Raw genomic sequence first — 49057 nt, forward strand, 5'->3', positions numbered from 1 at the left:
GGGGGCGACCGTGACAAGCGCTTGGGATCAGATCGATTTTCGGCAGAACGGCCGGCACGTGACGTTCACCCCGGGCTTGGCGCATCAAAGCGTTTCCAAGGGAGCGCAGTTCACCTTCTTCTTCCAGGTCGGCGAGGTGGTCGATCTGGGCATGCCGATCGCCTGCAGCGTGAACGAAGTGCCATGCGCTGGCCTCGTCTGAACCTGCCGACGGACCGCCGGGTCCGCCTGATCAGCGTCATCGGCTCTGCCGTGCTCGTCGTGTTGATCGCCACCACCGCCGCTGTGCTGCTCAATTCCGGCCCGGCCGCCAGCCCGCAGGACTTCACCTACGACGATCGGCTCGGCCTGCAAACCGCAGCCCAGTCGGGTCCACCCGGTTCTTCACCGGGAACGCAGCCTCGCCCGACGACCTCGCCCACCACCCCCGCCGCGTCGCCGCTGGCCGGAGCCGGGCCGAGCGCGCCCGCCGGAGGCACCTTGGCCTCCTACAAGACCATCGCTCTGCTGGGCCTCGGCGGATTCGACACCGAGGTCACGGTCACCAACCCGGGCGAGGCCAACTGGCAGCTCGTGCTCACCATGCCCGCGGACCGGGTGGTGGAGAACCGCTCCACCGATCAGGTCAAGATGACACAAAACGGCACTACTGTGACGTTGACCCCAGTGCGGGTCGCGGACAAGACAGTGGTCTTTACCGTGCGCTTTCCGGCATTGCTGGCGCTGGGAAAATCGGTCACCGCGTGCACCATCGACGGACGGGCTTGCAGCGCGTCTTAGTGGATACCGGAATGACTTCGCTTAGCTCACGCGTTAGGCTAGACGGATCAATCCATCAGGGGGTGACAGGTTTCGACATTGTGAGCAGAGGCAGGAGAAGCGAGCCGAGGAAGCCGACGTCGTCTCGAGAATCGGTCGTCGGAAAACCAATAAGCGCCAACACTAACGTGAAGCGCGACTTCGCTCTCGCCGCCTAGGCGAGACGCGGGTCTGTCGGACTGGGAGTGCCCATGGCCCAGTATCCGGCATCAGTTAATGGGCTGGCCAATTTAGCCCCGTCGGGGGGCTAATGCGGCGAGATTAATCCCGACTGGGCCCGTCACACCGACTTGCTTGCGTGATCGGAGGGGCCGAGTAGAGGCACAGCAAGCTGCGCTCGGAGAAGCCCTGGCAAAGCCGCGATGGACCCGGGTTCGATTCCCGGCACCTCCACCAGATGGTCGTTAGTCAAACCCCGGCTCGCAGTAGCCGGGGTTTTTGGCGTGTGCAGCTCCCGTCGGGGTGGCGGGAATCCGCCATGTCGCGAACCCAGTCTTGATCTCGACAACCGCAGGTCTGGTGGCAGTCTCAGACGATTCACTAACGTGCTCGCATGTCACGCAGTTTGATCGCCGTTGCGCTTGTCGCCATTGCCCTGAGCGGTGCGGGTTGCTCGTCCACGTCCGACAAGAACGCCAGCAATCCGCCACCCGCATCGGCCGGCAAGACCACTTCATCGAGTCAGAGTGCGGCCCTCCCTGAGTGCCCGACCTCCGAGACGGTGAAGGCCGAGCTCGGATTCGACTACGGCAACCTCGTCGTCAGCGGCAAAACGAAGGACCGCACCTGCAACTACGTCGCGCCGGAGGTTGGCCTCGCCAGCATCCACTTCGAAAAGATGCCTACGACCGCGGAGTTCAATGCGGTGAAGTCCGGCCATAGCGTCGGCGGACGGAAGGTGACCGACCTCAGCGGCCTGGGTGATCAGGCGTTCTCAAGCGTGTTGACGACCGCCGCTGGCATCGACACGAACACCATCGGGGCGCGCAAGGGCACCCTCCTGCTTGTCATAACGTCACGGGCGTCTCTTGACAAAGAGAAAGCTTTTGCGGCCAAGCTCCTTGGTTAAGCCTGGTTATCGAGGTCATCGGGCGCTAGAGTCTGGTGCCCATGGCGGGATCAAGTTTGGGCGGCGACCCTGCGGCTCTGCGCGTCCTGGCAACGCTGCTGCGATCGCGGCCACAGACGTTGCCGGAGTTGCGGGGGCTGCGTGGCCTGCCGACCAGCGACCTCGATGGGGTGCTGGAACGGTTGGTGCGGTCCGGATTCATCGAGCTGTCCGGAGACCGGATCTTGTATCACGCTCCAGATCGGGCCGTGGAGGCGCAAGCCGCCGCACTGGCGGAGCTAGTCACGTTGCTGCCGGACCTCACCCGGGAGTGGCAGCGTGGGGGAAACACTGCTGTGGTGATCGACGCCGAACTTGTCCACGGTCATGAGCAGCAGTGGCGGCCTGGGCCCGGCACGCCGCCCTGACCCCTCCGAAGGCGCCGCTGAATCTCTACCCGACCCTGGATGTCGTACGCGATGTGATCGCACCTACCCTGGCGGACGCGGTCACGCCCTACCGGAAGGGGATGAGCCAGTCGCGAGCGGTGATTCCGGCCTCCGTGGTGATTACCGATGAGGATCGCAGGGTGATGAGCCTCCTGACCGGAGCAGGTGTGAACCTGCGACTGGCCCGAAATGTCGACACCTGGCTTTACTCGGACCCGGAAGTGTTGTGTGCCTTGCCTGTCGTGTGGGGCGAGCATCCGCCGACCAGCATCATGATTGTCCGCGATCCCGCGGTCCGGGCCGTGACCGCCGCCTACGCCGAGCTGGTCTGGGCAGGCGCTGTGCCCTACCGCGAGCCCGTGCGGGAGTGGCTTGATGTGCTGCGCATGCTGTCGCTGGGCATGACCGACCGTGATATCGCCACAGCGCACAACACTTCGCAGCGCACCGTGGAGCGGCGCATCGCCGAGGCTATGGCCCACTATCGGGTGGCTACCCGATTCGAGCTGGGCATGGCGTGGTCGGCTGAACAGACACAAAAATCTGATCGGTGAACACCCACTTCGCCATTAGTCATGCTGCTCCATCCGCGGATGGAGCAGCAATCGCTATCGCGCCTCAGGTGTAGATCGTTCCAGTCCAAAGCGTGAAATTCGTATACGGTCCCTTCACGATGATCGATGCGCGATAGCCGTCGACCGTCGACCAGTCGGGATAGGTGACCGAGGCGGACCAGGTGGTCGGGCAGGTCAGCGGCCCAGTGTTCTTCTGCGTGCGGATCACTTCTTGACCGTTGTACGAGATGGTCACCACCAGATACCCAGGGCAGAACCCGCTCGTGGCAGCGCAACCCCATCCGCCGTAGCCCTCGACCTTGCCGGGTGTAGTGGTGTCACTAACCACGACGGTCGCACTGCACTCCCGGAAGAAGTTGTTCTTGGAGTTGCCCGATGACACGGCCGAAGCCGGCATCGCTGTCGACACCAGGGCCGCGAGCACAGTCACCACGACGATCGCCAGCCGCTTCATGACGCGATCGTCCCGGTGGTGATCCGGACCTCCGCGTAGATCGCGCCTGACATCCACAGTTTCGCGTACCAGTTCTGGCTTCCGGCAATGTTGGTGGCGGTGACCTCGCCGTGCCCGGTGGCCGCAAACTTGTCGTAGTTCTTCGCCTGTGAAGCTACCTTGGTGCCGTTCCGGTACAGATCGATGGTGAGAACGCCACCCCACACGGCCGGGCTCGGGCAGCTCCAGCCGCCCCAGGCCTCAATCTTGCCGGGCGAGCCGATAACAGAGTCCGATACATAGAGCGACGCGTCGCAACCGGCCCAGAAGTTTTCGTCGACCCCGGAGGCCGTCTTGGCCATCGCCGGTGCCTGCACGACCGCTATACACATCGCCACCGCCGCGACAGAAACGGCTGCCCGTAACATGTTCCTCAAATCGCAATCCTCCTATGTAGACGTTTGCACGTAGGATCAGCGATTTACATTCCTCCGGCAAGAACATTTCCAGCCAGAGAAAACACCCTGTTCAAGCGTGAAGTTGTTCGAAGTCGAGCGCGACGCGAAATGTCCACTGTGGACAAAACGGCGCCCGGGTTGCCCCGGGCGCCGCCTGTTTTACCGAGTCAGGTCAGGACATGACCTTGACCTTCATCGTGGTGCCGCTCACCGACTGGACAATGATCTTCACGCCGACCGCGGGAAGAATCACGCCATGGTTTGGCAGCTCGGGATACCAGTAGGTCCGGCCGTCATCGAAGACCGGCTGGGCGTTGCTGCCGTTGACGTGCATGAGCACGCCGTTCTGGTGCAGGTCGAAACCTGGCACCGCGGTGAGGCCGAACGGTGCGTCAAATACCTGAACGCGAGCGCGCCAGTATGCGCCGTCGGCCCGCAGCTGCGGCTGGGGATGCGCGTCGATGTACAGGTTTCGGCCACTGCCAGGGTGTGCGAAGGTGTCGTTGTCGTTGTATGACCTGTCCCAGTAGGAGATCAAAAGACCCTGCTGGTACGAGAAGTGGTCCACCTTGTCTGGCAGTGCCGCGCCGTACCCGAAGTAATACGGGCCGGTCTGGAGATACCTGTCGTAGGAAACGTAGGAACGGTTTCCTGCGATGTAGAAATGGTCGTACATCGTCGTGAAGCTGGCACCAGCAGCGGTGAAACCGCTGAGGGTCCAGCCATTGTCGCCACTCTCCGCCCCATCGCTGAGCACCGTGGCCCCACCAGCGGTGAGGTTGATGTCATCGATGAAGATGCCGTTTGGCAATGCGCCGTCGTTGCCGGCGGCCGCGGTGTCGGTGGAGTAGCGGAATCGCAACCCGATGGTTTGGTTGGCGTAGGCGGACAGATCGAAGGAAGCCGGCGTGTAAGCCGCCTGCACACCGTCGATGCCGTTGCCTTCGTCCACCTTGGTGATGTTGCCGGGGATCGCCGTCCAGTGGGCACCACTGTCGGTGCTGACCTCAACGTATGCATAGTCGCACGGGTCGGGGCCGCAGTCTTCGATGTCCCAGCGGGCTTTGAAGGTCAGGCTCGCCGAGCCTGCCGGCAGCGTTACTTGCCTGGTCAGCGTGTTCTCCAGGCCATTTGCATCGCCACTGAACCACTGTTTCGCACCGGAGGCCGGCGCGCCGAGTTGGGTGACAACAGGTTTCTTAGGCAGTGTTACCACTAGTGCCTGTGGCTTGGCCGAGTTGTATTCCTCCGGGCCCAGGTTGATGGTCTGCTGGCCGGAGCCCGCCTGAACCGTTGCATAGTTCAGCCAGCCCAGTTGCAGCTTGTTCCACGCACCCAGGTCACCGGCCCGGTCGCCGATGCTCTGTTCACCCGCGGCGCCCAGGCGGCTTTGCGCCATGAGCGTCCAGTACTCGCTGTTGTTGTCACCGCCGCTGAGGACGTTGTAGTCGTCCGGCAGGCCCAGGTCGTGACCGTACTCGTGGAAGAACACGCTACGGCCGCCGTTCTCAGGCTGGATCGTGTAGTCGTAGATCCAGATTCCCGAGGTGCCGATCTGGTTGCCACCGTTCAGGTTGTTCACCGGACCGGCGCTGCCGATCAGGTTCTGGAAGGTGGCCCAGCGGTGACTCCAGATCGCGTCCTCACCCTGGAAAGGGTCACCGTCGGCTTGGTCGCCTCCGGAGTGAACGATCTGGAAGTGGTCGATGTAGCCATCCGACTCGTTGAAGTTGCCATCGCCGTCAAAGTCGTAGCGGTCCCACTGGTCGAACGTGGCAAGCTCGGCGTTGACGTCGGCGGCGGAACGGCCGGAGGCCAATTGGTCTGCATACCACTGGTTGGCCGCGTCGCGGACCAGTGCCCAGGTGTTGGTGCAGACGTTGCTCCCACACGGGAAGCCGTTTGACCGGCCATAGCGCGCCTCGTTGTAAGGCACCTTGACCCAGTTCGTCACCGTGCCGTTCACGCTGTAACGGCCCGAAGACTGGCTCTCGTAGTAGGTTTTGAGCGATTCCACGCCTGCGCCCGAGCCGAAATACATCTGCTCGAAGTAAGCCTGGTTGTAGTCAGGCCGCCAGTTCGTGGAATTGTCCACCGCGCGGTCGGGCGCGGGGATCTCGTTGCGCAGCGGTCCGTCGAAACGGGCCGGGCCAGGGGTTGCCGCATCGGTGTCCTGGTCCGGGTAGCTCGGGTGCCGCGTGTTGCCAAACTCGGCGAGAATGACAAAGACCCGGTCGGTCGCCTCGCGAGCGAGCTCGACGTACTGGTCCCCACCCGAAGGTGTGCCCTTCGGGCCTTTCTTTCCGAGTTTGACAACGGTGCTGGCGCCACGCTTCTCGGCCTTCTTGGTCCCATTGATGACCTGGGAGAGTGCCTCCTCGCGTAGCTCACGGCGCTTTGCTTCCGACGGGTTGGACAACTCGTCGGAAATCAGTGCCGGTTCCCCGGTCGCTGTAACCGCGTTCGGTGTGGTGACACCCGGTGTGGCGTTGGCCGCGGAACCCAGGGTTGGGCTCAGCGCTGCCAATGTCACTCCGAGCATCCCCACGGCGATTTTGCGCATGGTGCCTCCGGAAGGGGGTTGAACCCCTCGGGGTGGAGGGGAGAGGCCCCGAAGCTAGGCCAGGACTGTTGTCTTCCGGAAGATCAGCCGCGAAGAAGTTTTCGTACTGATATTAAGTGAACGCTTCCTTGACGCATGCCGTTATGGGTATATGATCGCCTCATGGCACGAGCAGCGACGACGTCGGACGTGTTCAACGCGATCGCCGAGCCGCAGCGCCGGGAGATCCTGGTGCTGCTGCGGGCGGGTGAGCGGCCGGTGACCGAGTTGGCGCAGGAGCTGGGGATGACCCAGCCGGGGGCGTCCAAGCACCTTCGGGTGCTTCGCGAGGTCGGGCTGGTGCGCGATCGCAAGGCGGGCAAGCAGCGCCTGTACGGCCTTGACGCCCGCGGGCTGCGGCCGGTTCACGAGTGGGCCGGCGGGTTCGAGCGGTTCTGGAACGAGAGCTTCGACCGGCTGGACGCTTACGTGCAGGACCTCAAAGCAGGCAAGGCAGGAAAGGAGTAGCTGATGAGCGCGACGGCCGACCGCGAGATCGTGATCTCGCGGGTCATCGATGCCCCACGGGAGCTGGTGTTCGAGGCGTTCACCGAGGTGCGGCACCTGTCGCGGTGGTGGGGGCCGGAGGGGTTCACCACCACCACGCGGTCCTTCGAGTTTCGTGTCGGCGGGGAGTGGGAGTTCGTGATGCACGGCCCGGACGGGACGGACTACCAGGAGTGGATTTCCTGGACTCAGATCGTCCCGCCGGAGGAGATTGCGTTGCTGCACGGGGAGTCCCGCGACGACCCGAACTCCTTCGAGTCGGTCCTCACCTTCGAGCCCGACGGTGCGGCGACCCGGATCCAGATGCGCACGGTCTTCCGCACCAAGGAGCTGCGCGACGAGGCGGTCGAGAAGTACCACGCGGTCGAGGGCGGCCAGCAGACCCTGGGCAACCTGGCCACGTACATCACAGAAATTGTTCGGAATGGAGCTGAGAACTGATGGCAGGCAAGGTGTTCTTCAGTGTGACGATGTCACTGGACGGTTTCATCGCGCCCGGGTCTCTCGGGGAATTGATGGGCCAGCAGTGGATGGAACTGCAGCAGTGGGTTTTCCCGCTGCGATTCTTTCGGGAGAACCTCAAGCTCGGCGAGGGCGGCGAGGAAGGGCGCGACAACGACATCGCGCGGGAGACGTTCGAGCGCACCGGCGCGAGCGTGATGGGCAAGCGCATGTTCGACGCGGGCGAGCAGATGTGGCCGGCGGAGGCGCCGTTCCACACACCGGTGTTCGTCGTGACGCACGAGAAACGTGACCCCTGGGAGCGGCCGGGTGGGACCACTTTCCACTTCGTCAACGACGGCATCGAAACCGCGCTCGACCAGGCCCGCGAGGCCGCCGGTGACCGAGACGTCCGCATCGCGGGTGGCGGCGCGACAATCCTGGAATACGTGAACGCCGGCCTGATCGACGAGTTCTCGATCGCGCTCTCACCCGTGCTGTTCGGTGCCGGAGTCCGCCTTTTCGAGGGTGTGGACGCGGGCCGTGTGGCGCTGGATCCGATCCGCGCGGAGCCGACGCGGCGGGTGACCCATCTGACCTACGCGGTCCGGGAGCGATAACGCCCCGACCACTACAGCCAAGAATGTGGCAAGGCTGAAGCAAGACTGCGCTGCGAGCATCCAGGGCGACATCTGCACTAGCCTGGAGGCACTTCATGCGGCGCGTCGGCTGGATCGTCATTCCATTGATCGTCGTAGTGGCGATGACGCTTGGTCTGCCTCCGGGGGCGGTGCCCGGCAACGGGACCTTCCCGTTGTCCTGGCTGTGGACCTGGACCACCCAGCGACCCGCGAGCGCCTTCCTGAACGTGCCGCAGCAGCAGCATGGCCCCGATATCAAGCGGGATCCGCAGGTGCCCACTTCTGCGACCGACCTCAATGGACTGTCCGACGGTCCGGCCACCCCGGCGCGGCAGCGCAAGCCGTGGACGACCCCTAACCGGACAGGCTCGTTCAGCGAAGCGACGAGCACGCGGATCGCGGCCGCGGCCACCGAACGGTCCGATATGTACGCCAACGCCGACGGGACCTACGCCCGGACGGTTTACCAGGACCCGGTGAACTTCAAGGCGGCGGACGGGTCGTGGAAGCCCATTGACCGATCGCTCGCCCGGCGCGGCGATGGCCGGCTCGCGCAGAAGGCGGCCAGCACCGATTTCACGGTGGCGGCACGCTCCTCGGACGCGCGTCTGGTCACGATTAACCTGGACGCGGGCCACGCCTTCTCCTACGGGCTGGCCGGAGCGGCCGACGTGCCCGCGAACGTCAATGAGAACAGCAGTCTCTACCCGGGCGTTTTGTCCAATGTGGACCTCAAGCTTGAGGTTCTCGCCAACGGCGTCAAGGAGTCGCTGATTCTGCGGTCAGCGGCTGCCCCGGCGTCGTTTGTCTTTCCGTTCGACCTTGTGGGGCTGACCGCCGCGCTGGGCGCCAACGGCTCGGTCGAGCTCACGGACGCCGCCGGTGTGGTACGCGCGTCTCTTCCGGCCGGGTTCATGCAGGACTCCAGATTTGACCGCGAGTCGGGTGACTTCACGAGGTCCGACGCGGTCATTTACGAGTTGGTCGACGTGAATGGCCGGCGCGCGCTGAAGGTGACCCCCGACGCGGCGTGGCTGCGCGACCCGGCCCGGGTCTACCCGGTGACGCTGGACCCGTCGACATTCATGGGCACGGGCGACACCTATGTGTACAAGACAAGTGGTTCCGATCATTCCGGTGAGGACAACCTGCCGGTGGGTACCTATGACGGTGGTACCCATGTGGCCCGTTCGCTTATGCATTTCGACGGCTTCTCGACCACATACAACGGGGCGACAATCACCGGCGCTTCGCTGTGGACCTGGCTGACCTGGACCTACGACTGCACGGCGCGCAAGGTCGAGGTCAAGCCGATCAACGCCGCCTGGAACGCCGCTACAGTGCAATGGCCCGGCCCCGCGCTGGGCGCGGCCATCGGCTCGGCCACGCCTAACGCCCCGCACGCGTGCGCCAACGACGGCGGCAACCGTGCCGTCGGCGATCCGGTGCAGATCAATTTGACTCCGCTGACCACGTTTCAGAACTGGCTGACCGGCTCGCCAAACTACGGGCTGGCGCTGACCGCACCGTCGGAGACGACAAGCAACCAGTGGAAGCGGTTCACCTCACGCAATTTCGCCAATTACCTCTACCAGCCGCGACTGATCGTCTACTACACCGGTCCGGGCACGCCGCAGATCGACGCTGCCTATCCAGCCTCGGGCTACAACTCCCCGACGCTGACCCCGACCCTGATCGCTGAGGCACACGATCCGGACGGGGTCGGCAGCCCGTTCACTTACCAGTTCCAGGTTTACGACAGCAACGGCACGATGGTCGAGAACTCCGGACGGATCGCCTCATCGTCGTTCCAGGTGGGCCCGAACAAGCTCGCTCGTGGACAGAGCTATTCGTGGGCGGTCGTCGCCAGCGACGGCTCCACCGAGAGCCCGCCGTCGGTGTTCTCTCTGTCGACGTTGCCACCCCAACCGCCGGTCACCTCCGGTTTGGCACAGAACGGAATGAAGGGCTTCGAGCCCAGCATCGGGAACTACACGACCTCTGCTACCGACGTGAAAATCTCCACGGTGGGCCCGGATCTGACGGCGACCCGCATTTACAACAGCCTAGACCGAAGAACAAATCTTGCATTTGGTACCGGGTGGTCGAGCCAGGCCGACATGCGTATCACCGAGCTCGATGTGGTTTCCGGTGTGCCGCAGGTGCTTTCGGTCACCTACGCCTCGGGTCAGGAGGCGATCTTCGGCAAGAAGGCCGACGGGTCTTTCGCCTCGCCGCTGGGCAGGGTCGCCAACCTCAGCTGCCTCAACGCCTCCGGGGCGGTCATCACCTGCCCGACCACCTCGGCGACCGCTATCACCGGCTACCGGTTGCTGGAAAAGGACGGCACGGCCTACACCTTCGCCGCGACGATCGCCGGTTCCGGCAGTTACGCCCTCACCTCGATCACCGACTTCTCCGGTCGGGTGGAAACCCTGACCTACAACGCCGGAACCCTGCAGCTGGCAAAAATCACCTCGGCGTCGGGCCGGGCGCTCAGCTTCACCTGGTCGGCTGGACACATCCTCACGGTGGCCACCGACGAGCTCGTGGCGGGCACCCCATCGTCGCGTTCGATCTGGACCTACACCTACGTCAATAACTCGCTGACCAAGGTGTGCCCGCCGGACGAGGCCGTCAAGTGCACCCAGTACACGTATTCCACCACCGGATCGGCCTTTCCGTCTCTGGTCCGCAACCTGGCCCCGACTTCCAACTGGCGGCTGACCGATGCGGTGGGCTCGTCCATCGCGGCCAGTTCCGTGCTCGACCAGGGCGGCGCCGACAATGGGGTGGCCTCGTCCGTCGCGTTCGGACAGAGCGGCCCGCTCGTGGGTGCCACCGGTTCGAAAGCCGCACAGTTCAACGGCTCCAGCAGCGTGATCGCGCTGCCCAACACCCTGGCCAACGAGTCCGGCTACCGATCGGCCAGCGTCTGGTTCAACACCACCACACCCGGCAAGGTGCTGCTGAGCCAGTCCACCGACGCGCTGGGGGCCACCCCGGCCTACCGTGGTTACACCCCAACACTCTTCCTCGACGCGGCGGGCAAGCTCGCGGGCCAGTTCCCGACCGCGCCGCAGGTCGGCTACACCGGATCGCTGGGCAATGGCGGCTCCGGGCTGTGTATCGACACCAGGAACGGTTCGGCTTCGGCTGGGACGCCGATCCAGATCCTGGGCTGCGTGGACAATGCCGCCCAGAAGTGGACTTTCAACCCGTCGACTCGGATCTCCGGCATCGGCTGCATCGATGGCGGTGACGGCAGCCAGGGCCGGCTCGTGGTCAGCAATCCGTGCGACTCTTCGGCGGGCCAGAAGTGGCGGATGGATGCCAACGGCAACATCGTGCTCATTTCGACCGGGCGCTGCCTGTCCTCACCCAACAACAGCAGCGTTCCCGGTACCCAGCTGATGATGTGGGACTGCCGCAGCACTCCGCTTTCGGCCGGGCAGATCTGGTTCGGCAGCGCGCACACCCCCATCACGTCGCCGGCGGCTACCCCGGCCGTGACCGATGGCAATTGGCACCACGCGGTGCTCACCGCCTCCGGCGGCTCGCAAACCCTCTATCTCGACGGCGTCGTGGTGGGCAGCAAGACCGGGCTCGTGGTCGGCGGTGGGCAGAAGTACCAGTACATCGGCGCGGGTTACCTGAGCGCGGGCTGGCTCAGCGAGCCCGACACCGCTGTTTTCTCCAACCAGGGGGCGGCGAGCTACTTCAACGGCAGGATCGGCGAGGTCGCCTTCTTCGACCGTCCGTTGACCGCCAACGAGGTGCTGGCGCTGAAGGCGGCGCGCGATACCGTGAGCCGTCCGCTCACCGAGATCAAACGGCCTAGCGGCAATATCGCCGCCGCGGTGACCTATGACGAAGTGTCCGATGTGGTCTCCGGGCTGACCGACGAGTTCGGCGGCCACTGGGCGGTTTCCGCGCCCACCGCGCAGGGCTCCTACCTCGTGCACTCCAGCACTGTGCTGGGCGCGTCGCCGTCCGAGTACTGGCGGCTGGCCGAGACGGGGGTCTCCGACGCGGTCAATGAGGTCAACGGCGGGACCGCCACCTACATGGGCGCAGTGCTTCTCGGCGCCACGTCCGGTCCGTTCGGGGACACGAGCTGGGCTGGATCCTTCGACGGCGCGAGCGCCTATCTCAAGCTGCCGCCGGGCGACGTCCCAGGCACGGGCGCGTTCTCCGTCGGGATGTGGTTCCGGGCGCAGACGGGAATGACCGGAACCCTTTACAGCTACCAGGATCAGCCGATCGGGACAGTTCCCTCCGCGTGGGCACCCGCGCTCTATGTCGGCACCGATCACAAGCTGCACGGGAAATTCTGGACGGTGTCGGGCGGCGCGGTGCCGATGGAGTCGATGACCAACGTCGATGACGGCATCTGGCATCACGCCGTGCTTAGCACGTCAGGTACCAGTCAAATGCTTTATCTGGATGGAAACCCGGTGGCGGTCAGCCCGCTGACGGGCGCACTGGCCACCGGAGCGATGACCATCGGCTCGGTCGGCGCGGGCTCCACGAAGCTGTGGCCCGCGGGTCAGGACAGCTCCAACGGTTACTTCACCGGTGACATCGCCGAGGTGTCGCTCTACCGCAGCCAGATCAGTGGGTCGCAGGCGATGGCCCAGTACAGCTCGCGGGCCAAGGCAACCGGCACGAGTCTGGTGAAGAAATACGTCATCACCGACCCCACCAACGGAAGCCTCACCACCAAGTCCTACGAGCTGCCTTCGGGCCGGATGGTCGCCTACACCGACGCGTTGGGCGCGCAGACCCGGTTGGGGTATGACGCGATGGGCGCGCTCACCACGGCGACCGATCCCAACGGCAACTACAGCCAGAGCACTCACGACGTCAGGGGAAACACCACCGAGCAGACCAGTTGCCTGGTGCGCTCGAATGATCCGGCGCTGGCGAACTGCTCGACCATTTACTACACCTACACCAATAACGCGTCCAATCCGGACGATCCATGCAACAACCGGATTTTGACTTCGCGCGATGGACGCTCTGTCGACGAGAACGATCCCGTTTACAAAACCACCTATGCCTATGACGCCAAGTGCAACATTATTGCGGTGACCGATCCTCTGGGCCGCAAGACGTCGACTGCCTACACCGGGGATCGGAACACGGCGTCGGTCGACTCGGCCGGCTACGTCCCGGCCGGGCTGCCGATCCGGCTGACGTCGGCCGGCGGCTCGGTGCAGACGGTGGGCTACTACGCCAACGGCGATGTGGCGTCGGTGACTGACGCGGGTGGAAAAGTCACCAAGTTCGAGTACGACCGGCTGGGACGGCTGGTGAAGCAGACCGAGAGCACCGAAACCCCGGCCGTGCTTGTCACCGAAATCACCTACGACAAGCAGTCGCGGGTGAAGACGCAAAAGCTGCCCAGCACCATCGATCAGGTCGTCAACGCGGAAGTCCATCAGGCGTTGAGCACCTTCAGCTATGACTATGACGGGCACACCCTTTCGCAGAAGATCGAAGACCTGGGCCTGGTGGACCCGACGCGCGAGGTCAGGTCCGAATACAACTCTTTCGGCTTGCGTACCAAGACGATCGATGCCCTGGGCAAGGAGACCGTCTACACCTACGACACATTCGGCAACGCGCTCACGGTGAAGCAGCCCGGTGCCAACGGCGCCACCGTCGTCAGCGAGTACGACGCCAACGGCCGGCTGGTCACGTCGGGCATCCAGAACTGGACCGGGGACCCTGACACGACCGCCGACGATGTGCCGCTCAAGACACTCTCCTCGACCGGTTACGACCCGGCCGGGCGCGTCTCGTGGGTGTCCGATGCCGAGGGACGGCTGACGAGGTACACGTATTACGACGACGGAAAACTGTGGAAGACCATCCGCACCGACGGGGCGCCGGTGTCGCCGCGCGAATACGTCGTGGAGGTCAACGAATACGACAAGGCCGGCAACATCGTCAAGCAGACGGCCAACAACGGTGCCACCGTCACCACCTTCCAGGTCGACGTCGCCTCCAGACCGATTTCGTCCACGTTGGACCCTGCCGGGCTCAAGCGCACCACCGCGTCGAGCTACGACGCCGACGATCACCTCATCGAAGCCAAGTCCATCAACGACGTGGGCGCGGTGCTCGGCTATCGCCAAGCCTCCTTCGACCCGCTCGGCCGGGTGCTGTCGCAGACCACCTTCAACGGCCCGGCCGGCACCGACCCGCTCAAGGTCGCGACCGGGCGCTGGAAGCTGGAGGACAGCGGCACCGACTCGGCCGGCAACAACCCACTCACCGCGACCGGTGGCCCCCTTTTCGACCAGAACGATCACGCGACCGGTTTCAGCAAGGGCACGCTGTTCAACGGAAGTGGCCGCATCACCGGCGTCACCTCCGCCGTCGACACCCGCAACAGCTTCACCGTCGCGGCCTGGGTCAAGCTCGACACCTCCACTGCGACCGCGCCGGTGACAATCGTCAGCCAGGACGGCCGAAAAGTCAGCGGATTCAACCTGTACTACAACAAGGCCACCGGTCTGTGGTCCTTCGCGATGCCCCGGTCGGACGCTCCGGGCCAGTCGGTGGAGACGGTCACGTCGGCCGTAGCCGCCACCAACGCCTGGACCCACGTGGCCGCGGTCTACGACGCGCCTGCCAAAACCATGAAGCTCTACGTCAACGGGGTGCAGTCGGGCGCCACGGTGAACAGGACGGCTACCCCGTGGAGCGCACCGGGTCGGCTTGTCATCGGCGATGGAAAGGCTGGGGGAGAGCTCAACAACCGTACCGATCTATTCATCCAGGACACCAGCGGAATCGTGAAGTCCTACAGCAACACCGGCCAGACCATGGGCACCGCGGCTGCGCTGGGCGCGGCTACCCAGCTCAGCAGTATGAACTTCGCCGGCCTCTACCCGGTGATCGCCGACTGGACAGGCGACGCCAAACCCGACTACATCGGCCGTGACTCCGCCGGGGACCTCTGGCTCTACCCGCACACCGGCGGCACGGGACTTTCCACCTTCACCTCGCGGACGAAGATTGGCACCGGATTCGGAATCTACAACTATTTGGGTGCGGCCGACCTCGACGGCGACGGCCGAGCCGAGCTGCTCACCCGGGAAACCGCTACCGGCAAGCTTTTCTACCACCCCAACGCGGGCGGAACAGCCGCTCCCTATGCCCTGGGCGCGCCCGTTCTGATCAACACGGCGAACTGGAACCCGTACAACTGGATATACCTGGGCGACATCAACGGTGACGGCCGCGCCGATCTGATGTCGCGCAACAGTTCCACCAACAATATGTACCTGTATAAGAACCTCGGGGCCTTCGCCGCGGACGCACTGTTCGCCGGGCCGGAACAGGTCGGCGCCGGTTGGGGCGGCTACACCGTCAGCACAGGCGATCTCAACGGCGACGGCAAGGTGGACCTGATCGCCAAGGATTCGGCCAACAGCATGTGGTTGTACCCGAACGTCGGCGGGACGGGCACCGGAACCTTCGGTGCGCGGGTGTCCATCCCGGGAACCTGGACAGGATTCGGCTTCCACGCCACCGCAAACTTCGACGGCGACACCGCCTCGAACTGGCGGGGCTCGCTCAACGACGTCCAGATCTACCAGCGGGCGCTGACGCAGGCGGAAGTCAACCAGGTCAAGGGGCTTACCCTGCCGGCCGCAGGTTCGTCGGTCAGTCGGGTGTCGTACACATTGGACAGACGTGGCATGCCGACCCAGATGTTCGACCCGCTGGGCAACGAGACCGGCTACGTCTACGACGAGGGCGGCCGCCAGGTGAGCACCAGGTCGGCGCCGTTCGTATCGGAAACCGGCGGAGTGGCGGCCCCGCTTCCGGCAGGATCGTTGTCGGTCATCGGCTACAACACCTTCGGCGAACCTGTGCGCACCAAGGACCCCAACGGGAAGGTGACCTTCGTCGAGTACGACAAGGCTGGCCGGCCGGTCAAGCAAACCATGCCGATTTACGTTCGGCCCGATGGCGTGGCGCAGGCCGACAGCATCACCAGCCGGGTCTACAACGAAACCGGTCAGGTGATACAGCAGTTCGACGGTGACGGCAACCCCACCTCGTTTGTCTACGACCAGCTCGGCCGGGTGCGGAAGGTGACAACCGCCGACACGAAGACCACCCGCTACCGGTACGACATGATAGGCAACGTCACCGAGATGATCGACCAGCTCGGCCACTCGACCTCGGCGACCTACGACTTCCTCGGACGCAAATGCACCGCCACGGACGCGCTTGCCAACACGACCACTTACCACTACGGCGTCGGCAGGCTGGACTGCCAGACCGCCATTCCCGCCAACGATCCCGGTCGTCTGACCGAAGTGGACTCGCCCGCACATGTCAAAACCCGAGTCGTCTACAACGCGGTGGGGGAAGTCGTTGACGCGTATGACAGCGCCAGCAACCTGACTCATTTCACTTACGACGGCATGGGCCGGGTCACCGCCAAAATCCTTCCGGACCTCAGCTCCACTGCGCCGACCTACGACCTTTCCGGCGCGGTGCTCGCCAACAGCACCTACACCAATGGCAGCGCCACTCCGGTGCTCATGACATCGCAGACTTACGATGCCGCCGGGCGGATCGTCTCGTCCACCGACGCCAATCAGCACATCTCCAAATTCACCTACAACGCCGTCGGACTGCTGGTCTCGCAGCGGGAACCGACGAGCGCGGTGGCCGCCGAGGACATCGTCACCACCTACGGCTATGACCAGGCGGGCAACCAGACACGCTTCACCAATGGCAATAACAACGCTTTCATCACCACTTACAACGCGTGGAATCTGCCGGAGTCGTCGATCGAGCCGAGCACGCCCGGTCAGACCACCGACGAGTCGCGCACCTTCACCGCCAGCTACGACAAGGCCGGCCGGGTCGCCACGCAGGCCTCCCCGGGATCGGTGAAGATCACCAACCATTACAACTCCATGAACCGCCTCACCAGCCAGGACGGCACCATCGCCGGGGTGGGCACCACGCGTTCATATGACTACGACGCCGTCGGCCGGCCATGGAGGTTCTCCGGGCCGTCCGGGCTCAGCGAAATCAGTTACGACAATCGTGGCCTGCCCCTGAACATCACCAAGGGCGGGGTCACCGAGTCGGCATTCACTTGGAACGTTGACGGCCAGATGGCGTCACGCACGGATGCCGCCGGAGCCACCACCTACGACTACGACACCTCGGGCCGGCTCTGGAAAATCACCAACGGCACGAGCCTGCTGGCGACCTACGGTTACGACAACATGAGCCGGGTCTCAAGCATCACCTACGGCGGCAGCAGGGTTCGCCTCCTGGGCTACGAGGCGGGCACCGGCCGGCCGCAGACCGACGAGCTGAAGACCTCGGCCTCCGGGTCGACAATCGGGAAGATCGCCTACACGTTCGACGCCAATGGCAACGAGAAAACCAAGACCACCACTGGTTTTGGCGGTGCCACGATTTCCAACACCTACCACTACGACTTCGCCAATCGCCTCAAGAGCTGGAACAACGGCACCAATACTGTCGACTACGAATACGACAAGGCTGGAAACCGTTGGAAGGCAGGCGGATCCACCTTCGTCTACGACGCCCGTAACCGGTTGGTCAGCTCGTCTGCGGGAGCCGTCACCTACGAATACACCTCTCGCGGCACGCTGGCCAAGAAGAAGATCGGCTCGGTGGAGATAGACACTGCTACCGATGCTTTCGGTCAAGTCACCAGCCAGGAAGACGAGCTCGGAGTCGCCCAAAGTTACACCTACGATGCCCTGGGCCGTTCTGTCCTCAATGGACATTCATATTCGGGTACCGGGAACCAGCTCGCCAAGGACAGCTCCGCCCGCTACATCCGGGCTCCCGGCGGTGAGCTGGTCGCCACCACCGACGCCGCTGGCGCCAACCGGGTCAACGTATGGACCGACCTGCATTCCGATGTGGTCGCCCAGTTCGCCGACTCCGCCACGTCTCTGACTAAAACGGCGACCTATGACCCCTTCGGCAAGGTGGTCGGCTCTTCCACCCTGGCGGGCAGTCTCGGGTACCAGTCGGAATGGACCGACTCCGCCACCAAACGCGTCAACATGGCAGCGCGCTGGTACAACCCGGAAACCGGCCAATTCGATTCCCGCGACACCCAGGCGAACAGCCCTGCGGGCTCATCGGTCAACGCCAACCGCTACGCCTACGCCAACGTCAATCCGCTCACCGGCGTCGACCCCTCCGGCCACCATCGCGTCGATGGGGTCGCCCCGCCGCCGCCCCCTGCGCCCCCACACTGTGGCGCGGACGGTAGAAGCCCCGGTACTGGCTGCGCCAATCCAGGGGGCGGCGGAGGCGGCGGCAGCGGCGACGGCGGCGGCACCCCGACCATCGTCCCCAAGAAGGATCCCTGCGCGACCTCGTGGGGCCCCTACAGCGCCTGCGCGACCGACCCGCCGAAGCCGGTGGTCTGCCCGCACCACAACCAGAACATGAACTACTACGAGGGCTGCACCGACGTCCTGGTCACCGAACATTCCTGTCGCATCAATGGTGCCGACATCCCGAAGGAGAAACTGCCCAAGGGCGTGGCCTGCACCGACCTCGCGCAGAACATGGACAAGCTGGGTAACCAGTACGAGGGCTACGCCGACGGCAGCAACCGCGATCTCGTCACCGCAGTCCTGCTCGGCGAGGCGGTCGAAGTGACCGCCGCGCAAGGCGAAGCGGCGGCTCAGGCGGCTAAAGAAGCCCAATGCCAGGCCGACTTCTGGTGCCGCAACGCCAGCGTCATCGGCACCATCGCCGGTGTCGTCGCCGGTGCGGTGGCAGGCGCGGTCTGCATGGCGGCCACGGCCGGCGCAGGCTCGGTCGGTTGCGCCTTCGCGGCAGGCTTCGTGGGAGGTTTCGTCGGCAGCCTCACCACCGGCCTGCTCGAGGGCAAAGAAGGAATGGAGCTCTGGGGCGGTGCCCTGATCGACGGCGTGATCGGTGGCGTCATCGGCGTCCTCACCCTCGGTGCAGGAGCAGCGCTGGGTGCGGGCGTGCGCGGTCTGCTGCGTACCGGGGTGGGAAAGGCGGCCGCCAAGTGGGCCACCGGCGCCAGCCGCAGCGCAGCCTCGAAGGTCGCCTCCACCAGCGCGGGCCGCGGCCTGCAGGTCATGCGCGACACCGCGATCAAGATCGAGAGCAAGGTCGGCAGCTGCACCATCGGGACTCTCGGCGAAGTCGCCATGGAAGCCCGTAACCTGCACAGCTTCGACCCCGACACCTTGGTCCTGATGGCTGGGGGCGCCTATTCGGCCATCAAGGACATCAAGATCGGTGACAAGGTTGTCGCCTCCGACCCGGAAACCGGTGCCACGTCTGAACAACCCGTCACCGCCCTGCACGTCAACCAGGACCTGGACCTCACTGACCTCACCATCAGCTCCCAGCAGCCCGAGCCGGCCCCACGCCCCGAGATCGGTCAGCGCACCGGCCAGGGCGCAGGCACCACCCGCGGTCCAACCGCGACAGTCACCCTGCATACCACTCAGCATCACCCCTTCTGGGACGCCAGCACCTCACGCTGGATCGACGCGGCAAAGCTCGTCCCGAACAAATCGGTTCTCGTCACCGCCGATGGGCAGCGCCTATACGTCACCGGGGTCGACAACCACTCCGGCACCAAGGAAATGCGCGACCTCACCGTCGCCACCGTCCACACCTACTATGTGATCGCCGGCGACACACCGGTCCTCGTCCACAACTGCGGCGAGATTGACGTCTATCATGCGACTACCAGTCCGCGTGCGGCGGAAGGCGTTCTAGGTGGCATCGATCCTGCTTTCTTCAACCCAAATAGTCGGTTCGGGCCCGCATTTCATGTGACTGAAAACGCTGATACAGCAGTTGCAGAACTCGCCCATCATGGCGCGACGCCAACAAACATGATTCGCTTTACGTTTGATCCACGACGTGCTGTCGTACTCGACCTAACAGACTCTGCCGTGGCGAAGTCTTGGGGATGGGGGTATTCTGGGGGGCCAATTTCCGGTGCGACGCGAGACATTGGTCCGGTAGCGCGTGCGTCTGGCTATACGGCGATAAAGTATCCCTCGATGCGAGGCGAGGGGGCGAACTGGGCTATTCTCAGTGATTTCGACAATCTCCTCAGACCGCAGATGGTGACCCCGATGTGAGATTCCAACTAGCAACCTATCGCTGTGATCCCAATGGACACCTGTTCCGTGCTCCGACGATTCTTGGGGGACACGGGGTATTCTTGGCCCGCAGCTCAGGCGAGGGCGACTTGGCCTACGTCGATGCCGTTTCTGACGACGCTTTTGGCGACCTTCGGTCCATCCTCAGAGGGATTCCGACGTTTATGCAATTACATGAATTGGAGCGCGGCAAGGTTGTCCAAGATCTCTTTAGTATTACCTGCGATTACGATTCGCAGGGCGCTCCCTACGTTCTAAATCGAGATCCCTGCTGTATTCACTGCTCGGACTGCAATGTCAGGTTCATCGAAGCTACCGATCCGCCTGAATTTGTGGATATTGATGTGCCGGAGGTGAGTCACGGACGTTGGGATTCGATGTCGGTTACTGATCGTAGAACAGCCATTGAGCAAGCGCTAAATGAGTATTTCATCGATCGTGCCGACTGGTGACCATCTGGCGGCCGAGTATCGCGATTCTTTGGTGCGCCAATAAAACGTGATCGACGACTACCATAGATCGACGGTGACAGGTGGGGTCCGGGCATTGACTTATGCCTGCGACTCCGGCGTGTGTGCAAGTGGCCACCTTGTGCGTTGATGTGCGTGGAGGTGTGCCCCGGTTGATGTCAAACTGATGTCAGATACTTGGTATGACCGTAAACGTATCGATGAATTGCTGTGGATCTCCACATGAGATGCGGACCGCTTGGCACCCATGCGTTTAGAATTAATGACCCCTATGCCGTGTACGAGGTGCTCAAACCATTCGATGTCCAGGAAGGCCCGGCGAGGCCGTGGTTCGGTCCGCCTGGACTGGCTATTCAGTACAAACTTCCAAGGTCTGTTCAGGATCTGATTGACGACGACTTCCTGCGGGAGGTGAGCTAGCGACGATGTACATCAGTGAGCTTGAGGCCAAGCTACAAGCGCTCGGTGTGCCAGCCGATGTTTACTGCATTGGACGAGATCGCGATGAGTCGTACTGCCTTGTCGAGGACGGGCAGAATTGGCGAGTGTTCTTCAGCGAGCGTGGAGGCAGGACCTCGGAGCGGGCCTTTGCCAGCGAGGAGGAGGCGTGCAACGAGTTGATGAATTGACTTCTACGCGATCATGTCTTTCAACGCCTCATGCAGAATCGCCCATAAGGAGCACGGGACACATAACGGCGACTGCGCTTTAGGCAAAATTGAGGATAAGTTAGGCAAATGCCCACGTTTGCGCTCCAATTCGCCTTGCCGGGGTGGTTAGACCGCCCGTTCCTCCATGCAGTGCTCTGCCAAGATAGGGCAAACTATCGATTATGAATGCTCTTGACGATGGCGATCCAGTTGCCTTCTTCGATCGAAAGCGGTCACTCATGGGAGCATCGGCGTTGCTGTTGCGAGACGAGCACGGCCAGATCGTGATCGTAAAGCCGCACTACAAGGCGGTTTGGCACTTGCCCGGCGGCCTTATGGAGACCGACGAGTCGCCACGTTTGGCTGCTGAACGTGAAACGTTCGAGGAGATTGGCCTACAGGTGCGGACGAAGCGACTTCTCGTGGCCGACTATAAGTCAGCGACCGAGGCACGCCCGGCGTGTATGCAGTTCATTTTTGACGGCGGCGTGCTCAGCGTAGAACAGCTGGCAGGTATTGTCTTGCAAGCAAATGAGATAGAGGCATGGCAGGCTGTCTCCGATGACGATGCTTTAGCATTGGTGGCCCAAGGAGGCCCGTCTTCGCGCCTTGCCAATGCGTTGGCAGTACTGGAAAGCGGCGTGCCGATCTACCTTGAAGACGGCCAAACCGTCTGACCTAGGCCAGCTCTGGCAGCAGGTCGATGCGGTCGCAGACTACCGCAAGATCGGCATGCTGGCGCTTGAACAGGGTCGCCTGCTTAGCCAGCATCCGCAGGCGCATGTTGACCCGATGGGACTTCAGACGTGCCGCCACCTCAAGAGCCGCTTGGGCTTGCTCTGCCGCGCCATCCAGTTCTCTTCGCCGTAAACGGGCGGTGGCAAGGTTGCTACGGTCAAGGGCCTGGTTGCGTATCTGCTCCTTGCCACGCATGGCCATCGCGTGCCGGATGGGCTCCTCAGCTCTGAGCGCTTGGCGTGGGTCAAACGCGGCCAGGTCGCGGAAACAGGAGCCGATCACACCGGACAGCTGTGCGTCGTTGAAGTACGTGATCCACGTTGGATCTTTGCTTGAAGTGCCGCGTGCCAATTGGCTTTCTGCGGCGCTCAAGGCTCGCTGGCAAGGTTCAGGCCGTCCGAGAATGGCGTAGGTTTTCGCTTCCATGCTGCTGACTTTGGCCATGACGGTAGGGGTCACCTCACTTTGGCCGGTCAAGTGATTGGCTAAGCCAAGCAGCTCGACGGATTGCATTGGGTTGCCGAGGTCAGCGTTCACACGTGCCATATCGCATAGCAGCCGTGCTGCCAAGGCGGCATCCTCTCCTTGCTGGGCTATCTGGACACCCAACGCGAAGTATTGCTGCGACTCATCGAATCTGCCTATGTCATATGCGATCCAGCCGGCCACGGCGCACAGGTCAGCGACAGCTGGCAAGAGTTGGTGGCGAACCCTGTCGGGGTAGGAGCCACGGACCAATCGAATGGCGCTGTCCACATATCCGGCCGCTGCCTGGTAAGGCACCCAGCCACCGAACTGACGATCCCAGCGCTGCAGGCTGCGCGCAGCGAAGCTGACTTCGCGCACCTCGCTCATGCCGATCCGGTAGGGGTCAGGCGGGCTAACGAACGCGAAGCTCCCGAGTAGCGAACCGCCCAGTAGAACGTTCCGGCGTTTCATGGGATCACCTTGACCATCGGCAGTGGTGCTTTCTACGGCAACCAATCCGAGACCGAGGACTGAAAGTGCCGAGGGCGGCAGCTCAGCGAATAACATCCGTTCCGGCGCATCGTAAACAAGCGCCCAGAGTGAACGGTAGAAGTCACTTGGCTCGTGGTCTCCCTTCTCCCAGCCTTTCAGCATCCGAAGCAGGCTGTCGTGAGAGGGCAACGTCAATCCGAACTCGCACCCCTTCTCCTCCAAGGCTGTCACAGCCCGAAGCTGTGACCAGGATGGAGAGCGCCGGAGGCGTGCTTCGCGCAAGCGATGTGCCCACGCTGGTCTGAGCGTCATGCCTGTCACCCTAAGACGGGACACGGTGTCACCCCCTGTTTCACCGGCTGTCATCTGCGGATTTGAGCCTAACCCTGATTGGCTGAGGTTGCGGACTTCGGTCGTTGACCTGCCCAGTTCGGTGCTACACCGCTCTCGGCCGCGTGATCTTCCGTGCCGCCTGGTCCAGCAACCCCCCAAAGCATAGGAGGTAATCAATTATGGTCACTGTCCGCGATTCATTGGCGCAGGAAATAGTGAGCGCCAGAGGCCGAATAGCAGACACCAACACCAGGCAGCACGCGGGCCGTCATCGTGCTGAAGATCGAGAGCAGCCGAGCTGGAATAACTCCACCATGATTGTGCAGGTCTTGCGGGACCGGTTAGTCAGTCGTGGTTGGAGCACTGAGGGGGTCTTTCTGCTTGCGTCTGCTATTGGGCCATCGCCGGAGCTGGAGGAACGCCAGCTTGACCTTGGAGTGGGGCTGTGGCGATGAGTATCTGGACGACACGCGCCAACGAGCCGGTCGGCTTCGGTGATCTTGTGGCAATCAGCGTGCTTAAGCATGCCGACGCGGTAGGCCGCATTGTGGCGCGGCGGGATAGCGGACGTATTCAATGCGTGCTGGTGAGGGGTAGCAGCGTCAAGCCTGGTGAGTTCGTAGAGGTGGAGGAAGACCAGCTCCTGGTTCGAGTGTTTGGCTAGGGGCGGTATGTCTTCGACTCGGTTGTGCCTGAATGTGCGTAGCCTGCGGCTGGCCTCTTACATCAGGTGCAGCTCAAGCTCTTGGTTCGTGGCGAACATGTCGCCATCTGTGAATTGCCCGCCGTGCGCTCTCGACATGGCCGCGCCCATCGCGTGATGGCCGAGCTGTGCTCATGGGCGGAAATGCGGCGACCGTTTCGAGTTCATCAAGCGATGATCCGATATCCAGTGAACCGCGGTGGCATATGAAAAGTTCTGATCCACGAGCGGATGCGGAGCCCAACGTAGGTGCGAAGGAGAACGTCAATGAAGGTCACCGAACTACTGATAACCGGCTTCGATGGCGACGAGCCCGTCTTTGCGGTCACGCTCGTCCCTGATGGCGCGACCGCTGTCCTCACTGCGACCGACGGAGAGGGAGGAGCAGCGGTCGATTCAATTGCCAAGCAGGAGACGGATGTCTTCTCTTCGGTACGGGAACTCCTCGAACCGCTGGCACTGGCGTCGGCGAATATGCAGTCAACATAAATGTTCTCAACATAGATTGAGTTAGTAGGCATAGTGGGCAGCGCGCTGGAAGGTCGGGGGCCGTGTTGTCGCCTGGCCCTTCCTGCCAGGCGCGGCTCAGGCCTGCTGTTGGCAGAGCGCAATGCACAGCAGGTTTCGTAGAAGCTTTCTGCGACGTACACGTCTGGGCTGTGTGGTGGAAGGTGCGTCTGACAGGACGATCGACTGCCTGTGTCACGGCGGCAGGTGCGGCCAAACGCGCTGGCGATCGTCGTGGTGACGGTATGCGGAGGAACGATCAGACTGGCCTGATGCAACCTGACGGGACCCATGCTCCGTGTGTTAACCCGTGAACGAAACAGACAGCGAGTTCACGGCGTACTACGCGGCGCGCGGACGGACCATGCGCAACACGGCGTACCTGCTGTGCGGGGACTGGCATCTCGCCGAGGACCTGACCCAGACCGCGTTCGCCAAGCTCTACCGGGTTTGGGGACGAGTACAGCGCCGTGACGCCTTGGACGGCTACGTGCGCCGCGTTCTGCTGCGCGCCTTCCTCGACGAACGCAGAAAGCCCTGGCGCCGTGAGCATTCGGTGGAGCCCGGCTCCGCCGTGCTCGATCCCGCCGCCCAGGAAGCCGTTGGCGGCCAGGGGGTGGAGCTGCGCGAGGCACTGGCCGTGGTGCCGTCCCGCCAGCGTGCCGTGCTGGTCCTGCGTTTCTGGGCCGATCTGTCGGTCGAGCAGACCGCGGAAGCTCTCGGTTGCTCCACCGGCAACGTGAAGAGCCAGACGGCGAGGGGCCTGGCGACGCTACGCGAGGCGCTTGGCCACCAAGGAGCCAAGTCCATGAAGGAAGCCACCTATCTGAAGGAAGTCACCTCATGAGGGAAGTAAGGGACATCTGCGATCGGATGCTGGCCGACCCGGCTCCGCCGATGACGAGTGCTGATGATCTGCTCAGTTTCGCGCGGCGCGGCCGGGCCCGGCATCGCGCCCGGCTCGGCGTCGGCTTCGCCGCGGCCGCCACGCTGGCCATCGCCGCGGCTGCGCCACTGCTGATCGGCGGCACTCCGGCCACCCGGCCTCCGATCGGCCGCGCAACCCAGGCGACGAGCGCCGCTCCAGCGCCGGTGCCAGTGGCGTTCAATGATTTGCTGCCGGTGGGGGTCGACAGCTACACCCCGACCGGAGGCATAAAGGTGATTTACCTGCGCACCGCGCCGGATGCTCCCGTGCCCACGGGCGATCTCTGCCAGGCTCCGCTGCCGATGGAGTTCAAGGTCGCGATCACGTCTGGGCCTTGCGAGGTCATCACCTTGCAGGGCGTGCAGATCCGCCTCGGTTCCTATCGAGCCAACATCCCGAACTCCCCCGAGGCAACCTTCGCCCTGCGCTACCTCGAGGGCAAGGCGTACATCTGCCTGGCGTTGCCGGCCCAGGCGTGGGACTCCAGCAACACCACCGCGCCCACGATGACCGCGCGGGAGCTTGCCGACTACCTGCTCAGAGTTCGGTGAACACCTTCTCGAGGAGAGCGAGCCGTACCTGATCGGGTGCGGCTTCGCCGCTAACCTCCGAAATAGTGATTGTTGCCTCAGCTATCCATCCGCAATGACGGCGCGGGCTGACATTTTCCATACAATCAGCGCGCTTGGCCAACCTGGTGGATTGCTGATGAAGGCGGCCGGATAGTGGTACTTGAGAGCAAGGCGATAGTGCAGTCTCGCGGCTCGTTGTGGCGGGGGATTGAGGCGGTCGGCGGAAGGTTTACCTTGACCGAGAAGAGCCTTTCGTTCAGGGCGCATGCGCTCAACGTGCAATCGGAGCCGCTGGATATCCCGGTGCGTGACATTGTTGGAATGCGCAAGTTCCGAACCCTCGGCATCTTCGCAAACGGGCTTGCGGTCACCACAATCTCCGGCGACGAGCATCGACTGACAATCGGAAAGCGTGGCGCTTTCCTTGAGGCGATCACGAGACTGAACGCCTAACGGCCAGCGCCAGAGTAATCAGTCAGGGTTGAGCCCATAGGTTCTCGCTACGGGTGAGTCTGTCGGCGATTTCCTGCTCGGCTGGGCTGGGTTCGTCATTGTCTGGCCAGACCGCGGGCCAAATGTCGATGCCCGATGGGGGGTCGATGTCGAGGATGGTGTGGCAGCGATAGCACCGGCGTGGCGCGGTGTCGCTGAACCGGCCGCCGCATTCGCAGGGGTTCAGGCGGGAGGCGATGGCCAGCATCAGGTGCTCGTATCCGTCGGCCGTAATCGATTCCAGGACCGGGTCGTAATAACTGACGTCGACGCGCATGGGGCAGCGGTCGCAGTACAGGAAATAGCAGTCGTAGAACGGGGAATGGTCAACGCGGTAGAGCTGTTCCTGGCAGCCCGCACACGTCAGGTATGCCCCGTTGAGCCAGTTGTCATCCTCGTCCTGATCGCTCGTCATTGCCGATCGGGTGCCTTTTGAATCGGGTGTACCTCGACATGCTGGGCTTCGAGGGCCCAGTTCCCGGATTCCTGGCCCATGCGGATAGCCGCTTCAAAGATCTTCTTGCCGTCGAGGCGGAAGCTCCCGTCGGCGTCGGGCTGGTCTTGCATGACTTCCTGCGTGACCGGCACGGACACGTGGCATTCCTCGGTGGTGAGGCGCTGCAAGCGGACTGACACCGAAAAGCTGTTCATGGTCACCGGCAGATCGTAGAGGCTCGCCATTCGCCGGCGACAGAGTCGGGCGCCTGGCGATTGACATGTGACCAATGGGTCACATATCTTGGAGTGGTGGTTGACGATGATCGGGTGTTCAAGGCGCTGGCCGACTCCACCCGGCGATTCCTGCTTGACCTGCTCTTTGCGCGTGACGGCCGCACGCTGACGGAGCTGGAGTCGGAGCTGGAGATGTCGCGCTTCGGCGTGATGAAGCACTTGCGTGTGCTCGAAGACGCGGGTCTTGTGGTCAGCCGCCGGTCGGGCCGGGAGAAGCTGCACTTTCTCAATCCGGTGCCGATCCGGCTTATTCATGATCGATGGATCGATAAATATACCGAGCATCAGGCGTCAGCGCTGGTGCAGCTGAAGGCCGAGTTGGAGAAGACCGATGAGTGATATCGAGACTGTGCAAGTACATCGCGTGTATATCAAGGCGACCCCGCAGGCGATCTGGGACGCGATCACCAAGCCGGAGTGGACCGCGCGCTACGGCTACCGCGGGCTCAGCGACTACGATCTGCGCCCGGGCGGCGCATATGTGGGTCGCGCCAACGAGGGCATGATTGCCTACGGTGCGCCGGAGGTGGCGGTCGACGGTGAGGTTATCGAGGTCGATCCGCCCCGGAAACTGGTGCAGACACTGCGCATGTTGATGGATCCGTCGATCGCGGCCGAAGGGTTTACCCGGCTGACCTACGAGATCGTGGAAGGCAAGGGCGGAGTGTGCTCGCTGACGGTCACCCACGACGTGACCGGAGCGCCGGGCATGGCCGCGTTGATGCGCGGTGACCTTGAGGAGATGGGTGCCGGTGGCGGCTGGGCGTGGGCGCTCAGTGGGCTGAAGACGGTGCTGGAGACCGGCGAGGAGATGGACTCGTGAGCGCCATGCTGGCAATGCCGGTCGCGCGGGCGGGTGTGAGCCGGCCGCTGCTGATGGCGGGGGCCATCGCGGGGCCGCTGTTCGTGGCGGTGGTGCTCGTGCAGGCCTATACCCGGCAAGGGTTTGACCCGGCCCAGCATCCATTGAGTTCGCTGGCGTTGGGCGAGCTTGGCTGGCTGCAGATCGCCAACTTCGTGGTCTGCGGCGCGCTGGCGCTGGCGGGTGCGTTCGGCCTGCGGCGAGCGCTGGCACCGGGCCGGGCAAGCACGTGGGGTCCGCGGCTGCTCGGGTTGGGCGGCGCGGCGCTGATCGTCTCGGGCATCTTCCTTGCCGATCCCATCAACGGGTACCCGGTGGGGGCCTCGGAGGTGGTGACCTGGCACGGCATCGTGCACTCGACGGCACCGGGTCTCGCCGGCATCGCCGGCCTGGCGGCCTATGTGGTGTTCGCAAGGCGGTTCGCCGCCGACCGTGAACGGGGATGGGTGGCGTGGAGCATAGTGGCGCCGATTGCCATCCTCGCCACTGATGTGGCGGCCTTCACCGCGGCCGACTTCCGGCCGATGGTGGTCGGCCAGCTGATCGGCTCGCTGTGGGCCACCTCGATCTACCTGAAGCTGTGGCGTTCGGCGTGGTGAAGTAGCGGGCTCGCGTTGTCTGAAGCTGTGGCGAGCGGCGGGTGAAGCAGCGGTGCTGGTGGCGGTCGCCCTGAAGGCGCAGCGGGGGGCGGAGTGAGGAAACGGTGCCACGCTTGGGATGTCGGGCGTGGCACCGGTTCCATTGTCACTAGGTGAGCAGGTCGAATTGCTCCCAGGGGCCGATGGCTGTGCGGTTGGCGATCAGGGCGGCCGCGCCTGCGTTCTCGGCGCATACATACATGTTGTTGGCCTGAGCACGCAGGCTGACGGTGCCGTTGGCGTTGCGGACGAGGGCGAAGGTCTCCCAGCCGCCGATCGCTGCCCGGTTGGCCACCAGCGGTGCCGCGCCGGCGTTCTCGGCGCAGACGTACATGTTGTTGGGCCGAGAGCGCAGGGCGATGTTGCCGCCGCCGCGATCGATGACATCGAACCGTTCGGTCGTGCCGACGGCGCTCTTGTTGGCGATGAGTGGCGAGGTGCCCACGGCCGACACGTAAAGGTTGTTTGCCCGCGATCGCAGGCTGGATCCGGCGGGAACCACCACCGAGCCGAACACTTCCAACTCGGCCAGCTGACCGGCCGCGGCGCCGGTGTTGGCGGTGACGTTGATTCGCAGATACCGCAGTGACCCGGTGAGGTTGATGGTGACCGTGTTGGCATTGGCGGGGCTGAACTGGTACCCGGCGGAAGGGCTAATCGTAGTAAAGCTCACGGCGTCGGCACTGCCTTGCACCGAGAGGGTTTGCGTGCGCGCCGCCCAAGCGACCGGAAGCTTGAGCACCACCCTGGTGGGCGCGTAGGACGCGCCGAGGTCCACCTGAACCCATTGCGGGAAGGCGTTGTCGTTGCCCTCCCAATAGGTGGCGGTGTTGCCGTCAACGGTGTTGGCCGAGACCAGGTTCGGCTTCTGGCTGCTTGCCGAGGTCGGCTTGCCGCGCGCGATGTTGTTGGGATCCGGTGGCGTTCCGCCGGTCGGCTGGGTCGGGCGCACCGCGGTCAGCGGGATCAGGCCTTTGAGCATCCGGCTGCCGTCGGCGGTGATTCGCAGGTAGTAGTCGGATGAGCATGCGGTGCCGTCCTCGTCAAGGGTGACAAAGGATGAGCCGGCCGGAATCCAGGCCGCGCTCTCGGCGGTCTTGGCGATCTGGTTGCCTTCGTTGTATTCGTCGAACATGGAGACGTAAAGGCCTTGCGCGCCAAGGCGGACCATGTTGTAGATGTGTCGCCAGTAGAAGTCACCGTGCCGGCGCACGCCCCGGGTCGACAGATCGCCGGGCATGACACAGGGCTGGTAGTCGATGCCGCGGGCATTGCACTCGGCCTGATCGGGGACATTGACGTTGGTGTAGAAGGAGTCAAGCCCGGCCAGCGTGCCTGTGCGGCCGACCATCCACGGCGAGATCATGTTGAAGGCCGTGTACACGCCGAAAAAGCCTGCGCGGGAGTCGTTGATGCCCTGCCGCCAGTAGGTCGGCACCCCGCCGATCACATAACAGCCCTGGCCCTTGAACCAGTTGATGACGTCCAGGCACGGCGCCGGTGCGAAGGGACGGCCGGCGTCGTTGAAGCCGAAACCCCAAATGCAGACGACCGGTTTGCCGTTCTGCACGGCGTAGGCGGGCGAGGCGGTGTGCGCCTTCATCTTGTTGGTCCAGTCGGTCTTGATTTCCGACTGCATGTTGGTCCAGTTGGTGACGTCATACATGATGTAGAACTTGCGGCCGCGAGCCTCAGCGGCGGTGCGGACCTTCGCCGCCATGGCGTCGCGGGTGGCGCCCTCTCCGCTGAACGGATTGAACCGCTGCAAAGCCGCGGTGTCGCAACCGTTTTCCTGCATCCAGCGAAAGTGGGTATCGACAGTCTGCGCGTCGTAGGAGGAGAACAGGGTGGCCGGACGGCCATTGCCCAGATTGGCATATGCGGTCTGGAAGCCGCGGGTGTAGTCGCGCATGTCCGGCCAGGAAACGATGGCAGTGTTGCTCGGCGAAGGCGGCTGACCCCAATTGCTGCTCCAATGCCACCAGCCGTTGATCGGTGCGCCGTCGCCGGTCGCGGCGAACCAGCCCTGGTAGCCGACCGTGACTTTGCCTACCACATCACCGGGTGGGCTCGCCGCGGAAGCCGAGCTGCCCAGCGCGGCCAGTGTCGAGCCGGCGGCCACCGAAGTGATGAATGTGCGGCGGGAGACTGTCATGAGTAGGCCTCCAATTCGTAGATCCGCGCGGCTGTGTCGGTGTCGCTGGTGGGAGTGATGACATTGAGCCGGAGATATCTGGCGGTCACCGGGGTGAAGGTGTGCGTGGTGACATTGGCGGTGTTTCCGCGCGGTGAGGCGACCGTGGTCCAGGTGGTGCCGTTCGTGCTCACCTGTAGATCGAAGTCGCGCGTGTTCCATGACGCCTTCTCGCCGCCGGCCCCGGAGTGGCGCACGACGAACTTGCTGACCTGCTGGTTGGACTGCAGGTCGACCTGGAGCCACCTGTTCGTGCCCAGGGCGCACCACTTGTCGGCGTTGCCGCCGGTCCAGCTGCCGTTGACAGCCTTGGCCGGAGCCTCGGTCGCCGCGCATTGGCTGGATGCGGTGGCCGGCTTGTTCAGCGCGAGGTTGTTCGGCGGGGGAGTCGTCTCCGGGACATACAGGGCGATGTCGGTGAGGCTGGCGCTGCCTTCGTACACGTTGGTGTAGAGGTCGCCAATGATGAAGTAGTCCGGATAGGACGATCCGTTGGGCCACTGGTTGGGCCAGCTGCCTGTGCCATGGTCGTCGTTTTGGGTGAGGGTGCCGTTGAACTGGCCGGTGTACCCGGCGGTGGTCGTGTTGTAGTGCCAGATCGGCACGTTATTGACGACGAACGGCCGCGTGAAGCGCAGCGTCCGCTGGCCGGACCGGGCGAAGTTACCGGTGACCTCCAGGGTGTAGGCGGTCGCGCTGCGCTCGATCGCGAACGAGTAGAACTGGTTGGGCATCAGCTCCGGCTGCAGCTCCGCGGCGGAGGAGAGCTGGTTCTCCGCGACCCCGCCCGAGCAGCTGGTCATGAACCACTGCGAGTTGCCGGGCAGACCGCCGCCGCCGTTGTTCCAGTTCGGCATGCCGCTGATCCACATGTTGACCGTGTTGAAGTTGCTGTCACGGTAGTTGTAGTAGGTGTTGTTGGCGGCGTTGCAGATGCGGCCACCGGTGCCGGTGCCCACGCGGTCGGGATGCTGTGAGAACGAGTCCATCAGCACCTTGCGGTGGTAGTGCCAGAAGTGATTGTTCCGCGGCGCCGGATTCGCGAAGTCTACGATGGATAGGAAGTGGAAGCCGTTGTACCCGTACGGGCCTTCGCGCACGCTTTGCCATTCGCAATATGGCGCGGCGGCATTGCCACTCCAGCCCGGGGTGTTCTGGCCTTCGCCCCACGGATGCTGCGTCTTGCACCCCGTGGCGCTGTAGCCGTTGACCCGGCCGTTGTAGTTGATGGTGCCGCCGCGTTTGCCGCCGAAGTCGAGTGTCTTGAGCTTGTATTCGATCCGGTACTGGTCGGGCAGCCGATTGGTGGGGCGGAAGATCGCGCCGCCGGTGCTCTCCGGAACGTTGATGGTCGCGACCTTCTCCGTGCCGAGCGTTTGGGTCGTGATAGAGGGCGGTGACTCGATGCCCCCGTCGCGGTTGAAGTCACGTGCCGACAGTGACGCGGTCAGCCAGCCGCTCTGGCCGAACTGGATGTCCTTGCGGTAGGTGTGGAAGGAAGCCAGCGCGGTGTCCCACGCCGACCCGTAGTCGTTGTGGTACCACAACCCCGGGTCATCGGTGATGTTGTCGAAACCGGTGGCGTAGGTGTCGCGTACCCAGGGGGCGGTGTTCGTGTTGAGGGCGGTGGTGAAGTTCTCTGAATACAACAGCTGCCAGCCGGGCGGCGCGGCCGCCGCGGCCAGTGGGGCGACACTGGCCGCAGCTGCCGCGGCGGTGATGGCGATCGTGGTTGCTGCCGCAATGAATCTCCGGGACGTGAGCATGCGGGCGCTCCCTACTACTTGGGGTCGAGGTACTGTGCTGCGTTCGCCTTGGTGATCTGGGGAGAGGGGACGACGGTGTCCTTCTCCACCTTGGCCCCGCCGAGAACGGCTACCGTGCGATCGAGGCTGAGGCTGCCGATGACCTTCGGGCTGTTCAAACCGGTCACCAGATAGTTGGACCCGGCCAGGATCGCCTGTAGCGCTTCGAGCTGGCCGTCCACTCCGGCGATGGCGATCTGCTTGGACTTGCCGGCGGCCTCGATGGCCCGCTGCGCGCCCAGGCACATCGCGTCGTTTTCGCAGAACACCGCGGCCAGGTCGGGGTTGGTCGCGAGCAGGCTTTCCATGATGGTCAGGCCGCCGTCGGAACCCCAGCCGCCGAAGCCGGGCGCTTCCACCACTTTGATGCCGGGAGCCTTGCTCAGCGAGGCCTTCAAACCGTTGGTGCGCGCCAAACCGATGCTGTTGTCGGCGGGGCCGCCCTTGATGATCGCGACCTTTCCGGTACCCGCCAAATGTTTGATAAGAAACTCGCCGTCCTGCTTGCCGATGGTTTCGTTGTCAGGCCCTATCCAGCTCGTGTATTCGCCGGTGGCAAATTTGCGGTCGACGAGCACCACGGGCTTGCCCGCCGCCTTGATGGCGTTGAGCGCGGCCGGAGCGGACTCCAGGGGGCCGCCGGAAATGATGATGGCGTCGACGTTTTTGCTCAGCAGGTCTTCGACGTCGGAGGCGAGCTTGGCCGCGTCGCCGTTGGCATCGGTACTGATGGTTTTGATGGTGAGATCGGCGGTCGTTTTGGCTTTTGCCTGAGCGGTGATCGCGGCGTCCATGCCGCTGAAGTAGGGGCCGCTAAGCAGGAAGTTGGCGACGCCAATGGTGTACGACTTTCCGGTGCTGGCTTCGTCGGCGTTGCACGCTGCCAGGCCGACGACAAGAGCACCGGAGGCCAGTAAGGCGCCCAGTCGGTTGATTTTCATCGGGTAACTCCAAGGGATCGATTCGTGCGCTGCACGAGGATGACGGCGATGATGATTAGTCCTTTTAGGACCTGTTGCCAGTAGCTCTGAACGCTGTAGAGGTTGAGCAGGTTGTTGATGAGCACCAGGACGAGGACGCCGCCGAAGGTCGCCTTCGCCGATCCGCGTCCGCCGGAAAGGCTCGCGCCGCCGATCACGCAGGCGGCGATCGCGTCCAGCTCGAAGGCGACCCCGACGCTGGGCTGGGCGATGCCGACCCTGCTGGCCAGGATCACGCCGGCCAGGCCGGCGCAGGCCCCGCTGATGGTGTAGGCGGCGATCACGTGACGGCGCACGTTGATTCCGGCCAGCCGCACGGTTTCGGCGTTGCCGCCGATGGCGATGATCGACCTGCCCGGCGGGGTGCGGGCCAAGAAAACACCGCCGACCAGGAATACGGCCACCATGATGACCGTCGTGAGTGGAATCGGCCCGACCATGGTGGTGCCCAGCGTCAGGAAGGCTGGATCGGCCGGGGCGATGGGGACCTCGGAATAGACAAAGGCTAACCCGCGAATGGTGGTCAGGGACGCCAGCGTCACGACAAAAGGGGCGAGGGCGAATCTGGCGATCAGCGTGCCGTTGACCAGACCGAAGGCGATGCCGGAGGCGATCCCGATCGCCATCGCCAGGGGGAGGGGAATGTTGGCGACCAAGCCGGCCGTGACTATCCCGGCGAAGGCGACGATCGAGCCGACGGAAAGGTCGATGCCGCCGGTGAGAATGACGACCAGCATGCCGAAGGCGAGCAGCCCGACGGTCACCATCTGCTTGAGCAGATTGGTAATGTTGGTCTGGCTCAGAAACGAATCCGAGGTGGATGCCGCCACCACGACAAGCAGCCCGATGAGCAGGGTGAAGCCAACTTCGACGGTGACATCACGGCCGCCGATGACCGGCCGGGGGATGGTAGTCATACATTTCTTCCCATGGCGTAGGCGAGGACCTCGTCCTCTCCGGTGTCGGCGGAGTTCAGCTCGCCGGTGATCCGGCCCTGGTGCATCACCAGCACGCGGTCGGTCGCCCCGATCACCTCGGTCAGCTCGGAGGAGATCAGCAGGACCGCCAGCCCTTGTCTGGCAAGCTGATCCACCATGCGGTAGATGTCGACCCGGGTCGCCATGTCCACGCCCCGGGTCGGTTCGTCGAGCAGCAGGACACGCGGATTTCGCAACAACCATTTGGCCAGAACGACCTTTTGCTGGTTGCCGCCACTGAGGTGGACCGCGGGCATGGCCGCACAGTTGGCGGGGCGGATCCCCAGCTGTTCCACCATCCGGGCGACATCGCGCCGCTGCGCGGAGGCGTCGATGAACGGTCCCTTGGCGTTGGATCGCCAGGTGGTCAGGCTGATGTTGTCGCGCACCGGCATCCCCAGCACCAGCCCGCTGCGGGCGCGATCCTCGGTGACGAAGGCCAGCCCGTCCTTGATGGCCTTGGCGGGGTGGCGAAATATTCGGTGCGCCAGCTCGCTTCGGCCCGAGCCGACCAGGCCGAACAATCCCACAATCTCGCCGGCCCGCAGCTGGAGACCCTCCGCGTCGAGCAGGACCTGGCCGGGCGCGTGGCGACGGGGAGGATAGATCTGCTCAAGCCGCCGGCCGGCCATCAACCTGATTAGCTCGTCCTCGTTCGTCTGCTGCGGCACCGTGGTCTCGATGATGCGGCCGTCCTTGATCACCACGATCGAGGACGCCAGCTCGAGCACCTCTACCAGCCGGTGGGAGACATAGATAACCAGCACTCCGCTGTCGCGCAGCTGGCGCACCAGCGCGAAAAGCGCGGCCAGATCGCTGCCGGCGAGCACCGCCGAGGGCTCGTCGAGCACCAGCACGCGTGGCTCGCTCACCAGCGCTTTGGCGATCTCCACCATCTGCTGGCGGGCCACGGAAAGCTGACCCGCCTTGGATTTTGGGTTGATGGCGCCGAAGCCGACCCGGTCCAGCAGCTGTTGCGCACGGGAATGCGCGGCCGTCCAATCGATGAGGCCAAATCGCCGTGGAAACGAACCCATCAGCAGGTTCTCGGTCACCGACAGCTCGGGCACCAAGGAGAGCTCCTGATAGACCGTACGAATTCCGCGGTCGTGAGCATCGTGCGGGGAGCGCAGGTCGACCCGTTCGCCGTCCATCCACATCTCGCCCTGGCTCATCGGCAGCGCCCCGGACAGAATCTTGATCAGCGTGGACTTGCCGGCCCCGTTCGCGCCGACCACGCCGATTACCTCTCCTGTGTCACCGCTCAGGTCGACGCCGTGCAGCACCTCCACTCCGCTGAAGTCCTTGTGGACTCCGCGAAGTTCGAGGCGGCTCATCGGAAAGCGTCCATCACGACCACGGTCTTCTGGCGCGTGAAGTCGAGCACTGTCTCATGTAGACCTTCGCGATAACCGCCGGTGTCCTTGGTCCCGCCGAAGGGGAGGTTCTCGGCGCGCAGCGCCGTCGAGCCGTTGACGATCACCCCGCCGACGTCGAGGAGTTTGGCGATGCTGAACGCATTGGAGATGTCCCGGGTGAACACGGCGGCGTGCAGGCCGTAGGGCGACTCGTTGGCCATCCTGACCGCATCCATCGGATCGGAGAACCTCGCCACCGGCGCCACCGGGCCGAAGATCTCCTCGGCGAATGCGCTGCTTGTGGTGGGTACCTCGACCAGGATCGCCGGATCCACAAACGCCCCCCGGCGCGTGCCCCCGGCCACCAGCCGCGCGCCGTCGGCCACCAGCCGCCCCACCGCCTCCTCGACCCGTTGCGCCGACTGCTCGGCGATGAGCGGGCCGACATCGGTGGCTTCGAGCAGCTGGTCGCCGATCACGAGCTTGGCGGTCTGTTCCAGCAGCGCCGCCACGAACGCGTCGTACACGCCCGCCTGGACGTAGACGCGCTTGACGGCACAGCAGATCTGGCCGTTGCCGCGGGCGAGCCTTCCCAGCACGACCGCCTCGGCGGCGGCGTCGACATCGGCGTCGTCGCAGACGATAAGCGCGTCGTTGCCACCCAGCTCCAGCATGACCTTCTTCAGGGTCTCGGCGCCGAGGCGGGCGATCTCCCGGCCGGCGGCGGTGCTGCCGGTGATGGTTACCGCGGCGATGCCGGGCAGGCGGGCCAGGAGCTGGGAAACCCGCACGTCGCCGGTCACCAGCTGGTGGGCCGGTGCGGGCACCCCGGCCTGGGCGACCAGCTCGGCCACCCTCACCAACGCGAGCGGACACCTTGCGGGCGGTTGCACGAGCACGGCATTGCCGGCGGCGAGCGCGGCGGCGGCCTTGTGTGCGTAGAGCTCCACCGGATAGTTGAACGGCACCAACGCGGCCACCGGACCCAGCGGCTCGCGCAGGGTCACCGCTAGATGGCGTTCCAGCCCGGGTACCGCATCGAGCGGGATCTGCCTTCCGAACAGCCGGGTGGCTTCGGCCGCGTACCCACGAAAGATGCGAATTGCGGCGTCGACCTCGCCGCGGGTCTGCCGGATCGGCTTGCCGTTCTCGGCGGCGAGCAATGCCGCAAGACTGTCCTTTTCGGACTCGATAAGCGTGGCAATCCGCTGCAGCGCAGCTGCCCGCTCGTGTGCGGGCATGGCCGCCATCATGCGCTGGCCCTCTTGAGCCGCGTCGACGGCCGCGACTACCTGGTCATCTGACATGGCGGCGATTTCGCCCAGCAGCTCCGCGGTGCCGGGGTTGTAGACCTCGATAACTGAGACGGACATGGTGACGCTCCCCAGGCATGAGGCATCACAAATCGGCGGATCGCCGAAACCACGGACCCGTGATGTACCAACACTTTTCGTTTAGCAAAACGTTAAGACTTGTGCCGATAATCTACCCGCAACACGATCGAAGTCAATGCCTCGAACATCTATGAAATATCCTATAGGATGTGCGTCTTTAGGAATCCGAGGAGACGCCATGATCCCCAGGCTCGCCATCGCCCTGGCAGCCGCCCTCATCTCGGCAACGTATGCTGCCTGTTCTGGCGGAAAAGCCAAGCCGTCAGGAAGGGAACCGGTGATGTCGCCTCGGCCAGATCGGCCGCACATCGGCCAGGTCGCGCAGCTCGCCGGCGTCAGTGCGACCACCGTGTCGCATGCGCTCAACGGGCGCAGGCCGGTCTCGGAAGCGACCCGCCGCCGCATCATGGAGGCCATCGATCAGCTGGGCTACCGGCCCAACGTGGTCGCCCGAGGGCTGCGCGCGGGGCGCACCATGACGATCGGTTTGGTCATCCCCGACATCACCAACCCCTTCTATCCCTTGCTCGCTCGCGGTCTGCAGGACGTCCTCGGGCCGGCCGGGTACGACGAGATAATCACCAATACCAACGGTGACCGCGAGCTCGAGCGGATCGCGCTCGACAAAATGATCTCGCGTCAGGTGGACGCGGTGGCGTTCGCGGTCTTCGACACCCATGCCGCCGACCTGCAACCCGTCATCGACGCGGGAATTCCCGCGGTGAGGCTCGGCGGCCGCCAGGCCCAGCCCGGGGTGGACCTGCTGCACACCGATGACGAGGGCGCCGCGGCCGAGGCCACCGGATATCTGATCGAGCGTGGATACCGCCGGATCGGCTTCCTGTCCGGGCCGGCCGCGCACGGCCCGGCCGCGGAGCGCATCATGGGCTATCAGGCGGCCCTGCGCGCGGCCGGTCTGAAAGCAGACCCGAATCTGGTGGCACAGACCGAATTCAGCCGGGAAGGCGGCGCGGAAGCGATGACCCGGCTGCTGAAGTTGCGCGATCGGCCGCAGGCGGTGTTCTGTGCCAACGACATGATGGCGATCGGCGCGCTCGATGTGGCTCGCCAGCGCGGGCTCGAAGTACCGGGTCAGCTTGCGGTGATGGGCTTCGACGACATCGAGGCGGCGAGCCTGGTTTCCCCGCAGCTGACCACGATGGCCAACCCGGCCCGCGAAATCGGCCGGGCGTGCGCGCGGCTGTTGCTGGACAGGGTTTCTGGAGCGGAATCCGGGCCGGGCCGCGAGATCGTCATCCCGGCCAGGCTTATCCGGCGCGAATCTGCCTGATGACGAAAGAACCCTGGCTCGAAAAGAGCCAGGGTTCTTGCTTTCCAGCGACCGTCAATCGGCCTTGTCAGGCTCCTGCACGGTCACCGGCAGTCCGTAGCCGGAGAACTCCATCACCACGTGCATGTGGACCGGTGTAGGAGTGACTCCGGGCTTCGTCCAGTCGACGAACCGGTCGTAGACCACGCTGGCGATCCGGTTGGCCGAATCAAGGGTGATGTCGCCGGAGACGCGGTCGGTGACCGCATTTTCGGGAAGCTTCTTCGGCGTGTACTCGAAATGGAAGCCACGGTTGCCATTTCGGGTGACCGTGGCCCCTTCTTCGCGCAGCATCGCGAGCAGCTCGTCCGGGTTGGCCGAACCGGTCAGCGTGCCACCCAGCGACCAGTCGTAGCGCAGCGTCTCCGACCTGCCCGCTACCCGCCGGAAGTGCAGCACGCGGTCGACCCCGGCCGAGCCGATGTAGAGCCGGCCCTGGATCAGGCGTTCCTCGTTGAACCCCGGGCCCTCGTCGGCGGGCGTGCGCAGGTATCCGGTGTGTGCGCCCGGGTCGAAGGCGCCGGTGGAGACGGTGTCCTTGGAACCGGGTACCAGAACGGATTTGAGCCTGATGTTCATCTGATAGGTGGTGCTCTGGCTGGCGGTGATCGCGGCCACCAGCTCAGTGCGGGCGTCACCGGCCGCGTTGGCGGTGACCGGGGATGCGCCCGGGTGGGTCGCGACCACGACCGCCGCCACCGCCAACCCACCCGCGAGGATCGTCAGCGAGGTCGCGGTCAGGGCTGTCGCACGCCGCCGGGCCTGGCGGCCACGCTGGATCAGAGTGCGCGCCGTCGCATCGCCCGCGGCGCTGTCCGGCGCACTGCCGGCCAGCTCGTGCAGCCGGTGTGACAGCCGCTCATCGAAGTCGTGCATATGTGTCACCTGCTTGTCTCGAATACCGGTTCGGACATGGCGTGGCGGAGCTTGGCCAAGGCTTTGGCGTGCTGGCTTTTCACCGTTCCGATCGCGCAGCCGAGCACCTGGGCCACCTGTGACTCGGTCAGGTCCTCGTAATGGCGCAGCACCACGACAGCGCGCTGTCTGGGTGGCAGGGACCGAAGCGCGTCCCGGACCGCCAGCGCCTCAGCGCTTACGTCGCCACCCTGAGCCGCCGCGTCTGGTACCTCAGCGACCAGGCTTTCGCGCCGCCGCCGTCGCCACAGCGAGGTGTGGTTGTTCACCAGCACTTTGCGCAGATAGGCGTTGAGGTCGTCGGTTCGCGAAAGCCTTCGCCACCGCTCGTAGATCCGCACGAGGCTGTCCTGAAGCAGCTCCTCCGCCTGCCACCGATCGCCGGTCAGCAGCAGGGCGAGCCGCAGATGTCGCTGCCAGGCAGCCTCGACGAAGGCGACGTATGCGGCGTCGGCGCTCGTCATTGCCTTGGTTTCCGTCACGGTCCTACCACGTACCGCGGACGGCAATGGTTGCCCGGCTCATTGCGGCAGGATAGCCAAGCACCGGTCGGGTGAGGTGTCTGCGTCTTTTTACACACAGCGCCCCCGGGCCGGGCAAGACCGCCCGAGCGTGGTCGGCAAAGCGACGCAGCGTTTCGCCAGGCTGAGGCGCTTACATAGCCTTCCGGCCATGAATCGAGCTGCGTTAGCTTGTGCGGCGGCCCTCGTGTCGGCCGCGGTAACTCTGTATGCCAGCCCGGCCCACGCCTTCGGCGGTGGCTTCGTCCGGGACTCGGCTATCTGCCCAACGGGCAAGGTCGTGATCGGCGGCGGGGCGCAGGTCATCGGCGAAGGGTCGGCCGACTTCCTCACCGTCATTCAGGAAACGGCGCCCGGCAACGTGGGAGGTTCGCCCCGGGCGTGGATGACCGCGATGAAGAACAACGATCTGTTCAACTCACACTCGCTAGGCCTGTACGCGGTCTGCGCGGATGCTCCCTTCTCCGGTCATGAGCTGGTGCAGCGCAACGTGACGGTCGGCGGGCTCGGCTTCCGGCGCACGACCGTGTCCTGTCCGGCGGGGAAGGTCTCGCTCAGCGGTGGGGCGACCGTGGTCGGCGAGGGCTCGGCCAACTTCGACACCGTCATCCGCGAGTCGGGGCCCGGCAACCAGCCCTCGTCGTCGTCGTGGCTGGTGGCGGTGGAGAACAACAGCTTCAGCTCGCACACCATCGCCATCACCGCCGTGTGTGCGAACGCGCCGGACGGCTACCAGATCGTGCGCGAGGACCATGCGCTGATCGGCAACAGCTTCCTGCGCGATGCCACCAGCTGTCCGGCGGGCAAGGTGTCGATCGGTGGCGGCATGCAGGTGATCGGGGATGGCTCGGCCGATTTCGGTACCAAGCTTCAGGAATCCTCGCCCGGCAGCACTCCGTCGTCGACGGCATGGACCACCGCGATGCGCAACGGGCCGGACGCCCACACCATCGGCACCTTCGTGGTATGCGCCGATGAGCCGGACGGGTACGAGATTGTCCGCAAGCGAGTCACCATCAACTAGCGCATGATCATCTATGGTTTCCGGTGCCAGGGCAGGGCTCGCTGGGCTACAAAGGTAAGGCAAGCTCGACCCTGGGACCGGGAGCCACACATGAGTGCTTTGCTGAATTCGCTCACCGAGGCGGAGTTTCTGCTCGTGAACGAGACCATGCCCGAGGCGCTGGGGCAGCTTGACGAGGATGGCCTGCTCGAGTTGCACGCCCGGGTGCGCGGCGCCCGCAACAAATACTCGAAGTTGTATCGCCGTGAGGCCAGCACCCGGGTGACCGAGCAGGGCGCGCGGGGCAAGGCCCACCCGAAGAGCACCCGCAACAGGCAAAAGGCCGAAGTCTTCGAAGACGCGCTGGCCCGGGTGAGCCGAAGCCTCGCCGCCGCGGCACGCCAGAGCGCCACCGAGCTGAAGACACAACGCCTGCAGGAGGCCCGCGCTCAGCGCAACACCGCTCCGCCCAAGGCCGCGGGCCGGGCCCGGCCGGCGAAGAAGGCGCAGCGGGCACAGCCTGTTCCGGCGTCGGCCCCCGCGATGCGCAAGCGTCATGCCAGCTCTAAGGCTATGGGCACCCGCCGTCAGGCGAAGCGGGACAGCCGCTAGTCAGCTGGCCGGAAAAAGCAATGTTTAGTTGTTATCTATGTAGTGTAAATATGCCTGGTGGGCGAAATCCTGATAGGAACGTCATCCTGGGCCGATAAACTGCTGCTTGCCTCTGGCTGGTACCCGCCCGGCGTCAACACGGCCGCGGCTCGCCTGGCCTATTACGGCCGGCGTTACCAGGTGGTCGAGGTGGACACCACCTACTACGCGATCCCGGCGGTGGAGGTGACCGAGTCGTGGGTCGCTCATTCACCCGAGTCGTTCGTCTTCGACATCAAGGCTTTCAGCATCTTCAGCGGCCACACCACGAAGGCGGCCAACCTGCCGCAGGACCTTCGCCCGGCGGGGGCGCACTCGGAGGAGCAGCTGCGGCGCCGAGACCTGTCCGTGGGGGCATACGACGAGCTGTGGTCCAGATTCAAAGAGTCATTGGAGCCCCTTGCGGTAAAAGGCAAACTGGGCGTTATCCTGTTGCAGTTCCCGCACTGGTTCAAGCACGGTGAGCGGGAGCAGCGGCGGATCATCGACTCGGCCCTGCGCTGCCAGCCTTTCCGGGCCGCGGTGGAACTTCGGCACTCGTCCTGGTTCACTGCGCAGACCGCGGAGCGGACTCTGGCGATGCTGGCCGAGCATGACATCACCTACTGCTGTGTGGACATGCCGCAAGGCCATGAGACTTCGGTGCCGCCCATCCTCATCGCGACCGCCGACACCGCGATGGTGCGGTTTCACGGCCACAGCAAGCTTTGGGCGACCGGCAACAAGCAGGAGCAATTCCGTTACGCCTACGGCGATGACGAGCTGGCGGCGTGGGCGGTGCGGCTGCGCGAGCTGAGTCACGAAGCCGATCGGCTGCATGTGCTGATGAACAACTGTTGCGCGGGTCAGGCGCAGACGGATGCGGCCAAGCTGGCTGAGCTGCTCGGGTTACCGTGGAGTCATGAAGTATGTGGCGGATCCGCGGGTTGACGCCTACCTCGCCGCCCTTCCCGACTGGCAGCGCGCGATCTGCCAGGAGGTGAGGGAGCTGGTTCACTCGGCCGACGCGGAGGTCACCGAAACCGTCAAACGCACAGTGCAGCCGTACTTTGTCTTGCAGGGCAACATCTGCGCCCTACTAGCGGCGAAGACGCACGTCAATGTGTTTCTTTACGACGGGGCGATCGTGCCCGATCCCGAGGGCATCATCACCGGTGGGCACGACAACAAGACCGCGCGTACGGTGGCCGTGCGGGAGGGCGAGAAGATAAATAAACGGGCGCTCAAAGCCATGTTCAAACAGATCATCGCCAACAATCGAGCGGGCGGCTGGCGCAAGCTGAAGACTTAGGGGCGCCGGCTAGCCGGGCGGGCCGAAGGCGAGTGCGGCGCGGGTGAGGGCGTCGCGCAGCGGCAGGAGACGGCTCATCCGGGCGAGTTGGCTGGCCCGTAAGGACATGGCTGCCAACCGCTGGGCGGGTTTGCGCCGCGCGCGGTCGTAGTGGCGCAAGGCGGTCGGCACGTCGCGGTCGGCGGCCAGTGCGTCGGCGAGCGCGACGCCATCGATCATCGCCTGGCATGCGCCCTGACCCAGGTCGGGCGTCATGGCGTGGGCCGCGTCGCCGATCAGGGCCACGTTGCCGGTGACGAAGGCGGCCAGCGCGGGCAGGTAGTGCAGGTCGTGCCGCAGGAAGCCATCGAGCTCTATCCGATCCAGGATGCGCGGCACCGGGTCGTGCCAGTGGCCGAAGAGCTGGCGCAGCTCGGCGAGGTCGCCGCCGGGTGGGCGGTAGCCCTCGGGAGCGGTGCGCACCGCGTACCAGTTGGTGCGCCCGGGTTCCTGCGGGGTGACCCCGAACTTCATGGCCCGCCCCCAGGTTTCCCCGCCCACCTCCAGATCGAGCTGGACAGTTCCGCGCCACACCGTCCATCCCGAGTAGACCAGGCCGGGCCGGTCGCCGAAGACGGCTTTGCGGGTGGTGCTGTGGATGCCGTCCGCCCCGACGATCAGGTCGTAGCCGGATCGCGGCGGGTCGTCGATCGGGTGGCCATAGCGCACAGCGCCCTCGGGCACGGCGGTCGCGAGCAGGCGCAGCAGGGCGGGCCGGGAGAGCAGATAGACCGGCTCACCCAGGCGGCGTTCCACACGGGCCGTGTCGATGGTCGCGATCCTGGACCCGTCCGGCCTGGTGATCGCCCCGCTGGGCTGCTTGCGGCCCAGGCTTCGGGCCGCCTCGCCCAGACCCAGCCGGTCGAGCGCGCGCAGCGCGTTGGGCCAGATGCCCAGACCTGTTCCGGTGTCGGGCAGGCGTGGTGCGCGTTCGAAGACTTCGACCTGCCAGCCGGTGGTGGCGAGCGCCGCCGCGGTGGCCAGGCCGCCGATTCCGCCGCCGATGATCGCTGCGCTACGGGCCATACTCGCGACGATACTACAGCTGTAGTGCCGCTGACTACAGGTGTAGTGTGGGCACGTGTCAGCGCGCCAGCAGCAGGTCCTCGATGCCGCCATCGAAGTCCTTGGCAGCCGCGGCATGCGTAACCTGACCCACCGGGCCGTCGATGACCGGGCCGGTCTGCCGCACGGCTCGACCTCCAACCTGTTCCGCACCCGGGAAGCCCTGGTGGCTGGGGTGCTCGGGCGCTTGCAGGAGCGGGAGAAGGCGGGCTGGGCGAGCCTGGCCGGGCAGGGCCTGCCCGATCGCGAGGCGTTCGTGACCGCGCTGAGCCAGATGGTCCGCCAGCTCACCGGCGACGGCCGGGTGATCACGCTGGCGCGGCATGCGCTATTCGTTGAGGCGAGCCACAATCCCGCCCTACAGGCGCAGATCGCCGTCGCGCGCCACGAGCTGGAGGCGTGGGCGGTGCCCTTCGTGGGGGCGCTCGGCTCGCAGGACCCCGCCGCGGACCTGCGCATCATCCTGTCCTTTGTGGACGGACTGATGGTGAACCAGCTCGCCAGCCCGGTCCCCGGCTTCGATCCCGCGCCGGCCATCGCCATGCTGCTGCGTGGAATGCTCTGACCTGCGACCATTGACCAGATCTTAGAACACGTTCTAATCTTGCGGGATGCTGACCCAGCCGTTCGCTGAGGCGATGGCCGAAGCGGAGAAGGTTATCGCCTCGGCCCCCCACGTGCACACCGAGCAGGATCTGATCGAAGGCATGGACTACCTGGCCGGGAGCATCCGGGCATCGCTGCAGCTGGCCTGGGCCTATGAAAGGGACTTCCCGCATTTTGTGCACTCGACCGGGCCGTACACAAAGATGGGTCTGGACAACCCGGACACCGTCTACTTTCACTCTTACCTTCGCGACGACGCCGAATATGTGGTCTCGGGGATACGCGGCACCACAACGGATCTGAGCTTCCAAGTGCTCAACGGCGACTATTCGCCGGTCGAGGTTCCCGACAGCCTGGCCGCCTTCGACGATCGCGCCTTCGAAATCGGCGCGGATGGAAGCTACGAGATCCGCTTCGGGCCGGGCAAGGCCGGTCCCAATTACTTCACGCTCGGGCCGGGGTCGGAAATGCTGGTGGTGCGGGAGGTTTACAGCGACTGGTCGGCGGAGCAACGCGGCATGATCAGGATCCGGCGGGTGGAGACGACCGGGTCGGCCCCGCCCCCGCTGACCATGAGCAAGATGTCCAAACGCTACGGTGTGGCGGGGAAGATCCTGCTGAGCCGCCTCAAGACCTTCCTGGCCTTCCCGGAGTGGTTCTACCTCAAACTTCCGGTGAACACGCTGACCCCGCCGCGCACCACCCCGGGCGGCCTGTCGACCCAGTTCTCCTCGGTGGGGCATTACGACCTCGACCCCGAGCAGGCGATGGTGGTCACGGTGCCCAAGTCGGAAGCGCCATATCAGGGAATCCAGCTGGGCACGATGTGGTACATATCGATGGACTACATCAACCATCAGACGAGCCTGACCGCCGACCAGGCCGACGTGGACCCGGACGGCATGCTGCGCTTCGTCATCAGCGAGCGCGACCCGGGCGTGGCGAACTGGCTGGAGTGCCTCGGCCACCGCCGCGGTTACGTGCAGTTGCGCTGGCAGCGGCTCTCCCGCGAGCTTACGGCCGCCGACGGCCCGCAGGTCGAGGTGATGCCGATCGCGGAAGTTCCTGAGCGCCTTGCCTTTTACCGGGCCCGTGGGGCCGACGACTTCGCCGCCCGAATCGCCGCGCGTCAAGCCGGCGTCGCCACGAGAATGGTGGGTTGATCCGATGCTGCTCAAGGACAAAGTGGTGGTGGTGTCCGGTATCGGGCCCGGTCTGGGGCAGGCGATCGCCGTACAGGCCGCGCGGGCCGGGGCGGATCTGGTGCTGGCGGCCAGAACGCAGTCGCGTCTGGAGGAGGTGGCCAAGGAGGTGACCGCCCTTGGCCGGCGCGCGGTGACGGTGCCCACCGACATCACCGATCCGCAGGCCGCGCAAGACCTGGTGCAGGCCTCGCTGGAGGCGTTCGGGCGGGTGGACACGCTGGTGAACAACGCCTTTGCCATGCCCACCATGCGTGACTTGCTCAAGGTCGATCTGCTGGCTTTCCGGGAAAGCTTCGAGACCAATGTGCTCGCGACGCTTCGGCTGACCCAGCTTTTCGCTCCCACACTGGTGGAGTCGAAAGGCTCCATCGTGATGGTGCTGTCGGCCGTGCTGCGCCACTCCAGGCGCACCTTCGGCACCTACAAGATGGCCAAAACCAGCCTGTTGTCATTGGCGCAGAGCCTGTCCGCAGAGCTTGGGCCGCAAGGTGTCCGGGTCAACTCGGTGGCGCCCAGTTACATTTGGGCCGACACGCTGAAAACCTACTTCGATTTTCTGGGTACCAAGAAAGGCGTGACCGGTCAGCAAATCTATGACGAGATCGCCGCGACCATCGACCTGCGCCGGTTGATAGAGCCGGCCGAGATCGCCGACACCGTCGTCTTTCTCGCTTCCGATATGGCTCGCGCGGTCACCGGCCAATGCCTCGACGTCAACGGCGGCGAGTTCCACCACTGAGAGGCGTAGGCATCACAGGCATGAGAGACAACGTGGGCACGGTGGAGGATCTGCACGCGTCGGCGACCAAGATCACCGGGCTGGAAGACTACGGCGACGACAGCTATCTCGAGGGCCTCCAGGTCCTGCTTGAGTCCTACGCCCGCGACAGCGCGCTGACCCCCTTGGGTAACAAGGTGATGCGGGCGTTCCTGCGCGGCGCGCTGATGGCGCGGTCGCTGAGCGAGGTGGGCTGGAAGCAGGTCCCGGCGCATGAAAGCGTGGCGATCGAGCGGCCGATCTTCGTGACCGGGCTGCCGAGAACCGGGACCACAGCGCTGCATCGGCTGCTGACGGCCGACCCGGCGCATCAAGGTCTGGAGCTCTGGCTGACCGAGGTGCCGCAGCCGCGCCCGCCGCGCGACACCTGGGAGTCCAACCCGATCTTCGCGGCGATCCAGGCCGGGTACCAGCAGCATCATCTGGAGCATCCCGAGTTCATGGGGCTGCACTACATCTCGGCCGACCAGGTCGAGGAATGCTGGCAGTTGCTTCGCCAGTCGATGACCTCCATCTCGTTCGAGTGTCTTGCCTATCTGCCCACCTATTCGCAGTGGCTGTCCAAACAGGACTGGGTGCCGGCCTATCGGCGCCACCGCCGCAACCTTCAGCTCATCGGGCACGACGACGCCGGCCGCCGCTGGGTGCTCAAGAACCCCAGTCACCTTTTCGCCCTCAATGCGCTGCTCGAGGTGTATCCCGACGCGCTGGTGATTCAGACCCACCGCTCGCCGCGAACGGCCATCGCCTCGGTGTGCAGTCTCAACGCCCGCGCCGCCGAGGGCTGGTCCGACCGGTACAGCGGCGAGGTGGTCGGGCGGGCCCAGCTTGACCTGTGGGCGCGCGGCCTGCAGCGGTTTGTGGCCGACCGCGCGACACACGACCCGCGGCAATTTATCGACGTGTACTACGAGGATTTTGTCTCCGAGCCGATAGGCGTTGTCGAAGCCATCTACGAACGCCTGGGCACGCCGCTCAGCACGCAGGCTCGGGCGGCGATGCAGGCCTTGCATGGCGAGAGCCGGTCGGGGGAGCGCAAGCCCACACACCGGTATGAGCTCGCCGACTTCGGCCTGACCGGCGAGGAAGTCGACGAGCGTTTCGGCGCATGGGAACCACCGGTTAGATAGTCATGCCGGCGAGGTAACCGAAGGTCAGGGCGGGCCCGAGGGTGGCCCCGGCACCGGCGTAGCTGCGGCCCATCACGGCTGCGCTGGCGTTTCCGGCCGCGAACAGGCCGGGAATCGTGCTGCCGTCCGCCCGCAGCACCCGTGACCGGGTGTCGGTTTTCATGCCGCCCTTGGTGCCCAGGTCACCAGGCACGATCTTAAATGCGTAGTAGGGTGGCAGGTCGATGCTCGCCAGGCACGGGCTGGGCCACTGGACCGGGTCGGCGAAATACTCGTCGTATTTGCTGTCGCCGCGCTTGAAATCGAGGTCCTTGCCGGTGAAGGCGAGCCAGTTGAAGCGCACCAGGGTGTTGCGCAGGTTGGCCGCGGGAACGTTGATGCGCCGCGCCAGGTCGTCGATCGTCGGCGACCTGTGCACCGCGCCGCTGTCCAACCAGGACTGTGGCAGCGGTGCCAGCGGCGGGATGTCCTTGAACAGGTAGCGGTCGCGGTAGTTCTGGTCGGCGATCATCCAGCACGGGATGTGCGGGTTGGCGGCGGTGTGCTTGCTGTACATGACATGCACGACGTCACTGTAGGGCGCGGCTTCGTTGACGAACCGTTTCCCCTGGCCGTTGACGAACATGGTCCCGGGCAGGGTTCTTTCGGCCAGGCAGAAGTATGGCCCGTCGGGCAGCGGGATCGCCGGACCCCACCACGCGTCGTCCATCAGGTCAAGCGTTGCCCCGGCCCGGGTCCCGGCTTCGATTCCGTCTCCGGTGTTGGTGCTCGCGCCCACCGTCCAGGTCACGCCGATCGGCTCGCGCTGGAACTCCTTGCGCATGCGCTCGTTGTGCTCGAATCCGCCGGAGCCGATGATGACGCCCCGCCTCGCCTTGAGCAGAAGCTCCTCGCCGTTTCGGGTGGCACGCACGCCGGCGACCCGGCCCCCCTCGACATACAGATCGGTGAGCGCGGTGGACAGCCAGACCGGGACGCCCGCGGCCAGCAGACCGGCCCGCAGCCCGCCCGCCAGGGCCTGTCCCATCGTGATCGGACGCTGGCCCAGGGCCGCTGCGGCCACGTA

At 64.6% G+C, this 49057-nt stretch carries 46 protein-coding genes and 1 other RNA gene (1 of these 47 only partly in view); 31 read left to right on the top strand and 16 right to left on the bottom strand.

Annotation, left to right across the window (positions count from 1 at the left end; genetic code table 11):
- The 6 genes from Rhe02_RS25605 to Rhe02_RS25630 form a co-directional block, all read left to right on the top strand.
- On the top strand, window positions 1-202 hold the 3' portion of the coding sequence (locus tag Rhe02_RS25605) for an SRPBCC domain-containing protein (RefSeq protein WP_203910897.1). 866 nt of this gene lie to the left of the window's left edge; 202 of the gene's 1068 nt are visible here — the last part of the coding sequence; the start codon falls outside the window, past its left edge; the stop codon is at window positions 200-202.
- Window positions 184-780, top strand: a complete 597-nt coding sequence (locus tag Rhe02_RS25610; RefSeq protein WP_203910898.1) for a hypothetical protein — start codon at window positions 184-186, stop codon at window positions 778-780. Before Rhe02_RS25605 ends, Rhe02_RS25610 begins: the two co-directional genes overlap by 19 nt.
- A gap of 58 nt (window positions 781-838) precedes the next feature.
- Window positions 839-1215, top strand: a transfer-messenger RNA (tmRNA) gene (gene ssrA / locus Rhe02_RS25615).
- Between the two features lie 157 nt (window positions 1216-1372).
- Window positions 1373-1888: a hypothetical protein gene (locus tag Rhe02_RS25620; RefSeq protein WP_203910899.1), complete on the top strand. Its 516-nt coding sequence runs from the start codon at window positions 1373-1375 to the stop codon at window positions 1886-1888.
- 41 nt (window positions 1889-1929) lie between these two features.
- On the top strand, window positions 1930-2295 hold the full coding sequence (locus tag Rhe02_RS25625) for a hypothetical protein (RefSeq protein WP_203910900.1): 366 nt from the start codon (window positions 1930-1932) through the stop codon (window positions 2293-2295).
- Window positions 2265-2870: a helix-turn-helix transcriptional regulator gene (locus Rhe02_RS25630; protein WP_203910901.1), complete on the top strand. Its 606-nt coding sequence runs from the start codon at window positions 2265-2267 to the stop codon at window positions 2868-2870. The genes Rhe02_RS25625 and Rhe02_RS25630 overlap by 31 nt, the downstream gene beginning before the upstream one ends.
- Window positions 2871-2934: 64 nt before the next feature.
- Here Rhe02_RS25630 and Rhe02_RS25635 read toward each other — a convergent pair whose 3' ends face one another.
- The 3 genes from Rhe02_RS25635 to Rhe02_RS25645 form a co-directional block, all read right to left on the bottom strand.
- On the bottom strand, window positions 2935-3345 hold the full coding sequence (locus Rhe02_RS25635; protein WP_203910902.1) for a hypothetical protein: 411 nt from the start codon (window positions 3343-3345) through the stop codon (window positions 2935-2937).
- Window positions 3342-3761, bottom strand: coding sequence for a hypothetical protein (locus Rhe02_RS25640; protein WP_203910903.1), 420 nt, complete (start codon window positions 3759-3761; stop codon window positions 3342-3344). Before Rhe02_RS25640 ends, Rhe02_RS25635 begins: the two co-directional genes overlap by 4 nt.
- Before the next feature lie 193 nt (window positions 3762-3954).
- Entirely contained in the window at window positions 3955-6330 is a 2376-nt protein-coding gene (locus tag Rhe02_RS25645; RefSeq protein ID WP_203910945.1) for an immune inhibitor A domain-containing protein, read from the bottom strand.
- A 177-nt stretch (window positions 6331-6507) separates the two neighbouring features.
- Between Rhe02_RS25645 and Rhe02_RS25650 the strand changes: the two genes are divergently transcribed.
- The 8 genes from Rhe02_RS25650 to Rhe02_RS25685 all read left to right on the top strand — a co-directional run bounded on the left by Rhe02_RS25650 (window position 6508) and on the right by Rhe02_RS25685 (window position 21961).
- The gene (locus tag Rhe02_RS25650) at window positions 6508-6852 is read left to right on the top strand and encodes an ArsR/SmtB family transcription factor (RefSeq protein ID WP_203910904.1); all 345 of its coding nucleotides are present in this window, start codon (window positions 6508-6510) and stop codon (window positions 6850-6852) included.
- A gap of 3 nt (window positions 6853-6855) precedes the next feature.
- Entirely contained in the window at window positions 6856-7332 is a 477-nt protein-coding gene (locus Rhe02_RS25655) for an SRPBCC family protein (protein ID WP_203910905.1), read from the top strand.
- Complete coding sequence (locus Rhe02_RS25660; protein WP_203910906.1) at window positions 7332-7952, top strand: dihydrofolate reductase family protein; 621 nt, start codon at window positions 7332-7334, stop codon at window positions 7950-7952. Before Rhe02_RS25655 ends, Rhe02_RS25660 begins: the two co-directional genes overlap by 1 nt.
- 95 nt (window positions 7953-8047) lie before the next feature.
- On the top strand, window positions 8048-20143 hold the full coding sequence (locus Rhe02_RS25665; RefSeq protein WP_203910907.1) for a LamG-like jellyroll fold domain-containing protein: 12096 nt from the start codon (window positions 8048-8050) through the stop codon (window positions 20141-20143).
- Complete coding sequence (locus Rhe02_RS25670; RefSeq protein WP_203910908.1) at window positions 20140-20616, top strand: hypothetical protein; 477 nt, start codon at window positions 20140-20142, stop codon at window positions 20614-20616. The genes Rhe02_RS25665 and Rhe02_RS25670 overlap by 4 nt, the downstream gene beginning before the upstream one ends.
- Before the next feature lie 240 nt (window positions 20617-20856).
- Window positions 20857-21054, top strand: a complete 198-nt coding sequence (locus Rhe02_RS50990) for a TNT domain-containing protein (protein ID WP_373320697.1) — start codon at window positions 20857-20859, stop codon at window positions 21052-21054.
- Between the two features lie 5 nt (window positions 21055-21059).
- The gene (locus Rhe02_RS25680) at window positions 21060-21263 is read left to right on the top strand and encodes a hypothetical protein (protein WP_203910910.1); all 204 of its coding nucleotides are present in this window, start codon (window positions 21060-21062) and stop codon (window positions 21261-21263) included.
- 203 nt (window positions 21264-21466) lie between these two features.
- Window positions 21467-21961, top strand: coding sequence for an NUDIX domain-containing protein (locus tag Rhe02_RS25685; protein ID WP_203910911.1), 495 nt, complete (start codon window positions 21467-21469; stop codon window positions 21959-21961).
- Between the two features lies 1 nt (window position 21962).
- On the opposite strand, the gene Rhe02_RS25690 is transcribed toward Rhe02_RS25685, so the two are convergent.
- On the bottom strand, window positions 21963-23348 hold the full coding sequence (locus Rhe02_RS25690; protein ID WP_505973678.1) for an NsdA family TPR-like regulatory protein: 1386 nt from the start codon (window positions 23346-23348) through the stop codon (window positions 21963-21965).
- 412 nt (window positions 23349-23760) lie between these two features.
- Here Rhe02_RS25690 and Rhe02_RS25695 point away from each other — a divergent pair, with 412 nt between their 5' ends.
- From Rhe02_RS25695 to Rhe02_RS25715, 5 genes are all read left to right on the top strand, one after another.
- Window positions 23761-23979 (top strand): hypothetical protein, encoded by a 219-nt coding sequence (locus tag Rhe02_RS25695; RefSeq protein ID WP_203910913.1) that lies wholly within the window; start codon window positions 23761-23763, stop codon window positions 23977-23979.
- Window positions 23980-24285: 306 nt separating this feature from the next.
- Window positions 24286-24507: a hypothetical protein gene (locus tag Rhe02_RS25700; RefSeq protein ID WP_203910914.1), complete on the top strand. Its 222-nt coding sequence runs from the start codon at window positions 24286-24288 to the stop codon at window positions 24505-24507.
- A gap of 328 nt (window positions 24508-24835) precedes the next feature.
- Window positions 24836-25372, top strand: coding sequence for a SigE family RNA polymerase sigma factor (locus Rhe02_RS25705; protein ID WP_203910915.1), 537 nt, complete (start codon window positions 24836-24838; stop codon window positions 25370-25372).
- Window positions 25369-26004, top strand: coding sequence for a hypothetical protein (locus Rhe02_RS25710; protein WP_203910916.1), 636 nt, complete (start codon window positions 25369-25371; stop codon window positions 26002-26004). Before Rhe02_RS25705 ends, Rhe02_RS25710 begins: the two co-directional genes overlap by 4 nt.
- A gap of 255 nt (window positions 26005-26259) precedes the next feature.
- Window positions 26260-26478 carry a PH domain-containing protein gene (locus Rhe02_RS25715; RefSeq protein ID WP_203910917.1) on the top strand — a complete coding sequence of 73 codons (219 nt, stop codon included), beginning with the start codon at window positions 26260-26262 and terminating at the stop codon, window positions 26476-26478.
- Window positions 26479-26500: 22 nt separating this feature from the next.
- Here the strand turns inward: Rhe02_RS25715 and Rhe02_RS25720 are convergent, their stop codons facing one another.
- Both Rhe02_RS25720 and Rhe02_RS25725 read right to left on the bottom strand, forming a co-directional pair.
- A complete protein-coding gene (locus Rhe02_RS25720; protein WP_203910918.1) occupies window positions 26501-26932 on the bottom strand; it encodes a hypothetical protein in 432 nt (143 codons plus the stop codon).
- Window positions 26929-27174: a hypothetical protein gene (locus Rhe02_RS25725; protein ID WP_203910919.1), complete on the bottom strand. Its 246-nt coding sequence runs from the start codon at window positions 27172-27174 to the stop codon at window positions 26929-26931. The genes Rhe02_RS25720 and Rhe02_RS25725 overlap by 4 nt, the downstream gene beginning before the upstream one ends.
- A gap of 108 nt (window positions 27175-27282) precedes the next feature.
- Here Rhe02_RS25725 and Rhe02_RS25730 point away from each other — a divergent pair, with 108 nt between their 5' ends.
- From Rhe02_RS25730 to Rhe02_RS25740, 3 genes are read left to right on the top strand one after another with little or no spacing between them, the layout of a single operon-like run.
- Window positions 27283-27588 (top strand): ArsR/SmtB family transcription factor, encoded by a 306-nt coding sequence (locus Rhe02_RS25730; RefSeq protein ID WP_239124048.1) that lies wholly within the window; start codon window positions 27283-27285, stop codon window positions 27586-27588.
- Window positions 27581-28072, top strand: a complete 492-nt coding sequence (locus Rhe02_RS25735) for an SRPBCC domain-containing protein (RefSeq protein WP_203910921.1) — start codon at window positions 27581-27583, stop codon at window positions 28070-28072. Before Rhe02_RS25730 ends, Rhe02_RS25735 begins: the two co-directional genes overlap by 8 nt.
- Before the next feature lie 5 nt (window positions 28073-28077).
- Window positions 28078-28710 carry a DUF998 domain-containing protein gene (locus tag Rhe02_RS25740; RefSeq protein ID WP_239124050.1) on the top strand — a complete coding sequence of 211 codons (633 nt, stop codon included), beginning with the start codon at window positions 28078-28080 and terminating at the stop codon, window positions 28708-28710.
- A gap of 148 nt (window positions 28711-28858) precedes the next feature.
- Here Rhe02_RS25740 and Rhe02_RS25745 read toward each other — a convergent pair whose 3' ends face one another.
- The 6 genes from Rhe02_RS25745 to Rhe02_RS25770 are packed head-to-tail and all read right to left on the bottom strand — an operon-like array spanning window position 28859 to window position 37436.
- Complete coding sequence (locus tag Rhe02_RS25745; RefSeq protein WP_203910922.1) at window positions 28859-30904, bottom strand: discoidin domain-containing protein; 2046 nt, start codon at window positions 30902-30904, stop codon at window positions 28859-28861.
- Window positions 30901-32709 (bottom strand): discoidin domain-containing protein, encoded by a 1809-nt coding sequence (locus Rhe02_RS25750; RefSeq protein WP_203910923.1) that lies wholly within the window; start codon window positions 32707-32709, stop codon window positions 30901-30903. Before Rhe02_RS25750 ends, Rhe02_RS25745 begins: the two co-directional genes overlap by 4 nt.
- Window positions 32710-32723: 14 nt before the next feature.
- Window positions 32724-33689, bottom strand: a complete 966-nt coding sequence (locus Rhe02_RS25755; RefSeq protein WP_203910924.1) for a substrate-binding domain-containing protein — start codon at window positions 33687-33689, stop codon at window positions 32724-32726.
- Entirely contained in the window at window positions 33686-34645 is a 960-nt protein-coding gene (locus Rhe02_RS25760; RefSeq protein ID WP_203910925.1) for an ABC transporter permease, read from the bottom strand. The genes Rhe02_RS25755 and Rhe02_RS25760 overlap by 4 nt, the downstream gene beginning before the upstream one ends.
- On the bottom strand, window positions 34642-36042 hold the full coding sequence (locus Rhe02_RS25765; protein WP_203910926.1) for a sugar ABC transporter ATP-binding protein: 1401 nt from the start codon (window positions 36040-36042) through the stop codon (window positions 34642-34644). The genes Rhe02_RS25760 and Rhe02_RS25765 overlap by 4 nt, the downstream gene beginning before the upstream one ends.
- Window positions 36039-37436 (bottom strand): aldehyde dehydrogenase family protein, encoded by a 1398-nt coding sequence (locus tag Rhe02_RS25770; RefSeq protein ID WP_203910927.1) that lies wholly within the window; start codon window positions 37434-37436, stop codon window positions 36039-36041. Before Rhe02_RS25770 ends, Rhe02_RS25765 begins: the two co-directional genes overlap by 4 nt.
- A gap of 199 nt (window positions 37437-37635) precedes the next feature.
- Between Rhe02_RS25770 and Rhe02_RS25775 the strand changes: the two genes are divergently transcribed.
- On the top strand, window positions 37636-38748 hold the full coding sequence (locus Rhe02_RS25775) for a LacI family DNA-binding transcriptional regulator (protein WP_203910928.1): 1113 nt from the start codon (window positions 37636-37638) through the stop codon (window positions 38746-38748).
- 54 nt (window positions 38749-38802) lie between these two features.
- Here Rhe02_RS25775 and Rhe02_RS25780 read toward each other — a convergent pair whose 3' ends face one another.
- Both Rhe02_RS25780 and Rhe02_RS25785 read right to left on the bottom strand, forming a co-directional pair.
- Complete coding sequence (locus Rhe02_RS25780) at window positions 38803-39663, bottom strand: hypothetical protein (protein ID WP_203910929.1); 861 nt, start codon at window positions 39661-39663, stop codon at window positions 38803-38805.
- Between the two features lie 5 nt (window positions 39664-39668).
- Window positions 39669-40184: a SigE family RNA polymerase sigma factor gene (locus Rhe02_RS25785; RefSeq protein WP_239124049.1), complete on the bottom strand. Its 516-nt coding sequence runs from the start codon at window positions 40182-40184 to the stop codon at window positions 39669-39671.
- Between the two features lie 190 nt (window positions 40185-40374).
- Here Rhe02_RS25785 and Rhe02_RS25790 point away from each other — a divergent pair, with 190 nt between their 5' ends.
- From Rhe02_RS25790 to Rhe02_RS25805, 4 genes are all read left to right on the top strand, one after another.
- Window positions 40375-41247 carry a hypothetical protein gene (locus Rhe02_RS25790; RefSeq protein ID WP_203910930.1) on the top strand — a complete coding sequence of 291 codons (873 nt, stop codon included), beginning with the start codon at window positions 40375-40377 and terminating at the stop codon, window positions 41245-41247.
- Between the two features lie 90 nt (window positions 41248-41337).
- Complete coding sequence (locus Rhe02_RS25795; protein ID WP_203910931.1) at window positions 41338-41838, top strand: hypothetical protein; 501 nt, start codon at window positions 41338-41340, stop codon at window positions 41836-41838.
- A 57-nt stretch (window positions 41839-41895) separates the two neighbouring features.
- On the top strand, window positions 41896-42807 hold the full coding sequence (locus tag Rhe02_RS25800; RefSeq protein ID WP_203910932.1) for a DUF72 domain-containing protein: 912 nt from the start codon (window positions 41896-41898) through the stop codon (window positions 42805-42807).
- On the top strand, window positions 42779-43168 hold the full coding sequence (locus tag Rhe02_RS25805) for a DUF1801 domain-containing protein (protein ID WP_203910933.1): 390 nt from the start codon (window positions 42779-42781) through the stop codon (window positions 43166-43168). Before Rhe02_RS25800 ends, Rhe02_RS25805 begins: the two co-directional genes overlap by 29 nt.
- A gap of 9 nt (window positions 43169-43177) precedes the next feature.
- Here the strand turns inward: Rhe02_RS25805 and Rhe02_RS25810 are convergent, their stop codons facing one another.
- Complete coding sequence (locus Rhe02_RS25810; RefSeq protein WP_203910934.1) at window positions 43178-44233, bottom strand: FAD-dependent oxidoreductase; 1056 nt, start codon at window positions 44231-44233, stop codon at window positions 43178-43180.
- Window positions 44234-44288: 55 nt separating this feature from the next.
- Here Rhe02_RS25810 and Rhe02_RS25815 point away from each other — a divergent pair, with 55 nt between their 5' ends.
- The 4 genes from Rhe02_RS25815 to Rhe02_RS25830 are packed head-to-tail and all read left to right on the top strand — an operon-like array spanning window position 44289 to window position 47991.
- Window positions 44289-44837, top strand: a complete 549-nt coding sequence (locus tag Rhe02_RS25815) for a TetR/AcrR family transcriptional regulator (protein ID WP_203910935.1) — start codon at window positions 44289-44291, stop codon at window positions 44835-44837.
- Between the two features lie 46 nt (window positions 44838-44883).
- Window positions 44884-46041 (top strand): hypothetical protein, encoded by a 1158-nt coding sequence (locus Rhe02_RS25820; protein ID WP_203910936.1) that lies wholly within the window; start codon window positions 44884-44886, stop codon window positions 46039-46041.
- Window positions 46042-46045: 4 nt separating this feature from the next.
- Entirely contained in the window at window positions 46046-46822 is a 777-nt protein-coding gene (locus Rhe02_RS25825) for an SDR family oxidoreductase (RefSeq protein ID WP_203910937.1), read from the top strand.
- 11 nt (window positions 46823-46833) lie between these two features.
- Entirely contained in the window at window positions 46834-47991 is a 1158-nt protein-coding gene (locus Rhe02_RS25830; RefSeq protein WP_203910948.1) for a sulfotransferase family protein, read from the top strand.
- Here the strand turns inward: Rhe02_RS25830 and Rhe02_RS25835 are convergent.
- The coding region (locus tag Rhe02_RS25835; RefSeq protein ID WP_203910938.1) for an FAD-binding protein at window positions 47984-49057 on the bottom strand (1074 nt) is incomplete at its 5' end. The two genes, Rhe02_RS25830 and Rhe02_RS25835, sit on opposite strands and share 8 nt — an antisense overlap.

The organism is Rhizocola hellebori, from assembly GCF_016862955.1.
Taxonomy (GTDB): Bacteria; Actinomycetota; Actinomycetes; order Mycobacteriales; family Micromonosporaceae; genus Rhizocola; species Rhizocola hellebori.

What these genes read in the sequence shown, in the direction of transcription:
- Rhe02_RS25610 (WP_203910898.1), top strand. Translation starts at nt 184, where the DNA reads ATGCGCTGGCCTCGTCTGAACCTGCCGACGGACCGCCGGGTCCGCCTG.
- Rhe02_RS25620 (WP_203910899.1), top strand. Translation starts at nt 1,373, where the DNA reads ATGTCACGCAGTTTGATCGCCGTTGCGCTTGTCGCCATTGCCCTGAGC.
- Rhe02_RS25625 (WP_203910900.1), top strand. Translation starts at nt 1,930, where the DNA reads ATGGCGGGATCAAGTTTGGGCGGCGACCCTGCGGCTCTGCGCGTCCTG.
- Rhe02_RS25635 (WP_203910902.1), bottom strand. Translation starts at nt 3,345, where the DNA reads ATGAAGCGGCTGGCGATCGTCGTGGTGACTGTGCTCGCGGCCCTGGTG.
- Rhe02_RS25650 (WP_203910904.1), top strand. Translation starts at nt 6,508, where the DNA reads ATGGCACGAGCAGCGACGACGTCGGACGTGTTCAACGCGATCGCCGAG.
- Rhe02_RS25655 (WP_203910905.1), top strand. Translation starts at nt 6,856, where the DNA reads ATGAGCGCGACGGCCGACCGCGAGATCGTGATCTCGCGGGTCATCGAT.
- Rhe02_RS25660 (WP_203910906.1), top strand. Translation starts at nt 7,332, where the DNA reads ATGGCAGGCAAGGTGTTCTTCAGTGTGACGATGTCACTGGACGGTTTC.
- Rhe02_RS25665 (WP_203910907.1), top strand. Translation starts at nt 8,048, where the DNA reads ATGCGGCGCGTCGGCTGGATCGTCATTCCATTGATCGTCGTAGTGGCG.
- Rhe02_RS50990 (WP_373320697.1), top strand. Translation starts at nt 20,857, where the DNA reads ATGAGATGCGGACCGCTTGGCACCCATGCGTTTAGAATTAATGACCCC.
- Rhe02_RS25680 (WP_203910910.1), top strand. Translation starts at nt 21,060, where the DNA reads ATGTACATCAGTGAGCTTGAGGCCAAGCTACAAGCGCTCGGTGTGCCA.
- Rhe02_RS25685 (WP_203910911.1), top strand. Translation starts at nt 21,467, where the DNA reads ATGAATGCTCTTGACGATGGCGATCCAGTTGCCTTCTTCGATCGAAAG.
- Rhe02_RS25690 (WP_505973678.1), bottom strand. Translation starts at nt 23,348, where the DNA reads ATGACAGCCGGTGAAACAGGGGGTGACACCGTGTCCCGTCTTAGGGTG.
- Rhe02_RS25700 (WP_203910914.1), top strand. Translation starts at nt 24,286, where the DNA reads ATGAAGGTCACCGAACTACTGATAACCGGCTTCGATGGCGACGAGCCC.
- Rhe02_RS25710 (WP_203910916.1), top strand. Translation starts at nt 25,369, where the DNA reads ATGAGGGAAGTAAGGGACATCTGCGATCGGATGCTGGCCGACCCGGCT.
- Rhe02_RS25720 (WP_203910918.1), bottom strand. Translation starts at nt 26,932, where the DNA reads ATGACGAGCGATCAGGACGAGGATGACAACTGGCTCAACGGGGCATAC.
- Rhe02_RS25735 (WP_203910921.1), top strand. Translation starts at nt 27,581, where the DNA reads ATGAGTGATATCGAGACTGTGCAAGTACATCGCGTGTATATCAAGGCG.
- Rhe02_RS25740 (WP_239124050.1), top strand. Translation starts at nt 28,078, where the DNA reads ATGCTGGCAATGCCGGTCGCGCGGGCGGGTGTGAGCCGGCCGCTGCTG.
- Rhe02_RS25745 (WP_203910922.1), bottom strand. Translation starts at nt 30,904, where the DNA reads ATGACAGTCTCCCGCCGCACATTCATCACTTCGGTGGCCGCCGGCTCG.
- Rhe02_RS25750 (WP_203910923.1), bottom strand. Translation starts at nt 32,709, where the DNA reads ATGCTCACGTCCCGGAGATTCATTGCGGCAGCAACCACGATCGCCATC.
- Rhe02_RS25755 (WP_203910924.1), bottom strand. Translation starts at nt 33,689, where the DNA reads ATGAAAATCAACCGACTGGGCGCCTTACTGGCCTCCGGTGCTCTTGTC.
- Rhe02_RS25760 (WP_203910925.1), bottom strand. Translation starts at nt 34,645, where the DNA reads ATGACTACCATCCCCCGGCCGGTCATCGGCGGCCGTGATGTCACCGTC.
- Rhe02_RS25765 (WP_203910926.1), bottom strand. Translation starts at nt 36,042, where the DNA reads ATGAGCCGCCTCGAACTTCGCGGAGTCCACAAGGACTTCAGCGGAGTG.
- Rhe02_RS25770 (WP_203910927.1), bottom strand. Translation starts at nt 37,436, where the DNA reads ATGTCCGTCTCAGTTATCGAGGTCTACAACCCCGGCACCGCGGAGCTG.
- Rhe02_RS25775 (WP_203910928.1), top strand. Translation starts at nt 37,636, where the DNA reads ATGATCCCCAGGCTCGCCATCGCCCTGGCAGCCGCCCTCATCTCGGCA.
- Rhe02_RS25780 (WP_203910929.1), bottom strand. Translation starts at nt 39,663, where the DNA reads ATGCACGACTTCGATGAGCGGCTGTCACACCGGCTGCACGAGCTGGCC.
- Rhe02_RS25790 (WP_203910930.1), top strand. Translation starts at nt 40,375, where the DNA reads ATGAATCGAGCTGCGTTAGCTTGTGCGGCGGCCCTCGTGTCGGCCGCG.
- Rhe02_RS25795 (WP_203910931.1), top strand. Translation starts at nt 41,338, where the DNA reads ATGAGTGCTTTGCTGAATTCGCTCACCGAGGCGGAGTTTCTGCTCGTG.
- Rhe02_RS25805 (WP_203910933.1), top strand. Translation starts at nt 42,779, where the DNA reads ATGAAGTATGTGGCGGATCCGCGGGTTGACGCCTACCTCGCCGCCCTT.
- Rhe02_RS25810 (WP_203910934.1), bottom strand. Translation starts at nt 44,233, where the DNA reads ATGGCCCGTAGCGCAGCGATCATCGGCGGCGGAATCGGCGGCCTGGCC.
- Rhe02_RS25820 (WP_203910936.1), top strand. Translation starts at nt 44,884, where the DNA reads ATGCTGACCCAGCCGTTCGCTGAGGCGATGGCCGAAGCGGAGAAGGTT.
- Rhe02_RS25825 (WP_203910937.1), top strand. Translation starts at nt 46,046, where the DNA reads ATGCTGCTCAAGGACAAAGTGGTGGTGGTGTCCGGTATCGGGCCCGGT.